This is a genomic window from Shinella sp. SUS2, assembly GCF_001262505.1.
GTDB lineage: Bacteria > Pseudomonadota > Alphaproteobacteria > Rhizobiales > Rhizobiaceae > Shinella.
In genome coordinates this window covers 1-52,015 of the sequence record NZ_KQ410746.1, presented here as the reverse complement: position 1 = coordinate 52,015, position 52,015 = coordinate 1, and the positions used below count along the sequence as shown (strand labels likewise).

Below are 52,015 nucleotides of genomic sequence, written 5' to 3'. Positions count from 1 at the left end.
GCCAGACGTTGAATGCCGTGGACCGGGAAGACTGGCTGCCGGCGCTCGCCCCGAAGTACGAGGACGGGACTGTCAGCGAGCGCGCACCGATGGATCCGCGCGCCTGGGCGGCGCTCAAATCCGATTATCTGCGACCGGAGAAACCGGGATTTTCCGCTTGCTACCGGCGTATGGTGAAGGGCGCCAAGAAGAACGGCTGGACGCCTATCGCTTCCGAGAGCGCCTTGCGCCGGCGCATGGACGCCGAGGTGCCGCGCGCGGTGCGTGTTCTGACCCGTGAGGGCCGCAAGCGCGCAGAGCAGCTCTATCCGACCCAGATCCGCACCAAGACGCACCTGCACGCCATGGAGCTGGTCAATACGGACGGCCACAAGCTCGACCTCTTCGTGAAGGTGCCCTGGCGGGTGCCGGAGGCCAACAGGAAGGTTTCCGACCGCGTCATCCTGATCGGCATGCAGGACATCTATTCCAGCAAGATCCTCTCCTGGCGGCTGTGCGAGGCCGAGACGTGGGACGTCGTTCGCCTTTGCATCGGCGACATGATCGAGGATTACGGCATCCCCGAGCACCTTTACATGGATAACGGGCGGGCCTTCGCCTCGAAGATGATTTCGGGCCAGGCCGAAGGCCGCCACCGCTTCAAGAAGATCGAGGGCGAGGTTGCGGGCCTCTTGAAGACGCTCGATATCGAGCCGCATTTCACGAAGCCGTATTCCGGCCAGTCGAAGCCGATCGAGCGCGCCTGGAAAGACCTTGCCGAGGAGATTTCCAAGCATCCGGCGATGTCGGGCGCCTATACCGGCAACAAGCCGGACGCCAAGCCCGAAAACTACCAGAAATGGGCCGTGCCGCTCGACGTTCTGGAACGGCATGTCGCCGAATGCATCGCCGAGCACAATGCGCGCGTCGGGCGGAAGGCGGAGACCGCGAAGGGGCGCAGTTTCGACGAGACCTTTGCCGAAAGCATGCGCCATCCCGCGACGATCGTGCGGCGGGCGAGCGATGCGCAGCGCGTGCTCTGGATGCTCGCGGCGGCAAAGCGGCGCGCCTACGCCAACAACGGCGAGATCCACTACAAGGAAAACGTCTATTGGCACGATGCCTTGGTCGACCATGCCGGCGAGCAGGTCACCATCCGCTTCGATCCGGAGAAGCTGCACGCCCCTATCAAGGTCTTCGACAAGGACGGCCGCTTCATCTGCGATGCACCCTGCACGGACAAGGGCAGGTTCAACGACACGGCCGCCGCCGGTCGCCACGAGAAGAACCGCCGCAACTGGCGCAAGCAGAAGAAGGTGCTGGCGGACCTGCACCGCACGCTGACCGCCGACCAGGTCGCCGACCTCTATCGTTCCGACATCCCGCCCGAGGAGGCAGCACCGATCCGTCCGACCGTCACCCGCATCGTGACGGGGAACCTCGCGCTGGAGCCGGCAGTGGATGCGGTCAGCGACGAAATGAGCGCGGAAGAATTCGAGGCAGCGCAGGCGCGCGGCCTCGCCATGATCTTGGGCGACAGCTCGATCATCCCGTTCCCGAAGGGGAATTCCGGCCCGGCAAATCGTGCGCCTGGCCGGAGAAACAGAGCCGAAAAGTAGTGAGTACGGTTCCGAAAAAAGAACGGGCTGGACGTAAGTCCAGCCCAACAACGCCCCTCCTGGGGTCTGACAAGGAACCATTGTAATGCTGAATATCCTGAATACAAGTGCCGGAAACTGGGAATTGCCCGAACCGAGCACCAAGTTTGCGGCCAAGCACAGCGCGGATGATCTTCGCGTATGGGAGGAACTGCGGCCCCGCATTGCAAGCATCGCCGAGCACAACAACTGGACGAAGGCGGAGACGGGCCGGCGCATCGGCATGGCCGAAAGCTCGTTCCACCAGTGGCTTTCGGGCAACCTTCTGGGCGCGCTGGAAAACCAGAATGCCATGGTGCAGCGGTGGCTCGACGCGGTCGAGGATCGCTCGGGGCTCGAAGCCATCATGCCGGAAAGCCCGCCGTTCCTCAAAACCCGCGCGGCCGTGGAGATCCATCGGACGCTCACGCTGGCGCAGGCTTTGCCCGGCTTCGTGACCATCACGCTGGATGCCGGGCGCGGCAAAACCGTCGCCTGCCGGGAATACCAGCGGATACGGCCGCATGTGCATCTCGTCACCCTGCACCCGAAGGTCAAGACCGTGCATGGCGCCATGAACCAGCTAGCGCGCAAGATGTCCGTTCGGGTCTTCAACCAAGCGGAACTGGTCGATACGATCGGCGAGCGCCTGGCGGCCGGCGGCGACGGCGCTTTGCTCATCGTGGACGAGGCGCAGCATGCCGACACGGAAAGCGTCAACCAGTTTCGCTACTTCTCGGACAACTGGAAAATCGGTGTCGCGCTCGTCGGCAATGCCGAGATCCGCAAGCGGATGGCGCAGGGCGGCAGCAACGCCGCCAGCCGCGACCAGATCCTGCGCCGGATCGACAAGAACCTGAAGCGCGATCCGGGTCGCGAACAGGATGTCCGCGCCTTCATCGACGCCTGGGGCATCACCGAGCCGTCCTGCGTAAAATTCCTCTTCGGCATCGGCATGAAGGGCGGCGCCCTCGGCCAGATCGACCGGACCATTCGCATTGCATACATGGCCGGCCTCGGCGATGGCGGCACGCTGGAGCGCAAGCATCTTGAAGCCGCCTGGAAGAACCGCGACGTGGAGGACATCTGATGTCCCTGCCCGGCAGCACCAGCGATGAGCTTGAAACTCTCATCAGGGAATTGAGCGCCCATTGCGGCGCGGATGAAATCATCATGAGCGGCCAGGCATACGATCTTCTGGTCTCTCGCCTCGCGGTGATACGCAAGCTGGCGGTCAACGATGAGCGCGAACTCGGCGCGCGCAGGCTCGCCGATGCTGCCCGCTCCGGGCGCACCGTTGTGGATCAGCTTGCCACCGATCAGTTCAACGGGCTTGCCCGCGATGCGGACGACAAGATCGTGCGGCCGGAATTCGGGAGGAAGTCGTGAACGTAGATCGCCTCCTTTCCGACCATCTGATCGATCTTCGGAGGACCCTTGTCGGGGTCCTCCAACAGGGGCGCACGGTTCGCCTCGGCGAAGTCCACCTCGTCACCCACCAGGTCAACACGGCCGTCGCGCTCGCCCAGGAGATCGAGGAGGAGAACCGCATCCTCGAGCATCGCCTGAAGGCGGGTGCCGACGGCCTCCGGAACCGGAAGGCGGCGGCGGACATCACGGACGTCGCCAGCGGCGACAATGTGACCGCCTTCCGGTTCTCCCACTCTCCCAAAATCTGAAGGAACAGCACCATGGATGCCATCATTGACACCATCATTCTCGAAGAAAAGCCCGAGGCCGGCATCACGCTGGTCAACGGCCGGGAATACATGCACGACGCCAAGGGCAACCTTGTGCCTGTCACCAACATCAAGCCCGAGGACAAGCTCGAAGACGAGATGGTCCGCAAGGTCATTGCCTATGCCGTGGATCTCAGTGCCCGCATCACCCGCTTCCGCGATCACACCATGGGCGATATCTCCAGCTTCGACGCCCTTCTTGCCCAGGAATACGGCGCGACGATCGGCGGGAAGAAGGGGAACAAGACCTATCAGTCCTTCGACGGCCTGATGCGCGTCCAGGTCCAGGTTGCCGACCAGGTCGATTTCGGGCCGCAGCTCCAGATCGCCAAGACCCTCATCGACGAGTGCCTGAACGAATGGTCGGCCGATAGCCGGCCGGAAATCCAGTCGATCGTCACCCGCGCCTTCAACACCGACAAGGAAGGCCAGATCAACAAGGCCGAGCTGTTCATGTTGCTCCGCCTGGAGATCGAGGACGCGCGCTGGAACCGAGCCATGGAGGCGATCCGGGCGTCCATCCGCGTCACGGGTTCGAAGGAGTATGTCCGGTTCTATCAGCGATCGTCCCTGGACGAGGGCTGGCAGGCCATCACCATCGACCTCTCCAAGGCGTGAGGCGACCATGACCCACGCCAGCTACAATGATGCTCTCCTTGAGGAAGAGGCCCGTGTTACCGGCATCTATCCGATCGGCATGATCGGCGACACGGAGAGCCCGCCGGAATGGTTTACCAGCCTGTGGGAGGATACGGAGGATCTGAACGATCCGCTCTTCGACGCTCTTCCCGAATTGAAGGCCGTCATGGTGGAGGACGCCGCCGAGTGGGCGCGCGCCCTTGTCCTGCGGTCCCGCTCGGGCTTCATCGTTCGGTTTGAGATTTGCGTAAGGCATTACTATCCGCCTCCGGTCACCAGCTACCAGAGTAGCTGGAACTGGGTCCAGGAGGGCACGCTCTATGCCGAGACGATCGAGGAGATCGGCCCGGCCGTCCTGAAGCAGGCGCGCGAGCAGCACCAGGCAGAGCAGCAGAACCCGAGCGTGCGGACTTTCGTGCGGGAAGCGGGTGCCCAATGACCCGCGCCCTCAGCGTCGTTCGCGCGGACAAGCTGCTCGCGCAGAGCCGGTGCCCGGTTTGCGGCGCCGACCGTGTCGAGACGATCGGCGGCAAGGGCTCGCCGATCGCCATCTGCGTCTATCGCTGCTCGGCCGAATTCGAGGTCGACGGGAACGGCGAAATCATCCCCATGAACGTCTGCCCGGCCGCGTCCTACGTCGCGGCGGCGCAGCTCAACAAGGAAGCGCGCGCCGACGCCGTGCGCCAGGCAGGTGGAGCATGAGGCATTTTCGAGACCAGCGTGCGATCCGTGAAGCCATTGCCGACATGTTCGAAGCCGAGGGCGCGCGGGTCGTTGACCAGGAAGGCGTGCTGTTCGCGCTCTTCTTCGATGACGATCCCTGCGCCCCCATGCCGGTTGCAAGGATTAACCTCGACCGCCTTGCGGCCGACATCGAGAGGAAGCTGTCATGAAGCCGAACTTGCAGGAAACAATAGCCCGCCTCGCGGCATTGGGCGGCAAGGTCACCGAAGGCACGCTGCATAGCGATGGCCGGTATTTCGAAGAGCATCATGGCGACCTGACACAATGCTACCATGGCGACACCGGCAATTATCGTAACCGATATGATGGAGAGGCCGTCGCGCTTCTCTGGAACCTTTGGAAAGCCGGGCCCTTCGATGCGACCGCGCGACCGGAGTACGATATTCGGGTTAGGATCGGCCACGCGCTCGACAGCCTCTTCTTCGAGGACGCCACGCCGGAGATGGTTGATCACGTCCTTGGCGTTCTAGCCGGCTACAACCTCAAAATCGTCTCCACCCTTTCGTGGATTGAGATGGATTTCGATCCGGAGCGCTATGAGCATCACGCCGCCGAGATTGCAAAGAGGCTGGACGGCACCACCACCTCATCGAAGGGGGCGGGCGAATGATTGAGGTCCACCTGAAACTTGAGCCCGACCACATGCCGAAATCGATAGCCCAGCTTGTCGAGTATCTCCGCACTATGGCGTGCGTGGACTACGACACGGGATTGCGCCGCATGCCGAACTACACCGATGACGAGGTGTTTAGCGCGGCGGCGGGCATCATAGAAGCGCAGGCTGCTGCGATTGCACGGTTCAAGTGCGAGCGATCGTATGTGATCGGCTTCAACGATGGCTGGAGTTCGGCGAAAGAGCCCGGCGACCCCGAAGACGACGCGCCGTTCACCACCACCAGCACAGCATCCGGGAGTGAGCTATGAGCATTTACCTCCCGATCATCACCATGGATGGCGTGGTTTGGGCACTTTGCACGGCCCGAAAAGCAACCACCTGCCACCTTTCGCACCGCCCGATACAGCCAGGCGACAAGGTGTATCGGCCGATCTCGAACGGTTCGAACCGCATGCGCCGCATCAAGGCGACGAGGGCGCATCTCGATGTGGCCCCCATAAAAACGGGTGGAGCCGCCCCGGCCGGAGGCGACCATGGCTGACACCGACAAGGAATTCGTCTGCACCTACCGGCATCGTGGCCAAGAATACGGCATTAACGTCCATGCGGCTGACTACAAGGATGCGTCGGCCCACCTGCGCGCGATCGGCACGACGGGCTCGGTCGATGGCGTGCTCGTCATGTCGGTTTCCCTGCCGTCCACGGCCAGCTTATGGCGCCGCCTTCAGGTGGCGGTCGGCGTCCTGCTCGGGAGGTATGGTCGATGACCGGGATCTACTTCAACGGCGCCGTTCGCCTCAAAACCTATTCCGCGGTCACCAAGGGCGCGAAGGCGACGATCAAGATCGAGCTCGAAGCCTCCGATCGCTACGACCTGGCATCGGTGCTACGCCAGCTCAACGACATTGATCGCGAGCAGCGAGAAGCTGCGAAGCCGGCCCCGAAGGCCGCCCGGCCCGCCGCCAGGAAAGAGCAGCTCGCGCTGCCTGCCCCGCTACTGAAACTTGAGGATCAGAGGGAGAGCGATAGATGACCTCGTCCATCGCCGCCATACACGTCGCCCGCAAGCAGCTCGATCTCGACGAGGACGTCTACCGTGCCAAGCTGGTCGCCATCACCGGAAAATCATCAGCGAAGGACATGACCGAGGCCGAGCGCCAGAAGGTGCTGAGCGAGTTCCGGAAGGTCGGCTTTCGGCCGGCGCCGGGCCGCGCCGCCGGCCGCCGGCAGATCACCGGGCGCTACGCGAAGAAGCTCCAGGCGCTCTGGATCGCCGCCTGGAACCTCGGCCTGATCGACGATCGCGACGACAAGGCGATGCTTGCCTTCGTCAAGCGGCAGACCGGCCTCGACGACACGCGCTTCCTCCATCACGCCGATGACGGTCGTGCCGCCATCGAGGGCCTGAAAGGGTGGCTGAAGCGGGAAGCCGCCGTGATGTTCGGCAACACCAACGGCTGCGAATGGCTCGCCGCCGATGGCGCCAAGATCGCCTGGGCGCAGTGGCGCATCCTCTATCCCGACGCAAACCTCATGGTGCGCAAGGGCTTCGATCAGGCTGTCTCCGAGATACTCGGTATCCGGCTCGTCTGGCTCGCCGACGTCAAGCCGGCGCATTGGCAGACCGTCATGAACATCTTCGGCGAGCGTGTTCGCGCGGTCAGTAAGGCCGGTACGCCATGACCGCCCCCCTCCACGTCACCGATCATGCCGTTCTGCGCTATCTGGAGCGTGCTCATGGCCTCGACGTGGAGGCCGTGCGCCGGCACATCGCCAGCCGGTGCGCCACCGGCGCCGAACTGCGCGCGGCGACCGTCGTCATCGAGCGCGTCAAGTTCGTGCTCGCGCAAGCGTCTACAGAGACGACAGTCGTCACCGTGCTCCGGACAAAATGGCCGCTGGCAAGGGGGGGCAAATGACTATGCAAACACGCCCCAAACTTATCGCAAAAAGGAAACTAGACGCGCGCGAGAAAATCGTTCCGGAAGGTTTCCGCCATTCTCGTGGAAACATATTTGATCACGTACGCTTCGGAGCGTGTCTCGATCATGATGTCGCACCAGCCGAAGATTTTCCCGAGAATAGAACGGTTGAGTTTGACGTTATCGATCGCTTTCACGGGCACAACATCGTCATCTTTGATAAACCAGCGACCGTGCTGAACCGTCAGGCGATTGGTGTTGTTCTCAAAAATAATCTTTGTGCGATTGATCACTGCAACCTTGCGCCAGAGGAACACGAAGAAGAGCAGAATTCCCACGCCTCCGGTCGCGATCGCCGCCAGTGTCGTCCAAATCAGCGCCGCGCACCAATAGAAGATGCTGAAACTCATCGAAACGCCAACGTTACTCATCATCTTGGCCACGGATACCCCTCCCCGTTCTTGCTGCCCGCGCAACCTTTACGACGCAACGCTCATGGCAGCAACCCCAAGCTCGGTGAGCTACTTCTGAGGCGGGAGGGCATGAAGTGATGGCCACCGTCGCGCCTTTACCGCTTTTCGAGACAGAGACGTTGAACGCCGTTCGAGCGGAACGTGAAGACCTTTTGAAACGCCTTCAGCGTGGCGGCGTCGATGCGCATGTCCGGATCAAGCGCGAGGAACGGCTGAAGGTTCTGACCGCCCGGCAGATCGAGATCGAGACACAGCTGGGGCTAGGAGCTTGCCGTGGGTGACCTGACCAACGAACTCCTCGCAAAGCTCGGCGAAGATGACTTCCTTTTGTTGGTAGAGCGCGCCGGCGGCGCGCGCCTCTATGTTCCGGGGGACCTCACGCGGTCAGATCTGCCCTCGCTCGTTGGGGTGGAGATGGCTGACCGGCTTTCCAAGCTTTATCGAAACAATTATATACGTGTCCCGTTGGCGCGGGATATTCGCATCTCACGGTATCGCAAAGCAGGAATGAGCAATCGGGAGATTGCGCGGACGCTCGGGATTTCCGAAAGCGGTGTCGATAAAGCGATCCAACGTGGAAAGCGCCGCCGGCCCGCGGACTTCCCTAAGAAAAAAGACGAGCGCCAGATGGATATGCTCGATCTCCTCGACAATTCTCAAGACGAAATCGACTGAGAACCCGAAGGCGGGCATGCCCCGCCGATGGGTCGAAAGCATATTTTGCCTCCATCTTGTCCGGAGGCATATTTATGCGCGCGACCATGCCGATCGCCACCCAAATCGACGCATCCATTCTGGCGAAGCTCGCGCCCAAAGTGACGGGCAAGAAGGCCGTCTCCCAGAAGGCGGTGATCGCCGGCTTCGGCGCGATGTTGCCGAAGATGCTCCCGTTCATAGAGGTGACGACACCGCTGCGGATCTCGCACTTTCTGTCGCAAACGGCACACGAGAGCGACGGGTTCTGCACCAGCGAGGAATATGCAAGCGGTGCGGCCTATGAGGGCCGCGCGGGTCTCGGCAACGTCCGGCCGGGCGATGGCAAGAGGTTCAAGGGGCGCGGGCCGATCCAACTCACCGGCCGTGACAATTATCGCAAGTTCACGGTCTGGATGCGCTCGCGCCAGCCCGACTGCCCGAACTTCGAGGAAAAGCCGGAGCTGGTTGCCGAGTGGCCTTGGGCCGGTTGGGCTGCGGCCTATTACTGGTCGACCCGCAACATCAATACGCTTGCCGATCGTGACGATCTTGTCGCCGTGACCAAGGTCATCAATGGCGGCCGCAACGGCCTTGCCGATCGCGCCCGGTATCTGGCGAAGGCGAAGGCGATCATCATGCCGATCGCCGCGCTTCAGGTCGCGCCGGACTATGATTATCCGGTTCTTCGCCGCGGCTCGCAGGGCGTCTGGGTCGAGCGCCTGCAATACGCGCTGGCGAAGGCGGGCTTCTACCTCCTTTCGATCGATGGTGACTTCGGCCCGGGCACGGAGGGTGCCGTCATGCTCCTCCAGCGGACGCGCGGCCTCCTCGTCGACGGCATCGCCGGCCCGAAGACCTTCGCCGCGCTTGCGTCCTACCTCCCCGAAACCAACGACTAGGAGCCTTCCATGTTGTCCCAGCTGCTCGCGCAGTTCCTACCCGCGCTGATCGATGCCTTGACGCCCATGCTGGTCGCCGTCATCGCGGCGCTCATCTACCGCTGGACGGGGGTCCAGGTCGAGCAGAAGCATATGCTGGCCCTGCAATCGGCGCTCCAGAACGGCGCCCGTCTTCTGCTTGCCGGCAAGACGGTCGACGATGCGATCGACTATGTCGCCCGTTCCGTGCCCGACGCCCTGGAGACCTTCAGGTCCGGGGATCGGTCCAGGATCGCCGAGCTTCTTGCTCCGCATATCGCTGCGCTTCCGAAGAATGTTATTGCGGGTGGCGGCCCCTTGCCATCTGGACAGCTCGGTAGCAGGGCCGTCGTTATCGGTGCAGCCGGCGGGGTGAGCACGCAATGACGGCGGCGGAATACCTGCTCTATCTCAATACGGCGCTGGCCTCGCTCGCGATCCTCGGCCACGCGAAGGGCTATTTTTCGTCGGGCGAAAAGACGCTCGGCGAGAAGCTGGCGACCGCCGAGACGAAGCTCGATCATCGCCAGACCAAGTCGGAAGCCAAGCTCATCGAATACGATCGTCGCATCCAGGCGCTCGAAGGCGAGCTGAAGCATCTGCCCGATCGTGAGATGGCGCACCGCCTGGAGCTGGCCGTGGAGAAGATGAGCGGCCGGCTCGACACCATGGCTGAAACCTTAAAACCCATACGCTCGACAACCGAGCGAATGAACGAACTACTCGTGGAGCAGGCAAAGAAATGAGCCTTGGCATCGACTATGTCACCAAGATCCGCAACGACGCGCGGCTGATCATCCTGCGGGCACTTTCCGAGCAGACGAACGACACGCTGGCGAGCAATGTTCTCCAGGACGTCGTGCTGCCGGTCTTCGGCATCCGGCAGGATCGCGCCTGGGTGCACACCCAGCTCGACTATCTCGCCAATCTCGGCGCCGTCCAGCTGCTGTCCGCCAACACGGTCAAGGTCGCCACGCTGACGACGCTCGGCAAGCGCCATATCGACCGGGAGATCGTGCTGGAGAATGTCACCCGCCCATCGATGGCTGGAGAGTAGCAGGATGTCGAAGGGACGCGGCCGCCTCACGGCAATAGACCAGTTGCCGGAAGAATGCGACGGCATCGTCAGTTGGGCAGCTCAGTCGCTTGCCGATCGCGAACGTACGCAGGTCGACATCTACAGCGAGTTCAAACAGAAGCTCATCGCCCTTCAGGGCGAGCAGGGCCTTGCATTCGACATTCCTTCTTTTTCGGCTTTCAACCGCTACTCTCTTCGGCTCGCCATGGTGTCGCGCCGGCTTGAGCAGACCCGCGAAATTGCCGCCACGCTCTCCGAACGGATGGACGCGTCGGGATCCGACGATCTCACCTTGATCGCGGCAGAAGCGATCAAGACCCTTATCTTTGAAGTGCTCCAGAGCAGTGGCGAGGCTGGCCTCAGCCCTAAGGGTGCGATGGAACTGGCGAACGCGCTGCGCGCCGCCTCGGCCGCCCAGGTGAGCAGTTCCAATCGTCGCCTGAAGCTCGAAGCAGAAGCAAAACTGCGGAAGGTCGAAGAGGATATGAAGGCCAAGGCCGACAGCGCACTGGACACACTTTCGCGCGAACCCGGCATTTCTGCTGAAGCGATCGCTCGCGCTCGCCGCGACTTCCTGGGCGTGCGCCCGGAACACAAGCCGAAGCCCAAGTCCGATGCCTGACATTACCTCCCTCACGTCAAGCCAGTGGGTCGATCCGCCTGTGCTGTCACGCGACCCGAACGCGGTCCTGGAGGGGTTGCTTCGGGGCGCAGACATTCCCGAGGACTTGGACCCGCTCGCTGATGGCGTGCTTATGGAGCACCAGAAGCTATGGATCGCAGACGACAGTGATCTTAAGGGCTGCGCCAAAGGACGGCGCACCGGGATCACCTTCGTCGAGGCGCTCGACCACACCTTGATCGCAGCTGCAAAAAGATCTGCCGGCGGGCAGAATTGCTTTTACATCCCCGACAGCAAACCCAAGGGCCGGGAGTTCATCGGCTACGCTGCGCACTTTGCCAAGGTCGTTGCGAAAGAAATGGTGACGATTGAAGACGGCATATTCTTCGATCTGAAAGCAGACGGCACCACGCAGGCGATTTCCAGCTATATCATTCGGTTCGCTTCCGGCTTCCGCATCGAGGCGCTGTCCTCCCGTCCTGAGAACATCCGCGGTCTTCAGGGCGTCGTCTGCATCGACGAAGCGGCGTTCCACCGCAATGTTCACGATGTCATCGACGCCGTAAACGCGCTGCTCATCTGGGGCGGCAAAATCCGCGTCATCTCATCGCACAATGGCATCAGCAGCGCCTTCAATGAGTTCATCAAGGAGGGTGTCGTTGGGAAGAACGGCTTCAACATCCATACCTACAGCTTCGGCGACGCCGTCAAGAATGGTCTTTTCAAGCGCGTTTGCCTGATCAAGGGCGAGGAGTGGACGGCGGAGAAGGAGGCTGCATGGGAAGCTAAAATCCGCAAATCGTACGGCAGCCGCACCGCCAAGATGAAGCAGGAGCTGGACGCCATCCCGGCCGAGGCGGAGGGCGCGGCGCTCACGCGCGTGCTGATCGAAAGCTGCATGTCGCGTGACCTTCCGGCCGTCGTGCGCTGGGACCGGCCCGACGACTTCAAGAACCTTGAAGATTTCGAGCGCGAGGAACAGGCGAACGAATTCTGTGAAGGGGTTTTGAGGCCGCTTTTAAGCAGCCTCGATCGCGAGCGCGAGCACTGCTTCGGCGAAGACTTTGCGCGATCCGGCGACAAGACGGCCATCGTCATCTTCGAGATCGGCGCGGACCTCATCCGTCGCGCACGCCTGGTTGTCGAGCTGAAGAACATCCCGTTCGACCAGCAGCGTGACATCCTTTTCTTCATAGGCGATCTCTTGCCGCGTCTTGTCGGCGGCGCTCTCGATGCGCGCGGCAACGGCCAGTACCTGGCGGAGAAGGCGCGCCAGCGCTGGGGCGAGTGCATCCATGAAGTCATGCTCTCGGCCAAATGGTACGCCCTCAACATGCCCGCCTATATCGAGGCGTTCACCGACAAGAGCCTCTTGTTGCCATTCGACGCCGACGTGCTGGCGGACCACCAGGCGCTCGCCTACGTCAACGGTATCATCAAGGTTCCAGACGAGCATTCGACCAAGGGGGCGGATGGCTATGACCGGCATGGCGACACCGCGCCGGCCGGGGCGCTCGCGTGGTTCGCCTCGACGCAGGAGGCTATCGCCTACGAATACGAAACGGCACGGAAGACGGCGTCATCGAGCGGCGCTGGCCACAACGGCGGCCCGCCGCTCGATGACGATGGCCGCGGCCGATCGGTCGATGTTTACCTCAGAGGATCACTGTGATGGCATCCCTGCGCGACTGGATGAACCACCTCGTCAACTCGACCAGCCTGAAGGAGATGGTCGCCGGGCCGAAGATCGGCGGCGTGCGTCAGGTGATTTCCGGGCATCCGGCCGAGGGCCTCACGCCGCAGCGCCTGGCATCGATCCTGCGCGCGGCGGCGCAGGGGGAGCCGGAGGCCTATTTCGAGCTGGCCGAAGACATCGAGGAGCGCGACCTGCACTATGCGGCCGTCATGGCCACGCGCAAGCGATCGGTGGCGCAGCTGCCGATCACCGTGAAGGCAGCGTCCGACAGTCCCGAGCACAAGAAACACGCCGAGCTCATCCAGGCCTGGCTCGATACGGGCGTGCTCCGCGCCGCCCTTTTCGACATGCTCGATGCGATCGGCAAGGGCATCTCCATCATGGAGATCGACTGGCAGGCCCAGGGCGGGCGGCTCCTGCCGCGCAAGCTCATCTGGCGCACGCAACGCTGGTTCACCTTCGATCCGGACGACGGCGAGACCGTCCTGCTTCGCGAGGGCGTTACAGGCGTGCCTCTGCCGGCGCACAAGTTCGCCGTCCATCGGCACAAGACGAAGTCCGGCCTGACGATCCGCAGCGGCGTTGCTCGCGTGGCGCTCTGGGCCTGGATGTTCAAGTCCTTCACCACGAAGGATTGGGCGATCTTCGTGCAGAACTACGGCCAGCCGATCCGGATCGGTAAATACGGCCGCGGCGCGACGGAGGCGGAGAAGGACGTTCTGTGGCGTGCCGTCACCGGAATTGCCGGCGATTGCGCCGCGATCGTGCCGCGAGAGATGCTGATCGAGTTCCACGAGGTCGGCTCGAAGAGCAGCTCAACCGACATGTTCGAACGGCGCGCCGACTGGCTGGACCGGCAGATATCGAAGCTGGTGCTCGGCCAGACGACGACGACGGACGCGGTTTCCGGCGGTCACGCCGTCAGCCAGGAGCATCGCCTGGTGCAGGAGGATATCGAAAGGGCGGACGCGGCCGATGTCGCGGGCACGGCGAACGAGCAGATCATTCCGAACATCGTCGCCTTCAACTTCGGCCCGCAGGACGCCTATCCGACCACCCATATCGGCCGTCCGGACGAAGTGCCGCTCGAACAGTTTGCCAACGCTTTTGCCAAGCTCGCGCCGCAGGGGCTGACGGCGAGCGCCAGCTATATGCGTGATCGCATGGGCATTCCGGCGCCAAAGGACGGCGATGATCTGATCGGCGGGAAAGCGCACTCGACGCCGGACACACTCGAAGACCCCGACATGCCGCCGGCTGCCGGCAAGGGCATGCGCGCCCAGCTGAGGAAGGACACGAAGGAACGCACTCTTCATGTGTCGCGGCTGATCGGCTCGCTGCATGCACGCGGAGAGGGCGACGAGATCGTGGACCGCATGGTTGCCCGGCTGGAGGAGGATGCGGCGGGCGCGATGGGTGGGCTGATCGACGACGTGCGCAAGGAGCTGATGGCGGCGAGCGATTTGCGGGATGCGGCCGACCGGCTTGCCCGCCTTCAGCTTTCGCCCGACGATCTTGCCGAGGCGATGTCGCGGGCCATGGCGCTCGCCCATCTTGCAGGCCAGGCAGCCCTGATCGACGACATGGCGGGACGGTCGTGACAGCGGCGCACAGGACGCCGTCAGGCGCTTCGGATGGGCGGTTGCGCGTGCCAGACCCCGAATGCGCGTCCACGGGCTTCAAAACAGCTTCAAATTCGAAGGCGCGAGGCGGGCGAGCATGACGACGACGCTCGGCGCGATCGACTTGCCGTTTGACGAAGCGATCGCCTTCCTTCGCCAGAAGACGGCCGTGCCGACGAAGAGTTGGCGCGAGGTCTGGGATGGCGCCCATTCCAAGATGTTTATGGTGGCCGGGGCGAACAGCAAGGCCATCGTCGACGACTTTCAGGCGGCAATCCTGAAGGCCGCGACGGACGGCACCACGCTCAAAACGTTTCAGGATGATTTCGACGCCATCGTGAAGAAGCACGGCTGGAGTTATCGCGGCGAGCGCGGCTGGCGGACGCGCACGATATTCGAGACGAACATGCGCACGGCCTATGCGGCCGGTCGCTATGCGCAGCTGACCGCGCCGGACACGCTCGCCACCTTTCCCTTCTGGCAATACAACCACTCGGGCGCGATCCATCCGCGCCTTCAGCACAAAGCCTGGGACGGGCTCTGCCTTGCCGCCGACGATCCGGCCTGGAGCGTCATGTATCCGCCGAACGGGTTCGGCTGCGGCTGCTTCGTCACGCCGGTCTCGCGGCCTGGTCTTCGCCGCAAGGGCAAGACCGGCCCCGATCGCGCGCCCGATCTCGACCAACTCGGCACGGACCAGCCGCTCGGCGTCGATCCTTCCTTCGCCTACAATCCCGGCCAGGCGTGGCTTCAGCAGACCGCGCCGGGGCCAAAGCCTGTCAGCGCCGACGAAGCGACGGTCGCCGCCTTCGTGGTCTCGGCGCTGCGCGGCAAATGGCCGGATGGCAGCTGGACGCCCGTCGCCGTGGTGCCGAAGGCGCAAGCGGCCGTGCTCGATGTTGCCGCGGGAGCGGAGATCCGCCTGGAGGCCGAGACGATCCGCGGCCTCGACAAGGGCACGCTCGCCACGCCGGCCGAACTGGGCGTGATACCGCGATGGCTGGTCAAGCATGGCGATCTCGTTAAGGAAGCGGATGGCGGGTGGGCGTTCGTCGGCGAGTATGAGGGGCGGACCTACCGAGCGCGGGTCGATATCGTCCGGACGGGCAGCGGCCGCACTGCCCGCAGCCACCTGAAGCTTCTGGACGTTCGGCCCGTTAAGCGGCGGGTGAAGACATGAGCGGGGCGTCGATCTCCATCACTCTGTCGGGCTCGGCGCTGCGCGGGTTCCAGCAGCTCGAACGGGTGATGGACAACACGACGCCGGTCATGGCGGACATCGGCAAGGGTCTTGTCGCATCGACGCACATGCGCTTCGTGACGCAAACCGATCCTGATGGTGCGGCGTGGCGCGCGCTCAATACCGATTATGCCGCGACGAAGCGCAACACGCGCATTCTGACGGAAAGCGGCCGGCTTCGCGACAGCATCAATTCTCGCGCCGGCGCGACGGAAGTTCGCGTCGGGACGAACGTGCCCTACGCCGCGATCCATCAGTTCGGCGGAACGATCAAGCCGAAGAGCGCCTCGCATCTGCGATTTTTCATCGGCGATGCCCTCGTCACCGTCGCCAGTGTCACCTTGCCGGCCCGTCCTTTCCTTGGTATCTCCAGTGACGACGAGACCATGATCGCCGAGACGATCTTCGATTTCCTCGAACGGTACGTCCCGTCTTCCCCCTGACATCTTCTGCCGCCCGCCATGGCGGGCATGAACGGGCCGTTCGCGACGTGGCACTTTCCCGCCATGTCGAACATGCTTGGAACCCACACTCTCGCCCTCAATGCCGCTGGCGCCGACGCGCCGGAGTGGCTTCAACTCCTGCCGGCAACATCGTTTGCCGGTGCGGATGGTCGCGGACCCTATGAGGCTCCGGACGCGGGCGCACTGGTATCGCGTTTCCAGGCGGCGGGCCGCAGGCTCCCGGTCGATGAGAACCACTCCATCGACCTCGCCGGCAAGGCCGGTCATCCGTCGCCCGCGCGCGGCTGGATCGTCGAGCTTCAGGCGCGCGGCGATGGTCTGTGGGGCAAGGTCGAATGGACGGAAACCGGCCGCGCCCTGGTGAAGGGCAAGGACTACGGCTTCATCTCGCCCGTCTTCCTGCATTCGCGCAGCAAGCCCTACCGGATCAGCGGCATCGAGCGCGTGGCGCTGACCAACGATCCGAACCTGCCTTTCCTGAAATCCCTTCACACCAGAAACGAGGATCAACCGATGCTTGAAGAGCTTCGGAAGGCGCTTGGCCTTCCCGAGACCGCAGACGAAGCGGCCATTGTCGATGCCGTCAAGGCCGCGCATTCCGCCTCCAGCGGACACGCCGCCACCATCGCCCGCATCGCCGAGGCGGCCGGTGTCGCCAAGGAAACCGGCGCTGACGATCTGGTGAAGGCCGTCCAGTCGCGCGGCACGCCTTCGCCCTCGGCCGCCGAAACCGAGAACGCCGACCTCAAGGCGCAGATCGTCTCGCTTCAGTCGCAAATCTCGACGCTCGCCACCAGCACCGCCCGCGAGAAGGCCGAGGCCGCCATCGATGGCGCCATCCAGGCCGGCAAGATCGTGCCGGCGCTGCGCGACCACATGATCGCCCGCCACATGAAGGCCCCGGCCGAGGTCGAGACCGAGATCAAGCATCTCGTCTCGCTCAATGCCGGCGGTCTCGGCGGCCGCAAGGTTCCGGAGAGCGGTCAGGTCATCGCGGCCGAAGAGGACCAGGTGCGCTCGATGATGGGCGTCGAGGAAAAGGCCTACGCGGAAACCGCCAAGGCCCTCAACGGGAAGGATCAGTAATATGGCCGCGTCGAACGACCTCGACTACACCGAGCGCCAGGGCGTCACCTACGAATTCCCGGCGCTCGCCGACACACTCTATTATGGCCGCGCCGGCATCGGCGTCACGGCCGCCGGCGTTGCCGTTCCCGCCGGACATGTCAATGCGGTCAAGCTCGTCGGCTTTGCCGCCGAGCGGGTGGACAATCGTGGCGGCGCCGCGGGCGCGCAGCGTGTCCGCGTCAAGAAGGGCGTCTTCCGCATTCCGCTCGCCGGTGCCACGGCCGCCAACATCCAGGCCGCCGTCTACATGACGGCCGACGATACCTTCACCCTCACGGCCTCGACCAATCTGCAGATCGGCACGATCGACGCCGTGGATGCAGACGGTGTCTGGCTGAAGACGCTTTAAGGAGCCTTCGAATGGACATTAATGCAGCCACCCTGCGCGGGATCTACACGTCGCTTTCGACGCTGTTCAACACGCGTTTTGCGTCCGCGCAGACCTATTACAACACCGTCGCGATGACGGTGACCTCGACCACGGCGCAGAACGAATATCCGCGCCTCGACGACATGCCCGGCATCCGCGAATGGGTCGGCGAGCGTCTCGTGCACCGTCTCGGCGCTCAGACCTATGTCATCCGCAACCGCGAGTTCGAAAAGACGATCGCGATCCCGCGCAAGAACATCGAGGACGACAATCTTGGCATCTACAGCCCTGTCGCCGGCCAGATCGGCCAGGACGTCGCGCAGTTCCCCGACCTTCTCGTCTTCCCGCTGCTGAAGAACGGCGACACGACCGTCTGCTATGACGGCCAGTATTTCTTCGATACCGATCATCCCGGCTTTAACGAGCAGGGCAACACGATCTCGGTCTCGAACTTTCAGTCGGGCGCCGGCGCGGCCTGGTATCTGATCGATGACAGCCAGGTCGTGAAGCCGCTCGTGTTCCAGAAGCGCAAGGAGTTCAAGCTCGTCTCGTTCCAGGACGAGAAGGATGCGAACGTCTTCTGGCGCAGCGAGTTCGTCTGGGGTGTCGATGGCCGCTGCAATTCGGGCTATGGCCTGTGGCAGCTCGCCTACAAGTCGAAGGCCACCCTCGACGAAGCGAACTTCGCGGCGGCCCGCACGGCGATGCAGTCGCTGCGCAAGCGTTCCGGCGAGATCATCAACATCCGCCCGACCAAGCTGCTCGTTCCCCCGTCGCTCGCCCCGACCGCCCGCAAGCTGCTCAACGCCGAGCTGGTGAATGGCGGCGAGAGCAACATCTGGAGGGGCACCTGCGAAGTCGTCGAGATCCCGTATCTGACCTGACAGGCCTTTGCCCGATCGGGCGGCCGTCTTCCGGCCGCTCCCCGCCCGGCGTCTCCCAAGGTCGGGCGGGACTTTCCCGAACCGCATGCGTGCGGCTCCGGCAAGTCCCGAAGGAGAAAAGCATGTCGCATATCCAGATCATTTGCACGAAACCCGGCATGCGCCGGAACGGCATCGAACATCCCGCTTCGGCCATCTATGGCAAGGACCGCTGGAGCGAGGCGGAGCTGGACGCGTTCCGCGCCGACCCGTCCTTCATCGTGCAGCCGGTTGCGCGCGACGGCGTCAAGGTCGACGGCGGCGATATCGAAGCGGCCGTCGAAGCCCGCGTGAAGATCGTGTCCGAGGAGCTTCAGGTCAAGTTCGCCAAGGCCGTCTCCGACCAGGTCGCCGAAAAGCTGGACGAGGCGGTTACCAAGGCCCTGAAGGAGCCGCAGGAACAGATCTTCGCGCTCCGCAAGGAGCTTGAAGCTGCCAACGGCAAGGTCGCGGAACTGACCGCCGCGGCGGAAGAGGCCAAGACGAAGACCACGCCGAAGAAGTAATCCGCATCCGAGCGGGGAGCGCCGCGAGTGGCAGAAGCCGGAGGAGCCGATAGGCCAGAGCCGGTAGCAAGCCCGAAGCCCTCCGGTGGAACGAGACCCGAAAGGGACCGCCGGGAACAGTGGCGATTGAAGCCTGAAACGCCAAGAGAGGACTGACATGCGTTCCCATTATTCCATCCGAAGTATTATCCTGGGCACGATTGCATCGCTCGCCTGCCTGCTTGCGATCTCTGCTTCGGCATCCGCAGCGGCTCTGCCGCCTGATGCGGGCATCTATGCCGCGCCTTCGACGGCTGATCTCGATTTGAAGGCCACGGATCTCGTCACCACGGATCATGTCGCCATCGTGCCGCAGCGCCTGAAGCCGGCACCCGTCATTGCCGTCGCCGGCTTCGAACCGCTGAAGCCGGAATACGCCGAGAGCTACCGCACCCACGGTCTCACCTTCATCGACCTCTACCGGCGTTGTTAACGCAAGGTCCTGACGCCGTCGCACTTCGAGGCTGGCCCACCGGCCGGCCTCATCTTGAACCCTGAAAGACTTTATATATGTACGCCACCGTCGCCGACATGATTGCCCGCTTTGGCGAGACGCAGATGATCCGCCTGTCCCGGCCCGAGGACCGGACGGCCGAGACGGTCGACGTCGACAAGGTGATGACGGCGCTTGCCGATGCGACGGGCGTGATCAACGGCTATGTGCGCGGCCGCTACCTGGTGCCGATCGCCGTGCCGCCGGTGGAGATCGTGCGCGCCACCTGCACCCTTGCCCGCTACGATCTCGCCCAGGGCGAGCACACCGATCCGTCCGAGGAAATGGGCAAGGGCCGCAAGGAGGTCATCTCCTGGCTCGAAAACATCGCCAAGGAACTGGTGCACCTCGACCTTCCCGCCGCAGCGCCGGCAGGACCCGCAGTCGGCTCCGGCCCGCGCATGTCGGACCGCCCGCGCGTCTTCACCGACGAAACCTTGCGGGGCATGTGATGGCGCTCGATCTCGCCCGCCAGCCGATCCGCACCATGGAGCCCGTCATCATCGAGCGGCTCCGGCTGGCTTTCCCGCAGAAGGATTTCACGGTCGAGCGGATCCCGCAGACCTTGACACTGAAGGAGTTCGAGCGCCTGTCACGGCTGACGCCCTTCATCGGCCTAGCCTGGACGGGCTTCAAGCCGGACGGCGACAACAACCGTATCACCAAGGGCGCGATGCTCTGGCGCCTGGTGCTTCTGTTCAAGGCTTCGAACGCCCTTGAAACCCGCTTCAAGGGCGACACCCGCGGGCTCGGCCTCGACGCCATGGTGGACGTGGCGATGGTGCTCATGAACGGCGCGGAATATCCCGGCATCGGCACCTCGCATGTGACGCTCGCCAATTCGGTGATCGCGGACGGATGGACGGATGACAGCATCGTCATCGCCCAGGTGGACTTCGAGGTCCGGTTCACGGCCACGCCCGCGACCTTCAAGCTGAAGACGCTGGAAGATTTCCAGGCGCTCGGCGTCACCTGGATCGTCAACCCGCCCGAGGAAGAGACGCCGCCGGAAACCGGCCTGCCGGTCACCGAAGACACTTTCCCCTGACCCCGAGAGGACACCATGGCGAAGAAGCCGCTTTATCTCAAACCCGGCGAAGGCCGCACCGTCCTCCAGGAGGGCGGCGAGCCCTGGCCGATCGACGGCATGGAAGCGCCGGACACGGCCTTCGTGCGGCGCCGGATCGCAGATCTTGATCTTGTGCCGGCAACCCCGAAAACCGCGCCGAAGGAGGCTTCCGCGAAATGACGATCACCTTTGACGAAATCCCGTCCGACTGGCTCGCTCCCGGCAACTTCCTCGAAGTCAAGCCGAACTATCGCACGCTCGGCGTCCTGCCCTGGCCGGTGCGCAACCTCATCATCGCCCAGAAGCTTGCCGCCGGCACGCTCGCGCCCGGCCAGATCGTCGAGATCACGCGGCCCGAGGAGGCGATCGCGCTCTTCGGCCTCGGCTCGATCGGCGCGGAGATGGTGGCAAGCTTCCGCAAGGCCAACAAGACGCAGCCGCTCTTCGTTATGGCGCTGGCGGACGCCGGCGATGCCGTCAAGGCGACCGGCACCTTCACCTTCACTGGCGCCGTCCCGCAGCCGGTCGTGCTGCGCTTTCGCGTCGGCGGCCGTCAGGTGCGCATCACCGCCGCGCCGGCCGATACGACAACGCAGCTCGCCACCAAGCTTGCCGCCGCCATCACGGCCGACACGGCCAGCGCCGTCACCGCCGCCTCGGCGCTCGGCGTCGTCACCTGCACCGCCCGCCATGGCGGCGAGGCCGGCAACGACATCGACCTTCGCGTGGACGTTGCCGCCCAGGCGATCCCCGCCGGCCTCACCGTGGCGATTGCCGCCATGGCGGGCGGGACGGGCAATCCCGACATCACCGATGCGCTCGATCTGCTGCCGGGCGCCTGGTACACCGACGTCTCCTTCCCCTGGAACGATGCGACCAACGTGCAGGCCTTCGCCACCTGGGCGATCGACCGCTTCAAGGCGATGTCGCGCCTCGACGTGCACGGCTATGTCGCCAAGCGCGCGACCTATGGCCAGGCCGGCACCTTCGGGCAGCTGACCAATTGCCCCTTCCTCAGCGCCTTCGCGCTCAAGGCCTCGCCGTCGTCGAGCTGGACGATTGCGGCCGCCGCCCATGCGATCGCCGCCTTCCACCTCACCAACGATCCGGCGCGCCAGCTCCGTTCGCTCGTCCTGCCGGGCGTCATGGCGCCCGATCCGGCCGATCTCTATTCCGAGACGGAAAACGAGCTGTTGCTGCGCTCCGGCGTCAGCATGCTCGAATGCCTGCCTGACGGGACGGTCACGCTGGCCCGCGTCATCACCACCTATCGCACCTCGACGCTCGGCATCGCCGATCGCGCCTGGCTCGACATCATGGTCCCGAAGACCATGAGCCGCGTGCGCTACGACTGGCGCGGCTACATGGCGCTGATGTATCCGCGCGCCAAGCTCATCGAGGACGAGAGCGAGGCGGCCTTTGCCACGCGAGACGACGATGACGAGGAGCCCGGCAACACCGTCGCCTCGCCGCGGCGCGTGCACGGCTCCTGGGCGGCGCGTTGCCGGCTCTACGCCCAGCGCGCCTGGCTCACCGACGTCGAGCGCACCATCAAGGAAAGCCGGTTCGAGATCGACGATGACGATCGCAACCGCCTCAATTCGCGCCAGCAGGTCGTGATCGTCGGAAACCTCATGGTGTCCGCCGGCTCGCTCGAATTCCAGGTCTGACCGGCGCGGCCGGCTGAAGGAGAAAGGGAACCCACATGGCTCAGGTATTGGGCATTGTCGATATCGTCTGGCGGGGGCGCAACCTGCCGGTCGAAAAGGGCGCGAAGCTGCGCAAGGGCGGCATGAAGAACAATGCCGTCACCTATGGCCGCAAGGTCGGGCGCGCCCAGGAATTCCAGGGATCGCAGGTCACCGCGACGACGAACCTCGAACGGGGCCAGCGTCTCGGAAATCTGCTCGTGCCCGGCGAAGGGGAACTGCAGGTGCTCTGCGACACCGGGCAGACCTTCGTCATCGCCGACGCCTTCCTCTCCGATGACATCCCCGAGGTCACCGGCGGCGAAGGCGGCAAGATCGAACTGAAATGGGAAGGTTCGGCGGCAGAGGAGATCGTAGGCTGATGGGAACGGAAATCGCAATCGACCTCGACGAGGACGAACCCCGCGCTGCCGCGCCCGATATTGTCGACGAGGACACCAAGGTCGCGGCCTCGGCTCCGATCGACGGCGACATTGTCGACGAGGACTTCGCCCCGGCCGACCGCTTGCCGGCGCAAGCCGTCCGCAATCTCGACGGCACGGTCACCCTGCCGCTCGCCTATCCGCAGACGATCACGTCGCGCAAGGACGGCAAGATCCGCGAGCGCAAATTCGACCAGCTCGTCTTCCACCGCCTCAACGGCGCCGACCAGCGCGCCATCCAGGCGGCGAGCGAAGAGATGCTGGCCGTGGTGGCGATCGGGCAGTCCACCAAGATCAACCAGGCCGTGATGAACCGGCTTTACGACAAGATGGACGCCTCTGACATCGCCAACGCCGGACAGGTGCTCAACCATTTTTTGGCGAGTGGCCGGAAGACTGGCCGGTAAAACTCGGTGCCCTGGCGGACGGGACCGGGTTCAGCGCGGCCGAGATCGAGACCTTCGATGTCGGCCGCGTCACCTTCTGGTGGAACTGCCTGATGGCCTGGCGCGAGGAAGAGCGCAAACTCTCGAACGGAGACTGACATGGCAAGGTCGATGAACCTCGACGTCCTGGTCCGCCTGCGCGATCGCCTCACCGGGCCGCTGCGCCGGCTGACCGGCACGCTGAAGGGCATCGCGTCCTTCGCCACGAAGATCGGCGTGCTCGGCACGGCCGTCGCCGCCATCTCCTTCATGGGCCCGATCCGCGAGGCGGCGGCGTTCGAGCAGAAGCTCATCGACATCGCCTCGACGGCCAACCTGTCGGGTAGTGCCGCCTTCAGCTTCGTCGCGGAGGCGCGATCCGAATACGAGGCGCTGGCCCTGGCCGTCGGCCAGTATTCCGACGTCGTCGCCGCCGGCGCGGGCGAGATGATCGCTGCGGGTCTCAGCCGCGATCTCATCGACCAGTCGATCGGCACGATCGGCAAATCCGCGACCGCCGCCAATGCCGAGTTCTCGGACATGTCGAAGGTCGCGACCTCCATGCTCCAGACCCTGAAGCTTCCCGCCGATCAGCTGAACGACGCGCTCGGCGCACTTGTCGTTTCCGGCAAGGAAGGCGCGTTCGAACTGAAGGATATGGCGCGCTACTTCCCGACGCTCACCAGCCAGATGGCGAAATACGGTGTCACCGGCCGCGAGGCGGTGAACTTCCTTGGCGCCGCCCTTCAGATCGCCCGCAAAGGCACCGCCGACCCGAGCGAGGCGGCGAACAACCTGAAGAACTTCCTGTCGAAGATCGCAGCGCCGGCCACGATCAAGAACTTCAAGGACGCCGGCGTCGACATCCAGGCCGTCATGGCCGACGCGGCCGTCAAGGGCATCAACCCGATCGAAGCCGTCATGCAGAAGATCGTCAAGCTGACCGGCGTTTCCGGCGGCGAGATCGAGAAGCTGATGAAGAAGGCGAAGGCGAACGGCCTGGAAGGCGCGGATGCGCTCGGCTTCGTGCGCGAGCAGCTCGAGGCGATCCATGGCGCCGGCGCGCTCGGCGAGATCTTCGCCGACCAGCAGGTCATGGACTTCCTCATCCCGTTCCTGACGAACGTTGACGAGTACAAGCGGATCAAGGACGAGGTGGCGAAGGCCACCGGCGCGATCATCGACGAGGACTTCGAGACGCAGATGGCTGGTCTGAACCGCCAGCTCATGACTTTCCAGGAGATCGGGACGCAGGCCGCGCGCGAAGTGGGCTTTGGTTTCGGCACCTGGTTGCCGACCATCAACGGTTACCTGATGGATGGCCTGAAGTGGTATCGCGAATGGAACAAGGAGAGCGGCGGGCTCGGCAGCAAGATCATTGCCATCGCCGGCGGCGGGGTGCTCCTCGCCGCGGCCTTCGGTGCGCTTGGCATCGCGCTTCCCATCATCGGCGCCGGCTTTGCCATGCTCGCCGCTTTGATCTCGCCGGTCGGCATCGCGATCGCGCTGATCGCGGCGGCGGGCCTGCATGTCTATCGGAACTGGAACACCTACGGCCCGCGCGTCATGCGGATCTGGGATCGGGCGAAGACGGGCTTCCGCAACCTTGCCGACGATGTGCGCGACCGCGGCCGTCGCATCGTCCAGGCCGGCCGCGAGACGTGGGATCGTTACGGCCCGATCGTGCGGCGCGGCCTTGCCAGCGCCTGGCGCGACGTGCAGGGCGGCTGGGCGAACTTCAAGACGCTGTTCGACGGCATAAAGGAGGGCATGGGCGGCACCCCGGATCTGTCCTGGCTGACCATCGACAATGCCAAGCTCGAAGGCTGGAAGCTGCTGGACGGCGCGATCGAGAAAGTGAAGTTCGGCTGGGAGACGTTGAAGTCGTTTGGAAGCGGATTTGCGCCGCATCTCAAGGAGATCGGTAATGGGCTCGGCAAGACAATCAGCGCCATTGGCCGCATTGCCAGCGCGTTTGCCCGTCTCGGTCGCGCGCTCGGCGGCATGGTCAACTTCGATAGTGAGAAGTTCTTCGGCTTCTTCCGTTCGCTGGGTGATCTTACGGGAACGGCCGTCTCGAAAGCCGTCAATATGCTCGGCGATCTCGCTGGCTTCCTGGCTGATGTCGCGAATAACCTCGCCGATGTTGCCGAGGGGAAAAAGACCTGGTCGGAAATCATGCCCGAAAGTTTCATGGCCACGCTCCGTAGTGTGGCGGGCTTTATCGACCGTGTGGTCGGCGGCATCAAATGGATTGCAGGTGCGACGATCGACTGGTTCTCCCTGATCCCGCAGACGGCAGTCGACGCATGGAACGCCGTTGCCAGTGCGATCAGCACCGCGGCAGATGCGCTTGCCCGACTTAAGGGCACTGCACAGCCTGGCGACATGCTGCCCAATGGCGGCACGGCCGGCTCCAGCGAAGACGGCAGCGACCGTGGTAATTCGCTCGATGATTATCTCGACGGCCCGCCAAAGCTTCCGTTCAAGAAGGCCGCGGCAAATTCGAACCAGCCAGCGCGCTTCGCCCAGGCACTTCCTCGTCAACAGGTCGAGGTCGGCGGCTCCGTTCGGATCGCAGTCGAGGGACCCGGCAAAGTCGTCAGTGCACAATCTGACAACAAGAAAGTCGCGCTGACCACGGCGAACACCGGCCGCGCAGTCGGAAGGGTCTGATCATGTTCGGCGGCGATCGCGATCTCCTTCCCGGCCTTCTGCCAGGCTTCTGGCGTGGCATCCGCTTCCATGTTCCCGATGCGTCGACGGCGGCCGGCCGGCGCATCGCTGAGCAGCTCTTCCCCGGCGTGGATGTTCCGGCCTATGACGATTTCGGGATGGCGCCGGCGGTCATCTCCATCGAAGGCCTTGTTGTCGGCGACGATTACATAGCCCAGGCAGCGGCACTCCAGGCGGCGATGGAAACGCCGGGCCCCTCGACGCTCGTTCATCCCTGGCTCGGCCCGATGACCGTCATCCTAGAGGAGCCGGGACAGGTCTTCTTCTCCGACCGCGAACTGCGCGTCACGCGCTTCTCCATCCAGTTCAAGCGCCTGCCGGCCGGCGGGCTCGGAGGGCTTTCCGGCCTTGCGAGCCTCGGCCGCGCGGGTGGGAGCCTTTCGACCCTGACGACGGCGATCTCTTCCGCCGCAGCCACACTCTCCACCTTCGCCAAGGCTCATGAGCAGCGCGCTATCTCCGTCGCGCGGCAGCTTTCCGTCAACCGGGCGCACCGTGTCTTTCGCGCCTCGATCGCCGCGCTCTCGCCGCCGACCGGCGCGCGGCGCACCTTGCCCCGCCTCAGCGCCTCGGTTCCCGATCTCGCGCCAACCGGCGCTCTCGCCTTCGATCAAATGGTGCAGGCAACCGTCGCCATTCTCGCCGCGGCGAGCCCGACGCCCGCCGTCTCGCCCGCCGCCGGCACGAGCGCCGAGGCTCCGCCGTCTCCTCTGGCGCTGATGACGATCGGCTTCGACCTTGCGTCTGCGCTTGCCGCCGAGGTTGCCCTTGCGCCGTCGCCGACAGACGGTCTTCTGCTTGCCTTGGCTTGCGGCCGCACGCTCACCGCCGCCGCCAGACAATCGGTCTTTGCTTCGTATGAGAGCCGCCGCGAGGCGCTCTCCTTCCGCACGCGGGCCGTGATCGCGATCGGCGATGCGGCCGACCGGCTCGAAGGCATGAGCAGCTCCATCTATGCGGGCCAGACCGGCAACCTGCGCCTGGCGCTCACGGATCTCAAGACGGCCGTCTCGTCCGACATCAACGAGCGGATCGGCCGCCTGCCGGATGTCCTGGTCCTGCGTCCGGACCTGCCCGCCGAAGCCTGGCAGATCGCCCATCATCTCTTCGGTGATGATCCGCAGCGCGTCGAGCCGGCCTTCCGCGACATCGTCCGGCGCAACCGGCCCCGCCATCCCGCCTTTCTCGAAGGCCCGGTCGAGGTGCTCAAATGAGCGGGATCGCGGTCTCCATCGATGGCGCGCCCTTCACCGCCTGGACGTCGGCCGAGGTCAGCCGCGACATGGAAGACCTGTCCGGCAGCTTCTCGATCGAGCTGCGCGATGCGCGCACCACCGACGCGCTGCCCAGCTCCACCTTCGCCGCGGCAAGGGCCGTGCAGCCCGGCATGGCCGTCGCGATCTCGGTCGATGGCGAGCCGTGCCTGGAAGGCTATGTCGATAATGTCAGCCCGTCGATCAGCGAGGGCCAAGCCGGCGTCAAGATTACCGGCCGCGACAAGACCGGCGACCTCGTCGACTGCGATGCGATCGGTGACGGCAAGGTGGCCGAGTTCAAGAACGTAAAGCTTGAAGATGCCGTGAAGCGCATTGCAGCGCCCTTCGGCCTCACCGTGAAGAGCGAGATCGACACCGGCGAGCCCTTCCAGCGCTACTCGCTCGACCTCGTCGAGACCGCCCATTCGGCAATCGAGAAGGGCGCACGCTCGCGTCACGCGCTGATCCTGTCGGACGGCATCGGCGGCATCGTCATCACCCGCACCGGCGCGAACCGCGCGCCGGCAAGCCTCACGCTGCCGGGCAACGTCCTGTCGGCCGAAGGCTCCTTCGATCATTCCGGCCGCTATTCGAAGACCATCGTGCGCGGCCAGTCAGAGCGCGCCGCCAAGGAGCGCAAGGGCGCAAAGCTCGATGTCACCGCCGAGCCTATCTCCGTCGATGACCGCGAGACGACGGACGGCGCTGCGACGGAACGCGAGCGCAAGGGCACGGCCGCGACCGGCATTGCCGAGGACGGCGAGATCAAGCGCTATCGCCCCATCGCCCATCTGACCCGATCGAAAGCTGACCAAATCAGCGCCGAGGACGAGGCCGACTGGCGCATGCGCACGGCGCGCGCCAAGGGCGAGCAGATCAGCTACACCGTCCACGGCTTCGGCGCCGGCGGCCGGCTCTGGCGCGTCAACGAGATGGTGACCGTCGAGGATGCCTTCATGGGCATCAACCGGGACATGCTCATTTCCAAGCTGACGATGCGCGAGGACGATAGCGGAAGGACGACGGCGCTGACCGTCACGTCGCCGGAAGCCTTCGACAAGGGCGCGACCGGATCGCGCCGCACCAATGCGCCGGGACGCAAGCGATCGCGCCCGTCCGGCACCATGGATACGACGGCGGAGAGCCTTTGATGGACAAGGAAACGGCAGATGCCCTGCGCGGCATGATCCGGCGCGTCACGCTGAAGAGCGTCAATGACGACGGCGAGATGCAGACGGCCTCCGTCGAGGTGGCGGACGGCATCGTGCGCGAAGACGTCGAGGTCGCGCAACCCTACGGCTTCGGCTCCAACCCGCCGGTCGACGGCGCGCTCGGCATCATGGTCGCCATCGGTGGCGACCAGGGCGATGCCGTCATCCTGCCCACCGGCAATCCCTCCGCGCGGATGGGCAAGCTGCCGAAAGGTGCGGTCGGCGTCTCCAACGCCAGCGGCGACAAGATCGTTGTCATGCCGAACGGAACGATCGAGATATCGGCGGCAAGCAACATCGTCCTGAAGCGCGGCGGATGCAGCCTGACCATCTCGGGCGACGGTTTCGCTTTCGCCGGCGGCACGATCACCCATGACGGTGTCGTCATCGACAAGACGCACAAGCACGTTTCCGCACCGCCCGGTGTGCCCGGCGTACCGCTCGGCGGCTAGGCACCGGCCCTGCCGCCCGCCATGGCGGGCATGAACGGGCTTGCGCGCGCGCGATAGCTTCGCGCCATGTTCTTCGATCTCGCTCTCGCCTTTGATCACGAGACGCGCCAGTGCGATCTGGCGCTCGGCGACGATTGCGATCTCATGATCGACGAGACGCCGGTGACGGCCATGCTCATGTCGGTCGGCCTCGATCGACGCGCCGCACCCGACGACGAACTGCCCGAAGGCCGCTCGATCTTCCTTGCCCCCGTCAGCTTTTCCGAACGGCGCGGTTGCCCCGGCGATGCGCTCGACCCCTTCGGCGATCTCACCGGTTGCCGCACCTGGCTTCTCTCCCGCGCCAAGGAAACCGAGACCACCCGCCAGCTCTACGCGTTCTGGCTGAAGGAGGGCCTTGCCTGGGTGCAGCGGGAGACCGGCGTGGCCGCCATCGTCGAGGTCGAATGGCAGCCCTCGAACCGTCTCGCCTGGCGCGTCCAGGTGGATGACGTCAGCCTGGCGCTTTCGCGCAGACTGGAGGCCTGATGCCCTGGCTCGTCCCGAAAGCCAAGCAGCTTGCCGAGCGCTTCGCCTCTTCCCTGGAAGACGGCCTCCTTACGATCCGCTCAACCCTCGATCCCATCGCCCTTTCGCGCGCCGTGCGGTCTCCGCGCGGCGTCTTCGCGCAGATCGGCCGCGCCGTCGTCCTCGTCGTCTCCGAGGTCCACGAGCATGTCGGCTACTGGTCGCGGCAGGTCTTTGTCGATACGGCCGAGGACGAGCACGTTCTGCGCCATGCCGGCATCTGGGGCGTCGATCAGCGCCAGCCCGTCGCCGCGATCGGCACGGTGCTGATCGAAGGCGATCCCGGCTTTGCAGTCCCGATCGCAACGGAACTGTCTTCCTCGAGCGGCGTGCTCTACGAGACGACGGCGGCTGCCGTTCTCGACGAGGACGGGCTTGCCACCGTTGCAGCCGCTGCGATCGAGCCAGGGCCGGCCGGCAATCTCGAAGCCGGCATTCGCCTTGCCACCGTCGTCGCCGTGCCCGAGATCGACCGCATCACCGTCGAGAGCGCCTTCGTGGGCGGCATCGGTGAGTGGACGATGGACGAACTGGCGGCCGCCGTGGGCGCCCATATCCGCCAGCGCCCGCATGGCGGGGCCGCCTTCGACTATCCCGTCTGGCTGTCCCAGCAGTTCTCGGTTGCCGCCGTCAATGTCGTCGAGGACTGGATCGGCCGCGGCTCGGTCGGCATCGTCGTCATGATGCGCGATCCGGACGGCACGCCGCGCGTGCCCTCGTCCGGCGAGATCGAGGCCATGCAGGCCTTTCTCGGCGAACAGGGCAGCGGCACGGGCGTTCGCCCGGTGACCGCCCGGATCGTCGTTATCGGCGGCGAGATCGTCACCCTGCCTTTGACCATCCGCATCCGGCCGGACACGCCGCGCACCCGCGCCGCCATCACCGAAGCCTGGCAGCGTTTCGTCGCCACCATCGGCGATGCCGACGACGAGGAGAACGCAGGGCCTATCGGTGCGCGCATCGAGCCCTCGCGCATCTCGGAGGCCATCTCTGCCGCGTCCGGCGAATATGCCCATGACCTGATTTTGCCCGCCGCGCCCTACACCCTCGACCGCACCGAATTCCCGGTTGCGGGCGCACCGACCTTCGAGGCGTGACATGGCCCGCGCCCTTCAAACCGTCCTTCAAAGCCTCGGTAAAAAGCTTCCGACCGGCTTTGCGCTCGGCCGACGCGGCGGGGTACTCGATACCCTGCTCGGCTCGGCCGCCGTCCTCCTTCATGACGCCGAGGCCAGCGCCGAGCGGCTGATGGACGAGATCGACCCGCGAACCGCCGTCGACCTCCTGCCGGATTTCGAGCGGTGCCTTGGTCCCGATCGTTGCGGTCGCGATCTTGCCGCAACGACCATCGAGCAGCGCCAGAAGCTGGCGCACCAGCGCTGGACGGCCTTCGGCGGTCAGTCGATCCCCTACCTTTCCGGCGTTGCCGCAAAGCTCGGCGTCACCATTTCGATCGAGGAGTTCTGGCCGAGCCGGGCCAACGTGCTGCGCGCCGGCCAGCGCCTTCGACCGGAAGGCTCGCAGTTCGTCTGGCGCGTCCAGGTGCCCGCCGCCGGCAGCTTCGAGGTCGCGGCCGTCGAATGCGAGCTGCGCCGGATCAAGCCTGCCCACACCCTTATCGTCTTCAACTTCGAGGAAGCCTGATGGATCGTGTCAACGGCGCGGATTTCGTCGATATCGGCGGCGGCAAGCGGGGCTTCGTCGGCGAGGACCTGCCGAACGGCGTTCCGGGAACCGAGGTCACCGACGACTGGCTCAACGGCGTCCAGGAAGAGGTGCTCGCCGTCATCGAGGACGCCGGCATCGTGCCCGATGCCGGCGACAACACCCAGCTCCTGCAGGCGCTCGCCTGGCGGGATGCGTCCAGGACCATCCCGTTCATTCCGGTCACCGCCGTCGACGTCACCGCGCCGCCCGGCGCGCCAGCCGTTGCAGAGGCCTACGTCGTCCCGCCGGGCGCCACCGGCGCCTGGGCCGGCCGCGAGCAGCAACTTGCGCAATGGACCGGCAACGCCTGGCGCTACCTCAATGCGCCGGACGGCCATGTCGTCGGCACGCCTGACGGCGTCCAGTTCACCAGGATCGCGGGGGTCTATACGGCCTTCGAGACCCAGTTCAACCGGCTCTTCAGCTACTTTGTAGGACAATTCTGATGGCAAGCGGAGACCTTGGCAGGGCGGCCCCGGCCGCCGAAACCCTCACCACCGTCTACACCGTGCCGAACGGCAAGGTCGCGACCTTCAACGTGCTGGCCGTTAATCGGGCCAACGCGTCGGTTTCGGCGCGGGTCGCGATCACGCGTGCGGCCGTGCCGGCCGATGAGGACTGGGTCGAATACGACGCACTTCTTTCCGGAAAGGGGGCAATCCTGGAGCGCTTCGGCCTGATCGGCGGTGCAGGAGAGAAGATCATCGTTTGGGCGGACGGCGCGGCGGTCACCTGGCGCGTCAACGGTTTTGAAGGAGCGCAGGTATGAGCCGTGTTGTTCAGCGACGGGACGGCCAGTCCGGCCTGCTTGGCCTTGGCAGCGACGGCGAGACCGTCAATGCCGGCATGATCGGCGCGGGCTTCCTCGGCATCTTCGGCCGCGGCATGTACCGCGTCTTCAATGCCAATGAGAATATTACCATTCCCGCCAACGTGAAGCGCATCCGCGTTCGTGTTATTGGCCCGGGTGGCTCGACGGCCGGCGTGAGCGCGGCCACGAACCTTTCGTCAGGCGCCGGTGGTGGTGGCTATGCCCACGGGGCTTTCGACGTTACGCCGGGCGATGTCTACGCTGTGACGGTCGGCGCACCAGGCGCGCCTGGGAGTAGCGGCGCAAACCAGGCCGCGGCGAGCGGAACGAGTTCCTTTGGTGCTTTAATCTCTGCGACGGGCGGCCAGCCCGGCGTCAATGCCCCTGCGGGACCGGTGCCAGGAGGCCTTGGCGGCATCGGTATCGGTGGGGATTTCCAGGCAAAGGGTGGAAAGGGCGGCGATGCGACCGCCAATGCTTCACCCGGCAGCGGCGGCGCCGCTGGAAGCCAGCTTGGCGACGGCGGCAACGGCGCCACCGTCCTGACGATTAACGACACGCCCGGCGGCGGCGGCGTAGGGGGCAATCATGCGAGCACGTGTGCGGCGGGGTCCGCATTTGGACCAGGAGGCCTCTATGCCGACAAGCGTGTGGGCGGCCCTGACGTTCTGGGTGAATTCAACACCGTCGACGGCACGCTCGTCGAGAACAAGATCGGCGCGACCTGCCGCTTTCCATTCGATATTTTCACCGGCGCGGCCTCTTATTCGAACAATGCGAATGCCGGTGCTCGTAGCGGGTCTGGTGCAGGCGGACCTGGAGGCTCGGGATCCGTGTCACCTCAACCCGGCGGACATGGCGGGGGCGGTGGCGTCGGCCTTGGCAGCAGCGCGCTTCCGGGCGGACAGGGTGGCATCGGCGGTGGTGCGGGTAGCGCGTCCGGCGCGAACAAGGCAGGTGCGCAGGGCGGCCGTGGCCTCGTAATCGTGGAGTGGTGAGATGAGCAATTACGCACGCATCATTGGCGGCGTGGCCGTCGACGTCTCGACCGATCCAGCCTTGCAGTTTCATCCGCAAATCGCCGCCGAGTTCGTCGAGGTGCCCGACGAGGTCTCGCACGGCTGGCGACTGGTTGACGATGAGTGGACCGCGCCTCCCGCCGCGGAGCCGGAACCGGAGCCCGAACAGCAATACCGGCTCCAGGTGACGCCGGTCGAGTTCAAGCTGCTCTTCGCGCCCGAAGAGCGCCTCGCCATCCGCCAGGCGCGCGAGTACCAGGGCGAGGAGGAACCCCAGAAGACGACGGCCTGGCTGATCGACGATTGGTGGTCGATCGTGGACGATCCGCGCCTCACTGTGGTCGACCTTGGCCTCTCGCAGACGCAAACCGGCCTCGACATGCTCGTGACGGCGACGATCCTCACCCAGGAGCGCCGCGACGAGATCGGCCGCGGCATGCCGATCTGAAGCGGTCGATGCCCCACCTCAGAACAAACGCAAGGTTGGAAAAGGCTGTGGGAACGCTTCCCAATACAGCTTCCTGTTGTTTAACTCCGCACTCTCAATGCGGAGGAATCAATGGCAGAAGAAATTTCCGACACGAGCGTTACCACCCAGGAACTAGACCGCTCCTTTTCAGTGCCTACTTTAATGGCAAATCGCTTCATGCTGAACGCGATGGGTGGTGGGATACGGATAGCGTTCGCAGAAAACCCAGGTCCCGACTTTCCAGACTATTTTCGATACGCGGTCTTGATCAGCAGAGAGGATGCCGAATCCCTCCGCGACGTTCTAACCGATATCCTCACAAAGAGTGCTCAGCCGCCTCGATCCGAACGAGGCGATCACAATGGACGATGATAAAAGAACCGCTTGGCACTTCCATAGACTTTACGGAACTAGTGGCGTCGATCCCAAAACAGCGGTGGTCGTGGGAAAGGGCGCAAAACCAGCATTGGCAGCGCCAGGCCGGCATGAGGCGGCGGCACCGCTTCGTGCTGGAACGGGAGGTGGCATCAACGTGACCCACACCCGTCGCCAGATTAAAGCGTACAACTTCACAGAGGCTGACCTCGATGCGGTGATGATGGCAAACGTTGTTTCCGCTATATCGTTTTCGGTGGGCTCCGCCGTGTTGGGCTTCTGGGTCGACGTCAATAAGGACGTTGCGCTTTTAGATAAGGCAAGCCCCACGGCCGAGGCGTTACAGACGATGGTGAACATCGTTGGCTTGCCGCTCATAATTGTGCTGTTTTTGATTGGGGGCTTCTTCGTTTGGAAGCGAAGTACCGTTATTTCCAGGGTAAAAAGCGAGAGTGAAAACGTCTCGGACTGAAACAAGGCACGCGAGCGAATGCGATTAAGGGCTAACCTCGGGACCACAACTCAGGGGAAATCACGGATGTTCAGTGTCGCTCTCAAATGTGGAAACTGCCGCAACCTCGTTTGACATCCCACTCAGGCGCGAGGCTCAAATGGAAGCTGGCGTTAAGGTTAAGCTCGATGGCCCTTCAAAGGGCCTTTGATTCGTCTTCGAACCTACTTTTTGACACCACGTCCGGAATTTCAAAAATTCCGATCTCTCGTGTCAAAATTCCGAAAATTCGCGGCGAGCTACAGCGAGGCGCGAACACGTTGAAAAGCCGCGATTATCTTGCATCCTCTCGGCCAAGCTGGACTTTACTGGACGAAGGGGAGTGGTGGGCCCGGAGGGACTCGAACCCCCAACCAAGCGGTTATGAGCCGCCGGCTCTAACCATTGAGCTACAGGCCCGGCCCGGCGCGGGGCCGGGGGCGTCGGTCAATGGCGGCCGACGTGTAGAGATCGTCTAGACGAATTCGGCGGGCCTCACAAGCGCCGCCGTATTCTCTACACAATCACGGGCGAAGAACGGCGCAAGGGACGCAACCATCAGGAGATTTTCTTTATGTTCTACGGAACTCTGGGCCGCCGCACGGGCGCCAGCATCGTCGCGCTTTCGCTGGCTCTCGCCGCTGCCCTTCCCCTGGCCGCGCAGGCGCAGGACAGTGCAAAGCCGCGCGAGGCGACCATCGTCGTGACCGGCGAAGGCAGCGCGGAAATGGCGCCCGACATGGCCCTGATCGACCTCGGCGTCGTCAAGGACGCCAAGACCGCCCGCGAGGCGCTCGACGCCAACAACAAGGCCATGGCCGACGTCCTGGCCGCCCTGAAGGAAGCCGGTATTGCCGAGCGCGATCTGCAGACCTCCGGCTTCATGATCAACCCGCAGTACCAGTACCCGCAGAGCTCGACCGGCGAGAACCCGCCGCCGGTGCTGATCGGCTTCCAGGTCACCAACACGGTAACGCTGCGCGTGCGCGACCTTTCCAAGCTCGGCGAGATCCTCGACAAGGCCGTGACGCTCGGCGCCAACCAGGGCAACGGCATCCGCTTCGTCAACGACAAGCCGGACACCGCCGTCAGCGCGGCACGCAAGAAGGCCGTCGAGAATGCCATGGCCAAGGCCAAGGAACTGACGGATGCCGCCGGCGTCGGCCTCGGCCGCGTGCTTGAAATCTCCGAAACCACCTATCGCGCAGAACCCATGCCGATGATGCGCGCCATGGCCAAGGACTATGCCGAAGGCGGCGCCGTGCCGCTCGCCACCGGCGAGAACAGCTATTCCGTCACCGTCAACGTGACCTTCGCACTCGGCAACTGAGCCGCACGACGGGAATGAAAGAAAGGGCTGGCGTCGTGCCGGCCCTTTTTGCGTTGTGCAACAGCGCGAATGGCAAGGCCGCCTCTCCCTGCGCCACCGGGCATGGAAAACCGGCGCCGCGACCGGCACTTGGGGAAAATCCTTCGGTTCGATGCGTTTCCCGACGCAGGATGCGTCGCAGCACTATGTGCGGCATGCGTCATGCATCGCCGCAAAACGCGAAAACCCTCCCGGCAGAACCGGGAGGGTGGCCGTTCACCGGCCGGGGGTGACGTGACGAACGGCGTTCCGGAGAACGGGCCGGCGTGCCGGCCCCCGTCATCAGCGCCAGAGGATCGGGCAATGGCGGTCGTTGGCAAAGACGATGCGGCTGTAGCCATCGCGGCGGAAACCGTCGACGACGACCTTGCGCGGCGTCACGTCCGCGATGCGGGCGCGGCGCAGGCCATGATCACGGGCCTTGGCGACGGCAAAGCCGAGGTCGCAGCGGCCGCGGCGGCCCCATTCGCCCTGACGGCGGTCATGACGGCGATCCCAGCGGTCGCGGCGCCAGTCCTGGTCGTGCACCTCGTAGAAGCCGTTGCGGTATCCCGCCGGCTCGATCGACAGCTCGATATTGGCAGCGGACGCCGCCGGCATGGCGGCCGTCAGCGCACCGAGGCCGAGAACGACGGCAAGAAGGGATTTTTTTAGAAAGCTGGTCATCGAGGGATCTCCTGTTCACACCGGCCGGGTCGTTTCGTCCGGCGATTGAGGAGACCTTAGAGGGGCAAGGCTGAATGCAGGCCGAAGCCGTCGTTCAGCCTCCGTTCAACTTCATGAACCGGTGAAGAAGGCGATGCGGGTGATGGTCCCCTCCTCGAGTTCGAGCAGCAGGATCTTCTCCTTCGAATAGGCATCGCCCGCCGCAGACTTGCCGCGCGCCGTCAGGCGGATCGCGACATTGCTGCCGAGCGCGTCGCTCATCACCAGCGCGTCGCCGTACCTTTCGTCAAAGGCCTCGAAATGCCGGGCGAGACGATCGCGCAGCGCGTCGCGGCCGTTGTCCATGCCCTCGCCGATGCCGGAAATCGCGACATCCTCGTGAACCTTGCCGGCAAGCGCGGCAAAGTCGCGGGCGTTCAGGGCCTCGATGACGGCGTGGTTGATGCTTTCGGTATTGACCATGAACTTCTCCTTCGGAGCCGGCGGTGCGCAAGCCCATTGGCCCCATTGGTGTCGGGCGGGAACCAGGGCCCAAGAACGCGGTCCATGGACGGGACTGACCATGCCACGCTTCAGAGGGACCGGCATAGGAACGTTCCATCCTGCGGTCCGGTTCCGTCAAGGCCCGAGATGCAGCACGATTTCCCGTCGGTGTGGCCGGTCGCGATGTTCGAAGAGATAGAGGCCCTGCCAGGTGCCGAGCACAAGCCGGCCACCGGAAACCGGTATGCCGATCGAAACGGATGTCAGCGCTGCCTTGATATGGGCCGGCATGTCGTCGGGCCCCTCCAGCGTATGCACGATCCAGCGCATCGCCGGATCGTCCGAGGGCGGCACGAGGCGGCGGAAGAACTGGTCGAGATCGCGCCGGACATCCGGATCGGCATTTTCCTGAATGAGCAGCGAACAGGAGGTGTGGCGGACGAAGACCGTCAGCAACCCCTCCTCCACGCCGGCGCCCCGCACGAAGGCGGTCGCCTCGTCGGTGAGTTCGTAGAGCCCCTGTCCGCGGGTCGGAACCGTCACGCTCTTTTGCGGCATGGCGTCAGCCGCCGATGGCCCAGAACAGGGTACCGACGACCACGATAAAGGCAAGGATGACGCCCATGAAGCGCGCCAGACCCATGTTCGTGTCGGTCGTGGATCCAACGATCGCATAGTAGAGGTTCGTCATGGCGCTTCCTTTCTTCCGGTTCCGACCGGTTTAGCGCAGCCCCCTCCGCCTCACAACTCGACGACCGCCTCGAAGCCGCCATAGATCATGCGCTTGCCGTCGAAGACGTCCTTCCAGTCGTCGCCCTTCAGGCGCTCGTCCGCCATCACCTTGGCAAGGATCTCGTCACGTGACGCCCGCGACGCGTAGGTGACCCAGGAGAAGATCACCACCTCGTCGTCCTTCGCCAGCACGGCGCGGGGAAACGAGGTGAGCTCGCCATAGGGCACATCGTCGCCGATGCATTCGACATAGTCGATTGCGCCGTGTTCCTTCCAGACATCGCCCGCCGTGCGCGCCATGTCCTTGTACCGCTCCAGATTGGCCTTCGCCACGGCCAACAGGAATCCATCGACATAGGTCATGATCGTCTCCTCCTTTGGTTTGGACATGACAAGGACGTGTGTCGCGCAACCGATCCGACAAGGGGGAGAAAATTTTATGCTACCGGCTCAGGGGCTGAAACCGGAGCCTATCGGCCTGACAGAGGCGAGCTGCCGATCGCCGCCTCGATGAAACTCCGCTTTGCTGCGGTGTAGGCATCCCCATCCAGGGGAAACTGTACGGAAAGCCGCTGCTTCAATGCACCATAGGCGGCGCGAAGAGCACCGTCCTGACGAAGCCGATCCCGAAAGACCAGACGCCTTCGGTGCGTTTCGTTTTCCGGCGGGCACAGATAGACGCGGCAGGCGGGTTCCCCGCTCGACAGGAAGGCCCACATGTCGTCCTCGTAGCGGTTTCCCCGGGCATCGTACCCCGCATCCGCCATGCACCGGCAGGCGGCCTCGATGCGTTTCCGGCTGCAAAGCGTCACATCGACATCGATGACCGGCTTTGCCGCAAGACCCGGCACCGCAGTGCTTCCGACATGATCCACCGCATGAACGGCGTCGCCAAGCAGCGCCCGAAGAGATTGTGAAACCTCCACGAACCGATCCGGCCATGCCGCATCATAACCGACAACGATCACGGGCGTGGGCAAAGACGGTCTCCTGTTCCAGCGAGAATTTGCGCGCGGAGACACCAGTGTACACGGCCGAGGGGCGGGCCGTCATCCAGACCGATCGCACGGATCGTCCGGTCGACGGCTACGCCCTCGGCCGTCCCTTACCACGCACCGCAATTCTTCAGCTGGCGCGAATAGCTGGCCGCCATGTTGGCTGCGCGCTTCGCGCCGGCCTTGGAGGTACCGCTCCAGTTGCCGCGCGAATAGCCGGCATGGCCGTGATAGTAGGCGATGTAGAGGCGGTAGGTGTCGGTAAGGGCGATGCCGTTCTTGCGGTTGCTCTCGGCGTGATACCAGGCGATGAAGCGGATCGCGTCGGAGAAGTCCGTACGGTTGGCGGTCCAGCGGCCGGTCACGCGCTTGTACTGCGCCCAGGTGCCGTCCAGCGCCTGCGAGAAGCCGAGCGCGGTTGACTGGCGTTTCCATGGAATGAAACCTAGGAGCTTCGTGCGCGGCGGGCGCGCATTGTGCCGGAAGCCGGACTCCGTGTAGATCGTCGCCATGAGCACGGGAACGGGCACGCCATATTCGCGCTCGGCGCGGTAGGCGGCTCGCCGCCAGTTGTCGAACAGGCCGTCACGTTGCTCGAAGATGGCACAGGCGTTCTGCGTCTGCCTTGGAACAGACGCACATCCGGCGAGCAACAAGAGGACGACGATCAAGACGCAACGCATCGCAGATCCTCAAAATTTCCGGATATTTATAAATCGTAAATCTTAACAATCCGTTTTGATTCAAATGCCCAATACCGCCTTCCATTCACGCAAGTGATCCGCCCATCAAATATGCAAATGCATTATTTTGTTGCGCTTTTTCCCCTTCCGGCCTAATCAATCTGCAGCACGCCGGCCCTTCGCGAACGATTGTTCCGGACCGTGAAAGAACCCGCTCCGCATCGGAATCCGGCCTGCGCCGTCCGGGCGCGTGAGCATCTGCGACCGGGCCACTCCATGGCCCCAGTTGAGGAGAATTCCATGAAGAAGCAGATTTTTGCCGGCGCCCTGCTCGCCGCATCCGTCGCCTTTGCCCCGCTCGCCCATGCGGACATCGTCATCGGCCTTGTTGCCCCGCTGACCGGCCCGGTCGCCGCCTATGGCGACCAGGTGAAGAACGGCGCGCAGGCGGCTGTCGACCAGATCAACAAGAACGGCGGCATTCTGGGCGAACAGGTCGTGCTGAAGCTGGCCGACGATGCGGGCGAGCCCAAGCAGGGCGTTTCGGCCGCCAACCAGATCGTCGGTGAAGGCATCCGCTTCGTCGTCGGCCCGGTGACCTCGGGCGTCGCCATCCCGGCCTCCGACGTCTTTGCCGAAAACGGCGTGCTGATGGTCACCCCGACGGCGACGGCGCCGGACCTGACGGCCCGCAGCCTCACCAACGTGCTGCGCACCTGCGGCCGCGACGACCAGCAGGCGGAAGTTGCCGCCGCCTATGTGCTGGCGAACCTGAAGGACAAGAAGGTCGCCGTGGTTCACGACAAGGGCGCCTATGGCAAAGGCCTGGCCGATTCCTTCAAGGCCGCGCTGAACAAGGGCGGCGTCACCGAGGCTCTTTACGATTCTGTCACCCCGGGCGACAAGGATTTCAGCGCACTGATCACCCGCCTCAAGGCCGACGGCGTCGAAGTCATCTATTTCGGCGGCTACCATCCGGAAGGCGGCCTGCTTGCCCGCCAGCTGAAGGACCTGTCGGTCAACGCCACGATCATCGGCGGTGAAGGCCTCTCGAACAGCGAATACTGGGCAATCGGCAACGAAGCAGCCGCCGGCACGCTCTTCACCAACGCCTCCGACGCGCTGAAGAGCCCCGACTCGCAGGCTGCCGTCGCCGTGCTGAAGGAAAAGGGCATCCCGCCGGAAGCCTTCACGCTCAACGCCTACGCCGCCGTCGAAGTTCTGAAGGCCGGCATCGAGAAGGCCGGCAGCGCAGAAGACTCCGCCGCCGTTGCAACCGCCCTGAAGTCCGGCGAAGCCATCCCGACCGCCATCGGCAAGCTGACCTATGGCGAGAACGGCGACCTCACCTCGCAGAGCTTCTCGCTCTTCAAGTGGGAAGACGGCAAGATCGTCGCCGCCGAGTAAGGTAAAGCATATCCGAAACGGAAAACGCCGGGGTCCTGCCCCGGCGTTTCTGTTTGGCCGTCTAGCGTGCAATCACGCGTCGCCGTTGGAATGTGCCCAGTCGAAATAGAGGTCGCGCGCCTTGGCGGTGATCGGGCCACGCTGGAGATCGCGGTCGTCGAGTCGCGTCACCGGAACCACCTTGGAGTAGTTGCCGGAGGTGAAGATCTCGTCGGCGGCCGCAAAATCGGCGACCGTCAGCGTCGTTTCGACCACCTCGAAACCGGCTTCGTTCAGGAGGCCGATGACGCGGGTGCGCGTGATGCCGGCAAGGAAGGTGCGGTTGGCGGCGGGCGTGAAGACGACGCCGTCCTTCACCATGAAGATGTTGGACGAGGCGGTTTCGGCGACGTTGCCCAGCATGTCGCGCACCAGCGCGTTGTCGAAGCCGCGCTTGCGGGCCTCCACCAGCATGCGGGCATTGTTCGGATAGAGGCAGCCGGCCTTGGCATCCGTCGGCATGCATTCCACCGTCGGGCGGCGGAAAGGCGAGACGGTCAGCGAGGACGCCGCGTTGGGGTCGCCCATCGGCGCCTCAAAGAGGCAAAGCGCAAAACGGGTCGATTCCGCATCCGGCGCAACCACGCTGAACGAGCCATGCTCGGCCCAGTACATGGGCTTGATGTAGATCGCCGTCTTGCCGTCGAACTTCTTGACGCCTTCCCAGGACAGCGCCTCGATCTCCTCGGCCGTCACCACCGCCTTGAGGCCGAGGGCCTCGGCGGAACGGTTGACGCGCTGGCAATGCAGGTCGAGGTCCGGCGCGATACCGTCGAACCAGCGCGCGCCGTCGAAGACGGTCGAGCCGAGCCACATGGCATGCGAGGTGGGGCCGATGAGCGGCGGATTGCCTGAAACCCATTCGCCATCCACGAAGGTCCAGGTCGTCGAGCGTGGTGCGGTATCGACTGGCATTTTGTAAAACTCCTTTTCGCCCATCAACGCCCGGTGGGCCGGGCCGGTCAAGTCACAAATGCCTTCCGACAGCCAGCCCCGCTTGTCCATTCAAGATGTTGAATGGGTGCATCAGGCCTTATCATGGGTGATATTCTGGCGGGGCGCCGCAGGCCATGCGATAGAAAGGCATGACCGCAGAAGACATTGCCCCGCCGCCGATCCGCCGCCTCACCGCCGAGGATGCCGAGGCCTTTCGCGCGCTCCGACGCGAGGCCCTGCTGCAGGTCCCCGCCGCCTTCGCCAGCACCGCGGAGGATCTGGAGAAGCTGTCCGATGAGGCGATCCGCAAGCTTCTCGCCGATCTTGCCCTCTTTGCCGCCTTTCGCGGCAAAGAGCCTGTCGGGATGATGGGCCTGATGCGGTTCAATACGAGCAAGATGGCCCATCGCGCCAATCTCGTCATGGTCTACCTGCGCACCGCCGAACGCGGCCGAGGCGTTGCCGGCGCCCTCCTCGCTGCCGTCACGGCCCATGCCCGGGACAGTTGCCTCAGACAGATCGAGCTTGCCGTCACCGCCGAGAATGCGCCTGCCCTCGCCTTCTATCGCCGCGAAGGCTTTGCGGAAATCGGGTACATGCCCGCGGGCTTCCTGCATGAAGGCCGCGAGATCGATGAAATCCTCATGATGCGCCGGGTCGTCTGACCGGAAGGGAGCCAATATGCGCGCGATGTATTACGAAGCCTTCGAGGCGACACCTGAAGTCCGCACCCTGCCGGACCCGACGCCGACGCCCGGCGGCGTGGTGATCAAGGTGGAGGCGACGGGGCTCTGCCGCTCCGACTGGCAAGGCTGGATGGGCCACGACCCGGATATAAGCCTGCCGCATGTGCCGGGCCACGAGCTCGCCGGCAAGGTGGTCGCCGTCGGCAGGAATGTGCGCCGGTTCCGCGAGGGCGAGCGGGTGACCGTGCCCTTCGTCTCGGGCTGCGGCCACTGCGGCGAATGCCGCTCGGGCAACCAACAGGTTTGCGAAGAACAGTTCCAGCCCGGCTTCACCCATTGGGGCTCCTTCGCCGAACTCGTCGCCATCGATTTTGCCGACCACAATCTCGTGCACCTGCCCGATGCCATCGACTACGCGACGGCCGCCAGCCTCGGCTGCCGCTTCGCCACCTCCTTCCGTGCCGTCGTCGACCAGGCGCGGGTGACGGGCGGCGAATGGGTGGCCGTGCACGGCTGCGGCGGGGGGGGCCTCTCCGCGATCATGATCGCCGCCGCGCTTGGCGCCAATCCCATCGCCATCGACATATCCGTGGAGAAACTGGACTTTGCCCGGAAGATGGGTGCCGTCGCCGCCATCAACGCCCGCGAGGTCGCCGATGTCGCGGAGGCCGTGCGCGAGATCACCGGCGGCGGGGCGCATGCCTCGATCGATGCGCTCGGCTCTCCCGCTACTTGCTTCAACTCGATAAAGAACCTGCGTCGACGCGGGCGGCATGTGCAGGTCGGCCTGATGCTCGCCGACCATGCGACGCCGAAGATTCCCATGGCGCAGGTCATTGGCCACGAGCTGGAAATCTACGGCAGCCACGGCATGCAGGCCTGGCGCTACGACGCCATGCTGGCGATGATCGAAAGCGGCAAGCTCTCCCCGCAACAGCTGATCGGCCGCCATATCAGCCTTGATGAGGCCGTGCCGGCGCTGATGGCGATGGACAAGGCGACGGACCTCGGCATCAGTGTCATCACGCGGTTCTGAGGCAGCGGCTCCGCGCGTCTGACCGATTGACATTCCCACGTCGATGGCGACCAATCGCCATCGACAATGCCAGAAGGAATCGCCGCCCATGTCCCATGCCGCCTATGTCTTTGACGCCTATGGCACGCTGTTCGACGTGCACGCGGCTGTGCGCCGCCATGCGGGGGATGTCGGGCCGAACTACCAGATCTTTTCCGAGATCTGGCGCGCCAAGCAGCTCGAATATTCCTGGACGCGCGCGCTGATGGGCGCCTATGCGGATTTCTGGCAACTCACCGAGCAGGCGCTCGACTATACGTTCAAGCGCATCGGCGGCGTCGATCCGGCACTGCGCCAGAAGCTGCTCGACGCCTACTGGAAACTCGACTGCTACCCGGAAGTGCCGGCCGTCTTGAAAGCGCTGAAGCAGCGCGGCGCGCATATCGCCATCCTCTCCAACGGCTCGCCCGCCATGCTGGCCTCGGCGGTGAAGAACGCCGCGCTCGACACCGTCATCGACGACATCTTCTCGGTCGACGCACTGAAGACCTACAAGACCGCCCCCGCCGTCTACGATCTCGTGACGACGAACTACCGGCTCTATCCCAACGCCGTCTCCTTCCAGTCCTCCAACCGCTGGGACATTGCCGGCGCGACGAAATTCGGCTTCCGCACCGTCTGGATCAACCGCAGCGACATGCCGGACGAATATTTCGACCTCGGCCCCGCTCTCATCCTGCCCACGCTCGAAAGCCTCTGAACGGAGCCCGCATGGCCTGGTCTGCCGCGCAATACCTGAAATTCGAGGACGAACGCACCCGCCCTGCCCGCGACCTGCTCGCGCAGGTGCCGGCCGACCTTGTCGCCGGCACGGTCTACGACCTCGGCTGCGGGCCGGGAAACTCGACGGAGCTGCTGGTGGAGCGTTTTCCCGGCCGGGGCGTGCGCGGCGTTGACAATGCCGGCGACATGCTGAAGGCCGCACGCCAGCGCCTGCCGGGCGTCGATTTCGTCGAATGCGATCTTGCCAGATGGCGCCCGCACGAGCCGGCTGCCCTGCTCTTCGCCAATGCCGTCTTTCAGTGGCTGCCCGATCCGGTGGCGCTGATGGCCCGACTGATGGACGGCCTGCGTCCCGGCGGCGTGCTGGCGGTGCAGATGCCGGACAACCGCAACGAGCCCTCCCATCTCCTGATGGAAGAAAGCGCTCTTGCCGGCCCCTGGCAGGGCGCCTTCGTCGAGGGTACGCCGCGCCGCGGCCCGATGCCCGCACCACCGGCTTGTTTCGACGCACTCGGCCCGAAGGCGGCCCGCGTCGATGTCTGGCACACCGTCTACAACCATCCCATGGCGAATGCGGCCGCCATCGTCGACTGGGTGAAGGCGACGGGCCTGCGTCCCTATCTCGACCGCCTGCCGGCCGGTGGACGCGACGGCTTCCTTGCGGATTACGAGCGCCGCATCGCGAACGCTTATCCGCCGATGGCCGACGGTCGCCGGCTGCTGCGCTTCCCTCGGCTCTTCATCATTGCCGTCAAAAGCTGATCACCGCCCCGCGCGAAACTTTTCCTTCAGTCTTGCGATATCCGCCGCGCTCCAGTCCGTCACATCGGTCACCGCGATCCATGGATCGATATAGTGCTCGCCGGCATAGACATGGCCAAGCCCCATCGGCGTCGTGGTCGCCATGGCCATGTCGAGCGTCAGCTGCAGGAAAGTGACGACGGGATACCATTCGAAATCCGGAGAGACATCCGGCCCGCGCGGCACAACCATCCAGGCCGGCTGGCGGTAGAAGGCATAGGGATCGTAGAAGGTGATCGGGTCGCTGGCATATTGCAGGTAGACGATGCGCATCGGCCCCCAATGGTCGCCCGCCTCGGGCAGCGCATTCTTCTGGCTGGTAAAGCGCACATAGGAGCCGTCACGGAAGCGCGGCAGCCAGGCGGGCGTTCCGGGATTGCGGTCCGCCGTCATCTTGCGCCAGATGCGGCTCGGAAACGGCGGACCGGCCCAGAGCGCACCCTGATAGGGATCGCCGATCACCTCGAAGAGTTCAGCGGATTGCTCCGACGACAAGGCGCCGAGGCTGAGACCATAGAGATAGAGTTTTGGCCGCTTGTCCTTCGGCAGGCTCGTCCAGTGACCGTAGATCGCGCGGAAGAGCGCCCGGGCGGCCTCTGCACCGTAGTCCGGCTCGGCAAGCAGAGAGAGCCAGCTGGCGAGGTAGGAATACTGGATGGCAACGCTGGCGATGTCGCCATGATGCAGGTACTCGACCGTATCGATGCCCTCCGGATCGATCCAGCCGGTGCCCGTCGGCATGGTGATGACGAGCGTCGAGCGTTCGAAGCCGCCGACTCGGATCAGCTCGTCGAGCGCGACCTTCGCCCGCGCCTCGGGCGTCTCGGCAGCGTTGAGGCCGGCATAGACGCGCAGGGGCTCCATCGCCGGCTTGCCCGTAAAGGCGGCGATATCCCCTGCCGTCGGTCCGCTCGCCACGAAGGAGCGCCCCATGCGGCCAAGCGCGTCCCAGCGCACCAGCGAGGCGGCGCTGCCGGATTTTCTGGCATCCGTGGGCTCGGCCGTATCCGGTTCGATCACCTGGTCGAGCCGGCGGAAGGAGGAATCGGCCGTGTGCAGCACGAACCGCGCCAGGACACCGTCCGCCAGCGTCCAGAACAGCGTCGCGGCCAGCGCCGTGCCGATGACATAGGAGAGCCTCCGCGGCGCCGCCCGGCGCGAGGTCCGGGCAAACAGCCGGGCAAGGAAGGCAAAGAGCCGCCCAAGGCCGAAAAGCACGAGGAAGACGGCAAGCCCGATAAGGCCGACATAGAAGGGATGCGCGGTGTCGATCGGCGGCAGGCGCATCAACGTTCGGATGGAGTTCTGCCACTCCGCCGTGCGCCAGAGAAAGACCAGCACCACGATGCCGCAAATGCCACCCGCCCCCGCAGCGAGCCAGAGACGCGCCCGGTCCTTCGGTTCCGGCAGTTCGAGCCAGAACCACAGCGCTGCAAGAGCCACACCAAGCCCATAGCCGCAGGCCATGGCGACGCCCGAAAGCACACCCTGCGTGACATAGGTGCGCGGCAGGAGGCTCGGCGTCAGCGAGGCGGCAAAACACAGCGTGCCCAGGATCAGCCCCGTCGCGGAAAAGGACAGGACAAAGCGCCAGAACCAATCCCGCATGACAACCCTTCCGCCGTTCCATTCCCTTGCCCAACGAGCCTTGCACGGCAGGAGGAAGGAGGCAAGCCATCGTATCCCCTTCCCCGAACAGAGGGCCGCAGGACACGGTTACGCGTCCTCCCGCAGACGCCTCATGACAGAAACGCGCCGCTGGGGGCAGCTCACCCGTTGGGTAAATTCCTGGTTAGGCACGCTCCAAACCTGTCCGGTTCCGGGATTTCTGTCCTGTTTCCTGTCAAGTTTTGTACACTTATAAAGTGTGCATGGAGAATCAAGAAAGCAAAAATAAATGAACTTCCCGCAATGGTTGAATTTAAAATTCAAAAGCACATCCTTTTATTCACGGGCCAACGCCTTGGCTCGGTGAACGCAATGATTGCGAGGAGTAAATCATATGAGCGACACCTATTTTCTTACGGCCGGTGACGACACCTTCGTCTTCGAAAACCGGCAAGGAAGTGTCTTTGCACAGGGTGGCAACGACAGTGTTCTCGGCAACGACGGCGCCAACAGGATCGGCCTCGGAACCGGAAACGACGTCGCCCAGGCAGGAGGGGGAAACGACGTCATATGGGGCAACGCCGGCAATGACGAGATCGACGGCGGGGCTGGCAACGATACACTCTTCCATGGTGCTGGCGACGACATCGTGCGTGGCGGAAGCGGCAACGACATCGTCTATGGCGGACCCGGCATTTCACCGAACTCGGGACGCGACGATATCGACGGCGGGGCCGGTAACGACACGATCTATGCCGGAGACATGAACGACACGCTGCGGGGCGGCGAAGGCGACGATTTGATCGGCGGCGGGGACGGCGATGACGTCATCTACATGGATGGCAACGACACCGTCTATGGCGGGAACGGAGAGGATACGGCCTATCTCGACGGGAATGCCGGCGACTATCTTCTGACGCTGAATGGCAGTGGCTTGTTCGAAATTTCAGGCAATGGCGACAAACAGGCGGTCTTCGGCGTCGAAAAGATCGTCACGGCCAATGGCGTGATCAATCTCGATCTGGACCTGAGCAATCTTGTGGGAGCCGGACTGGGCGATGTGCTCAACGAGGTCGGCCTGAACGGTCTCCTCGACACGCTTCTTGGCGAGAACATCGGCGACGGAGGCCTCCACCTCGACGACCTCGTCGATGGTGTCGTCGATCTTGCCGATCTCGGTCTCACGCAGTCGTTGCTGGACGACCTGCTTGGCCCGGGCGGAGTGCTGGACGATCTGCTCGGCATCCTTTGATACCGGGAGCCCCAACACAGTGCTGCCGAACACACAAAAGCCCCCGCGACCAACCGGCCGTGGGGGCTTTGCTTTGAACAGTCTCCAAGGCTGCCGGAAAGACCCGGCAGCGCAGGGCTTCCTCAGCGGTCGAGGAACGAGCGGAGCTTGCGCGTTTTAGCTATCCAGGAAGCTTCTCAGCTTCCTGGAGCGGCTCGGGTGCTTCAGCTTGCGCAGCGCCTTCGCCTCGATCTGGCGGATACGTTCGCGCGTCACCGAGAACTGCTGGCCGACTTCTTCCAGCGTGTGGTCGGTGTTCATGCCGATGCCGAAGCGCATGCGCAGCACGCGTTCCTCGCGCGGCGTCAGCGAGGCGAGCACGCGGGTGGTCGTCTCGCGCAGGTTCGCCTGGATGGCGGCGTCGATCGGCAGAAGCGCGTTCTTGTCCTCGATGAAGTCGCCGAGGTGGCTGTCTTCTTCGTCACCGACGGGCGTTTCGAGCGAGATCGGCTCCTTGGCGATCTTCAGGACCTTGCGGACCTTTTCGAGCGGCATGGCGAGCTTTTCGGCCAGTTCTTCCGGGGTCGGCTCGCGGCCGATCTCGTGCAGCATCTGGCGCGAGGTGCGTACGATCTTGTTGATCGTCTCGATCATGTGCACGGGAATGCGGATCGTGCGGGCCTGGTCCGCGATCGAACGGGTGATCGCCTGCCGGATCCACCAGGTCGCGTAAGTGGAGAACTTGTAGCCGCGGCGATACTCGAACTTGTCGACCGCCTTCATCAGGCCGATATTGCCTTCCTGGATGAGGTCGAGGAACTGCAGGCCGCGGTTCGTGTACTTCTTGGCGATCGAGATCACGAGACGGAGGTTGGCTTCCACCATCTCCTTCTTGGCGATGCGCGCCTCGCGCTCGCCCTTCTGCACCATGTGCACGATGCGGCGGAACTCCGAGATGGAGATGCCGGTCTCGGTGGCGAGATTCTGGATCTCCTGGCGGATGTCGCGGATCGTCGTGTTTTCGCTTTTGGCGAATTCCTTCCAGCCGCGGGCGGCCAGATTGGCGATCGACTTCATCCAGTTCGGATCGAGTTCCGCACCGGAATACTGTTCGAGGAACGAATCGCGCTTGACGCCGTAGCTTTCGGCGAGACGCAGCAGGCGGCCCTCGTTCTGCACGAGGCGCTTGTTGATGTCATAGAGCTGCTCGACGAGGCTATCGACGCGGTTCTGGTTCAGCGACAGCGACTTGACGGCCGTGATCAGCTCGTCCTTGAGCTCCTTGTAGCGGCGCTCCTGGGCGGGCGAGAGCGTGCCGGTCGCCTGCAGGCGGGCTTCCACCTGCTGGTCCTGCAGCTTGCGCAGCTTCTTGTAGGTCTCGGCGATCGTGTCGAGCGTTTCCATGACCTGCGGGCGCAGTTCCGCTTCCATAGCGGCGAGCGAAAGGTTCGACTCGTCGTCGTCCTCTTCCTCTTCCTCCGGCGGCATGGCGTCGCCGCCGACATTGGTGATGTCGTCGTCGTTGGCGGCGCGCGGCTTGCGGGTCCGTTCCTTTTCCTCGGCCGCCTTGCGATCGGCCTCGATCTTTTCCGGCGACTGGAACTGCGGAGCCGCCTTCGCCTCGGGACCGGAATAGGTCGTTTCGAGGTCGATGATCTCGCGCAGCAGCGTCTGGCCTTCGTTGAGTTCATCCCGCCAGATGATGATGGCCTGGAACGTCAGCGGGCTCTCACAGAGGCCGGCAATCATCGTCTCGCGGCCGGCTTCGATGCGCTTGGCGATGGCGATTTCGCCCTCGCGCGACAAAAGCTCGACGGAGCCCATCTCGCGCAGGTACATGCGCACCGGGTCGTCCGTGCGGTCGGTCGGCTCTTTCTTCTTGGCGGTGGCAAGCGCGGTGCCGCTGGAGGTGGCAAGTTCGCCGCCCTCGCTGTCGCCGTCGTCGTCGCCGCCCTCTTCCTCACCGCCTTGGGTCGCCTCTTCGGCGTCCTCGTCCTCGATGACGTTGATGCCCATGTCGGACAGCATGGCCATCGTGTCCTCGATCTGCTCCGAGGTGACTTCCTCGGACGGCAGGACAGAATTCAGCTCGTCCATGGTGACATAGCCGCGCTTCTTGGCGGCCTTGATCATCTTCTTGACGGCATCATCGGAAAGATCGAGAAGTGGGCCGTCGGATGCGCCTTCGCGTTCGTTTTCGACTTCCTCGTTCTCTTTGACCTTTGTCGCCATTTATTTCGTCGCTTTCCTGAGCATCAGTTTCCAAGCGGTTAGGGGTTCCGCGACCGATCGCCTTTCGGCATCGTCACCGCGAATCAGCATCCCTGACCTAACGGATTGACAATTAAATCCCGATTAACCACAGCCCGGCCCCCGGACCTGTGGCGATGTTGCCGAAGCAACACGATTGACATGACTTCCCGATCCGCCGTACCCATTCCTTCACAGCCAACAATGGTGATTCCCAGAATTTTCGGTTACGTCAAGCTTTTCCGGCAAAAAAGCTGGAAAAGGTTCCGATTCGGGTTCGCGGACAGGAAAGTCGGCGGATCCGGGCGATAGAGCCCACATGTAGGAGCCTTTCCTAAAAAGACAAGACCCCCGTTCCCCCGACAACCCGCGCCTCGGCCGAACCGATTCGCAGCCGACACGATCAGAACGAACGACCATCGACCTTGGTGATGGTCAGGGCCTCCAGATCGATGGCCGGAATGCAGCGCAGGTTGACCGCCGCCATCCTGTTCCCTTTCGGATCGCTTCCCTCACCATAGGGCGCAATGCCGCATTTGGCGCAGAAATGGTGTTCGATGACGTGGCGGTTGAACATGTAGGTCGAAACGTTCTCCTCCTTACTCGTCAGCACGAATTTCTCGCGTGGCACGAAGGCGAGCAGTGCGCCGCGGCGCCGGCACATGGAGCAGTTGCAGTCGAGCCCCGTGTCGAACTCGCCCTCCACCTCGAAAGCGACCGCGCCGCAATGACAGCTTCCCTCATACTTCATTTCCAGACCTCCTCTCACGTTCTCGCGCCTGTCGTTGTCACAAACCGCTGGACAGGTTTGCGCGGCAGGCGTCAATGCCAGTCCATGACGACCTTGCCGGAATTGCCCGAGCGCATCGCCTCGAAGCCATCCCGAAAATCGTTGATCCCGATGCGATGGGTAATGATCGGCGAAAGATCGAGCCCGCCCTGCACGAAGGCGATCATCTTGTACCAGGTCTCGAACATCTCACGGCCGTAGATGCCCTTCAGCGTCAGCATCTTGAAGATCACCTTGTTCCAGTCGATGCCGAAACCATCGGGCGCGATGCCGAGAATGGCGATCTTGCCGCCATTGTTCATCGCATCGATCATCGAGCGGAAGGCCGGCGGGGCGCCGGACATTTCAAGGCCGACGTCAAAACCCTCGGTCATGCCGATCTCGGCCATCACCTCGGCAAGGTCCTGGCTGGAGGCATCGACGACATAGTCGATACCGACCTTGCGTGCGAGATCGAGGCGCACGGGGTTGATGTCGGTGATGACGACCTTGCGGGCACCGGAACGTTTCGCAACCATCGCGCCCATGATGCCGATCGGCCCCGCGCCGGTGACGAGCACGTCCTCGCCGACGAGGTCGAAGGACAGCGCCGTATGCACGGCATTGCCGAACGGATCGAAAATCGCCGCGACCTCATCGGGCACATCGTCGGGGATCGGCACGACATTGTATTCGGGGATCGAGACGAATTCGCCGAAGGAACCCGGCCGGTTGACGCCGACGCCTTTCGTGTAGTGGCAGAGATGGCCGCGGCCGGCCCGGCAGTTGCGGCACTTGCCGCAGACGATATGCCCCTCGCCCGAGACCCGCTCGCCGACATGGTACTTGGTGACGGCCGAGCCGACCTCGGCGATCTCGCCGACGAATTCGTGGCCGACGACCATCGGTACGGGGATGGTCTTCTGCGCCCAGTGGTCCCAGTTCCAGATATGCACGTCCGTGCCGCAGATCGCCGACTTCTTCACCCGGATCAGCACGTCGTTGGGGCCGACCTCGGGGACCGGCACGCTCTCCATCCAGAGACCGACTTCAGGTTTTGCTTTAACCAGCGCGCGCATCATGTTCGACATGACGAAATCTCCGCAAGGGATTCAGACGATTCTCTAAATGACGCCGAGCTCACGCCCGACCTCTGCGAAGACGTCGATGGCCTTGCGGACATCCGTCTCGCCGTGCGCCGCCGACATCTGGGTGCGGATGCGTGCCTGGCCGCGCGGCACGACCGGGAAGGAAAAGCCGATCACATAGACGCCCCGCGCCAGCATGCGCGAGGCCATCTC

69 protein-coding genes, 1 tRNA gene and 1 pseudogene (1 of these 71 cut by a window edge) are annotated in these 52,015 nt (G+C 64.1%); 56 read left to right on the top strand and 15 right to left on the bottom strand.

Going from position 1 to position 52,015, the window contains the following annotated elements; genetic code table 11:
* The 15 genes from AKG11_RS28295 to AKG11_RS28225 all read left to right on the top strand — a co-directional run.
* On the top strand, positions 1-1,598 hold the 3' portion of the coding sequence (locus AKG11_RS28295; RefSeq protein WP_050746322.1) for a transposase domain-containing protein. 451 nt of this gene lie to the left of the window's left edge; the window shows 1,598 of its 2,049 coding nt (coding positions 452-2,049); its start codon lies off the left edge, out of view; the stop codon is at positions 1,596-1,598.
* An 85-nt stretch (positions 1,599-1,683) separates the two neighbouring features.
* The gene (locus tag AKG11_RS28290) at positions 1,684-2,706 is read left to right on the top strand and encodes an AAA family ATPase (protein ID WP_050746321.1); all 1,023 of its coding nucleotides are present in this window, start codon (positions 1,684-1,686) and stop codon (positions 2,704-2,706) included.
* Positions 2,706-3,005, top strand: coding sequence for a hypothetical protein (locus AKG11_RS28285; protein ID WP_050746320.1), 300 nt, complete (start codon positions 2,706-2,708; stop codon positions 3,003-3,005). The genes AKG11_RS28290 and AKG11_RS28285 overlap by 1 nt, the downstream gene beginning before the upstream one ends.
* Positions 3,002-3,295: a hypothetical protein gene (locus AKG11_RS28280; protein WP_050746319.1), complete on the top strand. Its 294-nt coding sequence runs from the start codon at positions 3,002-3,004 to the stop codon at positions 3,293-3,295. The genes AKG11_RS28285 and AKG11_RS28280 overlap by 4 nt, the downstream gene beginning before the upstream one ends.
* A 12-nt stretch (positions 3,296-3,307) precedes the next feature.
* Positions 3,308-3,973, top strand: coding sequence for a DUF3164 family protein (locus AKG11_RS28275; protein ID WP_197284025.1), 666 nt, complete (start codon positions 3,308-3,310; stop codon positions 3,971-3,973).
* Between the two features lie 7 nt (positions 3,974-3,980).
* Entirely contained in the window at positions 3,981-4,433 is a 453-nt protein-coding gene (locus AKG11_RS28270; protein ID WP_050746318.1) for a hypothetical protein, read from the top strand.
* Positions 4,430-4,696: a hypothetical protein gene (locus tag AKG11_RS28265; protein ID WP_050746317.1), complete on the top strand. Its 267-nt coding sequence runs from the start codon at positions 4,430-4,432 to the stop codon at positions 4,694-4,696. Before AKG11_RS28270 ends, AKG11_RS28265 begins: the two co-directional genes overlap by 4 nt.
* Positions 4,693-4,887 carry a hypothetical protein gene (locus AKG11_RS28260; RefSeq protein ID WP_050746316.1) on the top strand — a complete coding sequence of 65 codons (195 nt, stop codon included), beginning with the start codon at positions 4,693-4,695 and terminating at the stop codon, positions 4,885-4,887. The genes AKG11_RS28265 and AKG11_RS28260 overlap by 4 nt, the downstream gene beginning before the upstream one ends.
* Positions 4,884-5,348 (top strand): hypothetical protein, encoded by a 465-nt coding sequence (locus tag AKG11_RS28255; RefSeq protein WP_050746315.1) that lies wholly within the window; start codon positions 4,884-4,886, stop codon positions 5,346-5,348. The genes AKG11_RS28260 and AKG11_RS28255 overlap by 4 nt, the downstream gene beginning before the upstream one ends.
* Positions 5,345-5,662: a hypothetical protein gene (locus tag AKG11_RS28250; protein ID WP_050746314.1), complete on the top strand. Its 318-nt coding sequence runs from the start codon at positions 5,345-5,347 to the stop codon at positions 5,660-5,662. Before AKG11_RS28255 ends, AKG11_RS28250 begins: the two co-directional genes overlap by 4 nt.
* Positions 5,659-5,895 carry a DUF3331 domain-containing protein gene (locus AKG11_RS28245; protein WP_050746313.1) on the top strand — a complete coding sequence of 79 codons (237 nt, stop codon included), beginning with the start codon at positions 5,659-5,661 and terminating at the stop codon, positions 5,893-5,895. Before AKG11_RS28250 ends, AKG11_RS28245 begins: the two co-directional genes overlap by 4 nt.
* Positions 5,888-6,121 carry a hypothetical protein gene (locus AKG11_RS28240; RefSeq protein ID WP_050746312.1) on the top strand — a complete coding sequence of 78 codons (234 nt, stop codon included), beginning with the start codon at positions 5,888-5,890 and terminating at the stop codon, positions 6,119-6,121. Before AKG11_RS28245 ends, AKG11_RS28240 begins: the two co-directional genes overlap by 8 nt.
* The gene (locus AKG11_RS28235; RefSeq protein WP_050746311.1) at positions 6,118-6,387 is read left to right on the top strand and encodes a hypothetical protein; all 270 of its coding nucleotides are present in this window, start codon (positions 6,118-6,120) and stop codon (positions 6,385-6,387) included. The genes AKG11_RS28240 and AKG11_RS28235 overlap by 4 nt, the downstream gene beginning before the upstream one ends.
* Complete coding sequence (locus AKG11_RS28230; protein ID WP_050746310.1) at positions 6,384-7,037, top strand: regulatory protein GemA; 654 nt, start codon at positions 6,384-6,386, stop codon at positions 7,035-7,037. Before AKG11_RS28235 ends, AKG11_RS28230 begins: the two co-directional genes overlap by 4 nt.
* Complete coding sequence (locus AKG11_RS28225; RefSeq protein ID WP_050746309.1) at positions 7,034-7,273, top strand: TroA family protein; 240 nt, start codon at positions 7,034-7,036, stop codon at positions 7,271-7,273. Before AKG11_RS28230 ends, AKG11_RS28225 begins: the two co-directional genes overlap by 4 nt.
* 38 nt (positions 7,274-7,311) lie before the next feature.
* On the opposite strand, the gene AKG11_RS28220 is transcribed toward AKG11_RS28225, so the two are convergent.
* Positions 7,312-7,710, bottom strand: a complete 399-nt coding sequence (locus AKG11_RS28220) for a PH domain-containing protein (protein WP_245290258.1) — start codon at positions 7,708-7,710, stop codon at positions 7,312-7,314.
* A gap of 116 nt (positions 7,711-7,826) precedes the next feature.
* Here AKG11_RS28220 and AKG11_RS28215 point away from each other — a divergent pair, with 116 nt between their 5' ends.
* The 34 genes from AKG11_RS28215 (at position 7,827) to AKG11_RS34735 (ending at position 34,243) form a co-directional block, all read left to right on the top strand.
* The gene (locus AKG11_RS28215; RefSeq protein ID WP_050746307.1) at positions 7,827-8,030 is read left to right on the top strand and encodes a hypothetical protein; all 204 of its coding nucleotides are present in this window, start codon (positions 7,827-7,829) and stop codon (positions 8,028-8,030) included.
* The gene (locus tag AKG11_RS28210; RefSeq protein ID WP_050746306.1) at positions 8,023-8,424 is read left to right on the top strand and encodes a sigma factor-like helix-turn-helix DNA-binding protein; all 402 of its coding nucleotides are present in this window, start codon (positions 8,023-8,025) and stop codon (positions 8,422-8,424) included. Before AKG11_RS28215 ends, AKG11_RS28210 begins: the two co-directional genes overlap by 8 nt.
* 74 nt (positions 8,425-8,498) lie before the next feature.
* Positions 8,499-9,344, top strand: coding sequence for a peptidoglycan-binding protein (locus tag AKG11_RS28205; RefSeq protein WP_050746305.1), 846 nt, complete (start codon positions 8,499-8,501; stop codon positions 9,342-9,344).
* Positions 9,345-9,353: 9 nt separating this feature from the next.
* Positions 9,354-9,749 (top strand): hypothetical protein, encoded by a 396-nt coding sequence (locus AKG11_RS28200; protein WP_050746304.1) that lies wholly within the window; start codon positions 9,354-9,356, stop codon positions 9,747-9,749.
* Positions 9,746-10,108 (top strand): DUF2730 family protein, encoded by a 363-nt coding sequence (locus tag AKG11_RS28195; RefSeq protein WP_050746303.1) that lies wholly within the window; start codon positions 9,746-9,748, stop codon positions 10,106-10,108. Before AKG11_RS28200 ends, AKG11_RS28195 begins: the two co-directional genes overlap by 4 nt.
* The gene (locus AKG11_RS28190; protein WP_050746302.1) at positions 10,105-10,419 is read left to right on the top strand and encodes a VpaChn25_0724 family phage protein; all 315 of its coding nucleotides are present in this window, start codon (positions 10,105-10,107) and stop codon (positions 10,417-10,419) included. Before AKG11_RS28195 ends, AKG11_RS28190 begins: the two co-directional genes overlap by 4 nt.
* A gap of 4 nt (positions 10,420-10,423) precedes the next feature.
* Positions 10,424-11,062, top strand: a complete 639-nt coding sequence (locus AKG11_RS28185) for a phage protein Gp27 family protein (protein WP_050746301.1) — start codon at positions 10,424-10,426, stop codon at positions 11,060-11,062.
* On the top strand, positions 11,055-12,734 hold the full coding sequence (locus AKG11_RS28180) for a hypothetical protein (RefSeq protein ID WP_050746300.1): 1,680 nt from the start codon (positions 11,055-11,057) through the stop codon (positions 12,732-12,734). The genes AKG11_RS28185 and AKG11_RS28180 overlap by 8 nt, the downstream gene beginning before the upstream one ends.
* Complete coding sequence (locus tag AKG11_RS28175) at positions 12,734-14,359, top strand: DUF935 domain-containing protein (protein ID WP_050746299.1); 1,626 nt, start codon at positions 12,734-12,736, stop codon at positions 14,357-14,359. The genes AKG11_RS28180 and AKG11_RS28175 overlap by 1 nt, the downstream gene beginning before the upstream one ends.
* Positions 14,360-14,477: 118 nt before the next feature.
* Positions 14,478-15,560: a phage head morphogenesis protein gene (locus AKG11_RS28170; RefSeq protein WP_050746338.1), complete on the top strand. Its 1,083-nt coding sequence runs from the start codon at positions 14,478-14,480 to the stop codon at positions 15,558-15,560.
* The gene (locus AKG11_RS28165) at positions 15,557-16,063 is read left to right on the top strand and encodes a phage virion morphogenesis protein (protein WP_050746298.1); all 507 of its coding nucleotides are present in this window, start codon (positions 15,557-15,559) and stop codon (positions 16,061-16,063) included. Before AKG11_RS28170 ends, AKG11_RS28165 begins: the two co-directional genes overlap by 4 nt.
* A 63-nt stretch (positions 16,064-16,126) precedes the next feature.
* Positions 16,127-17,170 (top strand): phage protease, encoded by a 1,044-nt coding sequence (locus tag AKG11_RS28160; protein WP_050746337.1) that lies wholly within the window; start codon positions 16,127-16,129, stop codon positions 17,168-17,170.
* Between the two features lies 1 nt (position 17,171).
* Positions 17,172-17,561, top strand: coding sequence for a hypothetical protein (locus AKG11_RS28155; RefSeq protein ID WP_050746297.1), 390 nt, complete (start codon positions 17,172-17,174; stop codon positions 17,559-17,561).
* 11 nt (positions 17,562-17,572) lie between these two features.
* Positions 17,573-18,466 carry a Mu-like prophage major head subunit gpT family protein gene (locus AKG11_RS28150; protein WP_050746296.1) on the top strand — a complete coding sequence of 298 codons (894 nt, stop codon included), beginning with the start codon at positions 17,573-17,575 and terminating at the stop codon, positions 18,464-18,466.
* 122 nt (positions 18,467-18,588) lie between these two features.
* Positions 18,589-19,011: a hypothetical protein gene (locus tag AKG11_RS28145; protein ID WP_050746295.1), complete on the top strand. Its 423-nt coding sequence runs from the start codon at positions 18,589-18,591 to the stop codon at positions 19,009-19,011.
* A gap of 157 nt (positions 19,012-19,168) precedes the next feature.
* Positions 19,169-19,483 (top strand): hypothetical protein, encoded by a 315-nt coding sequence (locus tag AKG11_RS28140; RefSeq protein ID WP_050746294.1) that lies wholly within the window; start codon positions 19,169-19,171, stop codon positions 19,481-19,483.
* A gap of 77 nt (positions 19,484-19,560) precedes the next feature.
* The gene (locus AKG11_RS28135; RefSeq protein ID WP_050746293.1) at positions 19,561-19,995 is read left to right on the top strand and encodes a gp436 family protein; all 435 of its coding nucleotides are present in this window, start codon (positions 19,561-19,563) and stop codon (positions 19,993-19,995) included.
* The gene (locus AKG11_RS28130; protein ID WP_050746292.1) at positions 19,995-20,591 is read left to right on the top strand and encodes a hypothetical protein; all 597 of its coding nucleotides are present in this window, start codon (positions 19,995-19,997) and stop codon (positions 20,589-20,591) included. Before AKG11_RS28135 ends, AKG11_RS28130 begins: the two co-directional genes overlap by 1 nt.
* A 15-nt stretch (positions 20,592-20,606) precedes the next feature.
* Positions 20,607-20,792 carry a DUF2635 domain-containing protein gene (locus AKG11_RS28125; protein ID WP_050746291.1) on the top strand — a complete coding sequence of 62 codons (186 nt, stop codon included), beginning with the start codon at positions 20,607-20,609 and terminating at the stop codon, positions 20,790-20,792.
* The gene (locus tag AKG11_RS28120) at positions 20,789-22,282 is read left to right on the top strand and encodes a phage tail sheath subtilisin-like domain-containing protein (RefSeq protein WP_245290257.1); all 1,494 of its coding nucleotides are present in this window, start codon (positions 20,789-20,791) and stop codon (positions 22,280-22,282) included. The genes AKG11_RS28125 and AKG11_RS28120 overlap by 4 nt, the downstream gene beginning before the upstream one ends.
* Positions 22,283-22,317: 35 nt before the next feature.
* On the top strand, positions 22,318-22,683 hold the full coding sequence (locus AKG11_RS28115; RefSeq protein ID WP_050746290.1) for a phage tail tube protein: 366 nt from the start codon (positions 22,318-22,320) through the stop codon (positions 22,681-22,683).
* On the top strand, positions 22,683-23,150 hold the full coding sequence (locus AKG11_RS28110) for a hypothetical protein (protein ID WP_050746289.1): 468 nt from the start codon (positions 22,683-22,685) through the stop codon (positions 23,148-23,150). Before AKG11_RS28115 ends, AKG11_RS28110 begins: the two co-directional genes overlap by 1 nt.
* 138 nt (positions 23,151-23,288) lie before the next feature.
* Positions 23,289-25,844 carry a phage tail tape measure protein gene (locus tag AKG11_RS28105; protein ID WP_050746288.1) on the top strand — a complete coding sequence of 852 codons (2,556 nt, stop codon included), beginning with the start codon at positions 23,289-23,291 and terminating at the stop codon, positions 25,842-25,844.
* Between the two features lie 2 nt (positions 25,845-25,846).
* Positions 25,847-27,118 (top strand): DNA circularization N-terminal domain-containing protein, encoded by a 1,272-nt coding sequence (locus tag AKG11_RS28100; protein ID WP_050746287.1) that lies wholly within the window; start codon positions 25,847-25,849, stop codon positions 27,116-27,118.
* The gene (locus AKG11_RS28095; RefSeq protein ID WP_050746286.1) at positions 27,115-28,311 is read left to right on the top strand and encodes a phage baseplate assembly protein; all 1,197 of its coding nucleotides are present in this window, start codon (positions 27,115-27,117) and stop codon (positions 28,309-28,311) included. Before AKG11_RS28100 ends, AKG11_RS28095 begins: the two co-directional genes overlap by 4 nt.
* Complete coding sequence (locus tag AKG11_RS28090; RefSeq protein ID WP_050746285.1) at positions 28,311-28,823, top strand: phage baseplate assembly protein domain-containing protein; 513 nt, start codon at positions 28,311-28,313, stop codon at positions 28,821-28,823. The genes AKG11_RS28095 and AKG11_RS28090 overlap by 1 nt, the downstream gene beginning before the upstream one ends.
* A 66-nt stretch (positions 28,824-28,889) precedes the next feature.
* Entirely contained in the window at positions 28,890-29,351 is a 462-nt protein-coding gene (locus tag AKG11_RS28085; RefSeq protein ID WP_050746284.1) for a phage GP46 family protein, read from the top strand.
* Entirely contained in the window at positions 29,351-30,487 is a 1,137-nt protein-coding gene (locus AKG11_RS28080; protein ID WP_050746283.1) for a baseplate J/gp47 family protein, read from the top strand. The genes AKG11_RS28085 and AKG11_RS28080 overlap by 1 nt, the downstream gene beginning before the upstream one ends.
* Before the next feature lies 1 nt (position 30,488).
* Positions 30,489-31,034, top strand: coding sequence for a putative phage tail protein (locus AKG11_RS28075; protein ID WP_050746282.1), 546 nt, complete (start codon positions 30,489-30,491; stop codon positions 31,032-31,034).
* Positions 31,034-31,543, top strand: coding sequence for a DUF2793 domain-containing protein (locus AKG11_RS28070; RefSeq protein WP_050746281.1), 510 nt, complete (start codon positions 31,034-31,036; stop codon positions 31,541-31,543). The genes AKG11_RS28075 and AKG11_RS28070 overlap by 1 nt, the downstream gene beginning before the upstream one ends.
* A complete protein-coding gene (locus AKG11_RS28065; RefSeq protein WP_050746280.1) occupies positions 31,543-31,866 on the top strand; it encodes a hypothetical protein in 324 nt (107 codons plus the stop codon). Before AKG11_RS28070 ends, AKG11_RS28065 begins: the two co-directional genes overlap by 1 nt.
* The gene (locus AKG11_RS34740) at positions 31,863-32,906 is read left to right on the top strand and encodes a hypothetical protein (RefSeq protein WP_050746279.1); all 1,044 of its coding nucleotides are present in this window, start codon (positions 31,863-31,865) and stop codon (positions 32,904-32,906) included. The genes AKG11_RS28065 and AKG11_RS34740 overlap by 4 nt, the downstream gene beginning before the upstream one ends.
* A 1-nt stretch (position 32,907) precedes the next feature.
* Positions 32,908-33,375, top strand: coding sequence for a hypothetical protein (locus tag AKG11_RS28055; RefSeq protein WP_050746278.1), 468 nt, complete (start codon positions 32,908-32,910; stop codon positions 33,373-33,375).
* 382 nt (positions 33,376-33,757) lie between these two features.
* A complete protein-coding gene (locus AKG11_RS34735; protein ID WP_156334146.1) occupies positions 33,758-34,243 on the top strand; it encodes a hypothetical protein in 486 nt (161 codons plus the stop codon).
* A gap of 362 nt (positions 34,244-34,605) precedes the next feature.
* Here the strand turns inward: AKG11_RS34735 and AKG11_RS28045 are convergent.
* Positions 34,606-34,681, bottom strand: a tRNA-Ile gene (locus AKG11_RS28045).
* Between the two features lie 154 nt (positions 34,682-34,835).
* Between AKG11_RS28045 and AKG11_RS28040 the strand changes: the two genes are divergently transcribed.
* A complete protein-coding gene (locus AKG11_RS28040) occupies positions 34,836-35,591 on the top strand; it encodes an SIMPL domain-containing protein (protein ID WP_023515859.1) in 756 nt (251 codons plus the stop codon).
* 321 nt (positions 35,592-35,912) lie between these two features.
* On the opposite strand, the gene AKG11_RS28035 is transcribed toward AKG11_RS28040, so the two are convergent.
* The 7 genes from AKG11_RS28035 to AKG11_RS28010 all read right to left on the bottom strand — a co-directional run bounded on the left by AKG11_RS28035 (position 35,913) and on the right by AKG11_RS28010 (position 39,189).
* Complete coding sequence (locus AKG11_RS28035) at positions 35,913-36,296, bottom strand: hypothetical protein (protein WP_050746276.1); 384 nt, start codon at positions 36,294-36,296, stop codon at positions 35,913-35,915.
* 111 nt (positions 36,297-36,407) lie between these two features.
* Positions 36,408-36,758, bottom strand: coding sequence for a nuclear transport factor 2 family protein (locus tag AKG11_RS28030; RefSeq protein ID WP_023515861.1), 351 nt, complete (start codon positions 36,756-36,758; stop codon positions 36,408-36,410).
* Between the two features lie 156 nt (positions 36,759-36,914).
* A complete protein-coding gene (locus AKG11_RS28025) occupies positions 36,915-37,337 on the bottom strand; it encodes a secondary thiamine-phosphate synthase enzyme YjbQ (RefSeq protein WP_050746275.1) in 423 nt (140 codons plus the stop codon).
* 4 nt (positions 37,338-37,341) lie between these two features.
* Positions 37,342-37,470 carry a hypothetical protein gene (locus tag AKG11_RS35720; protein ID WP_256364426.1) on the bottom strand — a complete coding sequence of 43 codons (129 nt, stop codon included), beginning with the start codon at positions 37,468-37,470 and terminating at the stop codon, positions 37,342-37,344.
* Between the two features lie 50 nt (positions 37,471-37,520).
* A complete protein-coding gene (locus AKG11_RS28020) occupies positions 37,521-37,874 on the bottom strand; it encodes a DUF1428 domain-containing protein (RefSeq protein ID WP_050746335.1) in 354 nt (117 codons plus the stop codon).
* A 107-nt stretch (positions 37,875-37,981) separates the two neighbouring features.
* Positions 37,982-38,491, bottom strand: coding sequence for a GrpB family protein (locus AKG11_RS28015; protein WP_050746274.1), 510 nt, complete (start codon positions 38,489-38,491; stop codon positions 37,982-37,984).
* 125 nt (positions 38,492-38,616) lie between these two features.
* Positions 38,617-39,189, bottom strand: coding sequence for a transglycosylase SLT domain-containing protein (locus AKG11_RS28010; RefSeq protein ID WP_050746273.1), 573 nt, complete (start codon positions 39,187-39,189; stop codon positions 38,617-38,619).
* A gap of 300 nt (positions 39,190-39,489) precedes the next feature.
* On the opposite strand from AKG11_RS28010, the gene AKG11_RS28005 reads away from it, so the two are divergent.
* Positions 39,490-40,596: a branched-chain amino acid ABC transporter substrate-binding protein gene (locus AKG11_RS28005; RefSeq protein ID WP_023513119.1), complete on the top strand. Its 1,107-nt coding sequence runs from the start codon at positions 39,490-39,492 to the stop codon at positions 40,594-40,596.
* A 72-nt stretch (positions 40,597-40,668) separates the two neighbouring features.
* On the opposite strand, the gene AKG11_RS28000 is transcribed toward AKG11_RS28005, so the two are convergent.
* Positions 40,669-41,550, bottom strand: coding sequence for a branched-chain amino acid aminotransferase (locus AKG11_RS28000; RefSeq protein ID WP_037408515.1), 882 nt, complete (start codon positions 41,548-41,550; stop codon positions 40,669-40,671).
* A 170-nt stretch (positions 41,551-41,720) separates the two neighbouring features.
* Here AKG11_RS28000 and AKG11_RS27995 point away from each other — a divergent pair, with 170 nt between their 5' ends.
* The 4 genes from AKG11_RS27995 (at position 41,721) to tam (ending at position 44,817) form a co-directional block, all read left to right on the top strand.
* Entirely contained in the window at positions 41,721-42,236 is a 516-nt protein-coding gene (locus tag AKG11_RS27995; RefSeq protein ID WP_050746272.1) for a GNAT family N-acetyltransferase, read from the top strand.
* 16 nt (positions 42,237-42,252) lie between these two features.
* On the top strand, positions 42,253-43,293 hold the full coding sequence (locus tag AKG11_RS27990) for a zinc-dependent alcohol dehydrogenase family protein (protein WP_050746271.1): 1,041 nt from the start codon (positions 42,253-42,255) through the stop codon (positions 43,291-43,293).
* 88 nt (positions 43,294-43,381) lie between these two features.
* Positions 43,382-44,032: a haloacid dehalogenase type II gene (locus AKG11_RS27985; protein ID WP_023513115.1), complete on the top strand. Its 651-nt coding sequence runs from the start codon at positions 43,382-43,384 to the stop codon at positions 44,030-44,032.
* A gap of 11 nt (positions 44,033-44,043) precedes the next feature.
* On the top strand, positions 44,044-44,817 hold the full coding sequence (tam, locus tag AKG11_RS27980; RefSeq protein WP_050746270.1) for a trans-aconitate 2-methyltransferase: 774 nt from the start codon (positions 44,044-44,046) through the stop codon (positions 44,815-44,817).
* On the opposite strand, the gene AKG11_RS27975 is transcribed toward tam, so the two are convergent.
* The gene (locus tag AKG11_RS27975; protein WP_023513113.1) at positions 44,818-46,464 is read right to left on the bottom strand and encodes an alpha/beta hydrolase; all 1,647 of its coding nucleotides are present in this window, start codon (positions 46,462-46,464) and stop codon (positions 44,818-44,820) included.
* Positions 46,465-46,858: 394 nt separating this feature from the next.
* On the opposite strand from AKG11_RS27975, the gene AKG11_RS27970 reads away from it, so the two are divergent.
* On the top strand, positions 46,859-47,716 hold the full coding sequence (locus AKG11_RS27970) for a calcium-binding protein (RefSeq protein ID WP_024271102.1): 858 nt from the start codon (positions 46,859-46,861) through the stop codon (positions 47,714-47,716).
* 156 nt (positions 47,717-47,872) lie between these two features.
* On the opposite strand, the gene rpoD is transcribed toward AKG11_RS27970, so the two are convergent.
* The 4 genes and pseudogenes from rpoD to AKG11_RS34730 all read right to left on the bottom strand — a co-directional run.
* Positions 47,873-49,927, bottom strand: coding sequence for an RNA polymerase sigma factor RpoD (gene rpoD / locus AKG11_RS27965; protein ID WP_050746269.1), 2,055 nt, complete (start codon positions 49,925-49,927; stop codon positions 47,873-47,875).
* 421 nt (positions 49,928-50,348) lie between these two features.
* Positions 50,349-50,696 (bottom strand): GFA family protein, encoded by a 348-nt coding sequence (locus AKG11_RS27960; RefSeq protein WP_024271101.1) that lies wholly within the window; start codon positions 50,694-50,696, stop codon positions 50,349-50,351.
* A 71-nt stretch (positions 50,697-50,767) separates the two neighbouring features.
* Entirely contained in the window at positions 50,768-51,805 is a 1,038-nt protein-coding gene (tdh, locus tag AKG11_RS27955; protein WP_024271100.1) for an L-threonine 3-dehydrogenase, read from the bottom strand.
* 33 nt (positions 51,806-51,838) lie between these two features.
* A pseudogene (locus tag AKG11_RS34730) lies at positions 51,839-52,015 on the bottom strand (glycine C-acetyltransferase); the annotation flags it as partial.

Bases quoted from the DNA above. Each gene is read 5' to 3' on its own strand.
- AKG11_RS28285 (WP_050746320.1), top strand. From the start codon at position 2,706: ATGTCCCTGCCCGGCAGCACCAGCGATGAGCTTGAAACTCTCATCAGG.
- AKG11_RS28030 (WP_023515861.1), bottom strand. From the start codon at position 36,758: ATGGTCAATACCGAAAGCATCAACCACGCCGTCATCGAGGCCCTGAAC.
- AKG11_RS27975 (WP_023513113.1), bottom strand. From the start codon at position 46,464: ATGCGGGATTGGTTCTGGCGCTTTGTCCTGTCCTTTTCCGCGACGGGG.
- AKG11_RS28100 (WP_050746287.1), top strand. From the start codon at position 25,847: ATGTTCGGCGGCGATCGCGATCTCCTTCCCGGCCTTCTGCCAGGCTTC.
- AKG11_RS28200 (WP_050746304.1), top strand. From the start codon at position 9,354: ATGTTGTCCCAGCTGCTCGCGCAGTTCCTACCCGCGCTGATCGATGCC.
- AKG11_RS34735 (WP_156334146.1), top strand. From the start codon at position 33,758: ATGGACGATGATAAAAGAACCGCTTGGCACTTCCATAGACTTTACGGA.
- AKG11_RS28270 (WP_050746318.1), top strand. From the start codon at position 3,981: ATGACCCACGCCAGCTACAATGATGCTCTCCTTGAGGAAGAGGCCCGT.
- AKG11_RS28080 (WP_050746283.1), top strand. From the start codon at position 29,351: ATGCCCTGGCTCGTCCCGAAAGCCAAGCAGCTTGCCGAGCGCTTCGCC.
- AKG11_RS28010 (WP_050746273.1), bottom strand. From the start codon at position 39,189: ATGCGTTGCGTCTTGATCGTCGTCCTCTTGTTGCTCGCCGGATGTGCG.
- AKG11_RS28105 (WP_050746288.1), top strand. From the start codon at position 23,289: ATGGCAAGGTCGATGAACCTCGACGTCCTGGTCCGCCTGCGCGATCGC.
- AKG11_RS28260 (WP_050746316.1), top strand. From the start codon at position 4,693: ATGAGGCATTTTCGAGACCAGCGTGCGATCCGTGAAGCCATTGCCGAC.
- AKG11_RS28215 (WP_050746307.1), top strand. From the start codon at position 7,827: ATGGCCACCGTCGCGCCTTTACCGCTTTTCGAGACAGAGACGTTGAAC.
- AKG11_RS28145 (WP_050746295.1), top strand. From the start codon at position 18,589: ATGTCGCATATCCAGATCATTTGCACGAAACCCGGCATGCGCCGGAAC.
- tdh (WP_024271100.1), bottom strand. From the start codon at position 51,805: ATGTCGAACATGATGCGCGCGCTGGTTAAAGCAAAACCTGAAGTCGGT.
- AKG11_RS28180 (WP_050746300.1), top strand. From the start codon at position 11,055: ATGCCTGACATTACCTCCCTCACGTCAAGCCAGTGGGTCGATCCGCCT.
- AKG11_RS28160 (WP_050746337.1), top strand. From the start codon at position 16,127: ATGTCGAACATGCTTGGAACCCACACTCTCGCCCTCAATGCCGCTGGC.
- AKG11_RS28205 (WP_050746305.1), top strand. From the start codon at position 8,499: ATGCGCGCGACCATGCCGATCGCCACCCAAATCGACGCATCCATTCTG.
- AKG11_RS28150 (WP_050746296.1), top strand. From the start codon at position 17,573: ATGGACATTAATGCAGCCACCCTGCGCGGGATCTACACGTCGCTTTCG.
- AKG11_RS28225 (WP_050746309.1), top strand. From the start codon at position 7,034: ATGACCGCCCCCCTCCACGTCACCGATCATGCCGTTCTGCGCTATCTG.
- AKG11_RS28170 (WP_050746338.1), top strand. From the start codon at position 14,478: ATGACGACGACGCTCGGCGCGATCGACTTGCCGTTTGACGAAGCGATC.
- AKG11_RS35720 (WP_256364426.1), bottom strand. From the start codon at position 37,470: ATGACGAACCTCTACTATGCGATCGTTGGATCCACGACCGACACGAAC.
- AKG11_RS27995 (WP_050746272.1), top strand. From the start codon at position 41,721: ATGACCGCAGAAGACATTGCCCCGCCGCCGATCCGCCGCCTCACCGCC.
- AKG11_RS34740 (WP_050746279.1), top strand. From the start codon at position 31,863: ATGAGCCGTGTTGTTCAGCGACGGGACGGCCAGTCCGGCCTGCTTGGC.
- AKG11_RS28075 (WP_050746282.1), top strand. From the start codon at position 30,489: ATGGCCCGCGCCCTTCAAACCGTCCTTCAAAGCCTCGGTAAAAAGCTT.
- AKG11_RS28020 (WP_050746335.1), bottom strand. From the start codon at position 37,874: ATGACCTATGTCGATGGATTCCTGTTGGCCGTGGCGAAGGCCAATCTG.
- AKG11_RS28000 (WP_037408515.1), bottom strand. From the start codon at position 41,550: ATGCCAGTCGATACCGCACCACGCTCGACGACCTGGACCTTCGTGGAT.
- AKG11_RS28245 (WP_050746313.1), top strand. From the start codon at position 5,659: ATGAGCATTTACCTCCCGATCATCACCATGGATGGCGTGGTTTGGGCA.
- AKG11_RS28120 (WP_245290257.1), top strand. From the start codon at position 20,789: ATGACGATCACCTTTGACGAAATCCCGTCCGACTGGCTCGCTCCCGGC.
- AKG11_RS28055 (WP_050746278.1), top strand. From the start codon at position 32,908: ATGAGCAATTACGCACGCATCATTGGCGGCGTGGCCGTCGACGTCTCG.
- AKG11_RS28040 (WP_023515859.1), top strand. From the start codon at position 34,836: ATGTTCTACGGAACTCTGGGCCGCCGCACGGGCGCCAGCATCGTCGCG.
- AKG11_RS28250 (WP_050746314.1), top strand. From the start codon at position 5,345: ATGATTGAGGTCCACCTGAAACTTGAGCCCGACCACATGCCGAAATCG.
- AKG11_RS28095 (WP_050746286.1), top strand. From the start codon at position 27,115: ATGAGCGGGATCGCGGTCTCCATCGATGGCGCGCCCTTCACCGCCTGG.
- AKG11_RS28025 (WP_050746275.1), bottom strand. From the start codon at position 37,337: ATGCCGCAAAAGAGCGTGACGGTTCCGACCCGCGGACAGGGGCTCTAC.
- AKG11_RS28275 (WP_197284025.1), top strand. From the start codon at position 3,308: ATGGATGCCATCATTGACACCATCATTCTCGAAGAAAAGCCCGAGGCC.
- AKG11_RS28220 (WP_245290258.1), bottom strand. From the start codon at position 7,710: ATGATGAGTAACGTTGGCGTTTCGATGAGTTTCAGCATCTTCTATTGG.
- AKG11_RS28240 (WP_050746312.1), top strand. From the start codon at position 5,888: ATGGCTGACACCGACAAGGAATTCGTCTGCACCTACCGGCATCGTGGC.
- rpoD (WP_050746269.1), bottom strand. From the start codon at position 49,927: ATGGCGACAAAGGTCAAAGAGAACGAGGAAGTCGAAAACGAACGCGAA.
- AKG11_RS27970 (WP_024271102.1), top strand. From the start codon at position 46,859: ATGAGCGACACCTATTTTCTTACGGCCGGTGACGACACCTTCGTCTTC.
- AKG11_RS28135 (WP_050746293.1), top strand. From the start codon at position 19,561: ATGTACGCCACCGTCGCCGACATGATTGCCCGCTTTGGCGAGACGCAG.
- AKG11_RS28230 (WP_050746310.1), top strand. From the start codon at position 6,384: ATGACCTCGTCCATCGCCGCCATACACGTCGCCCGCAAGCAGCTCGAT.
- AKG11_RS28110 (WP_050746289.1), top strand. From the start codon at position 22,683: ATGGGAACGGAAATCGCAATCGACCTCGACGAGGACGAACCCCGCGCT.
- AKG11_RS28035 (WP_050746276.1), bottom strand. From the start codon at position 36,296: ATGACCAGCTTTCTAAAAAAATCCCTTCTTGCCGTCGTTCTCGGCCTC.
- tam (WP_050746270.1), top strand. From the start codon at position 44,044: ATGGCCTGGTCTGCCGCGCAATACCTGAAATTCGAGGACGAACGCACC.
- AKG11_RS28125 (WP_050746291.1), top strand. From the start codon at position 20,607: ATGGCGAAGAAGCCGCTTTATCTCAAACCCGGCGAAGGCCGCACCGTC.
- AKG11_RS28005 (WP_023513119.1), top strand. From the start codon at position 39,490: ATGAAGAAGCAGATTTTTGCCGGCGCCCTGCTCGCCGCATCCGTCGCC.
- AKG11_RS28165 (WP_050746298.1), top strand. From the start codon at position 15,557: ATGAGCGGGGCGTCGATCTCCATCACTCTGTCGGGCTCGGCGCTGCGC.
- AKG11_RS28265 (WP_050746317.1), top strand. From the start codon at position 4,430: ATGACCCGCGCCCTCAGCGTCGTTCGCGCGGACAAGCTGCTCGCGCAG.
- AKG11_RS28130 (WP_050746292.1), top strand. From the start codon at position 19,995: ATGGCGCTCGATCTCGCCCGCCAGCCGATCCGCACCATGGAGCCCGTC.
- AKG11_RS28115 (WP_050746290.1), top strand. From the start codon at position 22,318: ATGGCTCAGGTATTGGGCATTGTCGATATCGTCTGGCGGGGGCGCAAC.
- AKG11_RS28090 (WP_050746285.1), top strand. From the start codon at position 28,311: ATGGACAAGGAAACGGCAGATGCCCTGCGCGGCATGATCCGGCGCGTC.
- AKG11_RS28085 (WP_050746284.1), top strand. From the start codon at position 28,890: ATGTTCTTCGATCTCGCTCTCGCCTTTGATCACGAGACGCGCCAGTGC.
- AKG11_RS27990 (WP_050746271.1), top strand. From the start codon at position 42,253: ATGCGCGCGATGTATTACGAAGCCTTCGAGGCGACACCTGAAGTCCGC.
- AKG11_RS28190 (WP_050746302.1), top strand. From the start codon at position 10,105: ATGAGCCTTGGCATCGACTATGTCACCAAGATCCGCAACGACGCGCGG.
- AKG11_RS28070 (WP_050746281.1), top strand. From the start codon at position 31,034: ATGGATCGTGTCAACGGCGCGGATTTCGTCGATATCGGCGGCGGCAAG.
- AKG11_RS28255 (WP_050746315.1), top strand. From the start codon at position 4,884: ATGAAGCCGAACTTGCAGGAAACAATAGCCCGCCTCGCGGCATTGGGC.
- AKG11_RS28185 (WP_050746301.1), top strand. From the start codon at position 10,424: ATGTCGAAGGGACGCGGCCGCCTCACGGCAATAGACCAGTTGCCGGAA.
- AKG11_RS27985 (WP_023513115.1), top strand. From the start codon at position 43,382: ATGTCCCATGCCGCCTATGTCTTTGACGCCTATGGCACGCTGTTCGAC.
- AKG11_RS28175 (WP_050746299.1), top strand. From the start codon at position 12,734: ATGGCATCCCTGCGCGACTGGATGAACCACCTCGTCAACTCGACCAGC.
- AKG11_RS28290 (WP_050746321.1), top strand. From the start codon at position 1,684: ATGCTGAATATCCTGAATACAAGTGCCGGAAACTGGGAATTGCCCGAA.
- AKG11_RS27960 (WP_024271101.1), bottom strand. From the start codon at position 50,696: ATGAAGTATGAGGGAAGCTGTCATTGCGGCGCGGTCGCTTTCGAGGTG.
- AKG11_RS28065 (WP_050746280.1), top strand. From the start codon at position 31,543: ATGGCAAGCGGAGACCTTGGCAGGGCGGCCCCGGCCGCCGAAACCCTC.
- AKG11_RS28235 (WP_050746311.1), top strand. From the start codon at position 6,118: ATGACCGGGATCTACTTCAACGGCGCCGTTCGCCTCAAAACCTATTCC.
- AKG11_RS28155 (WP_050746297.1), top strand. From the start codon at position 17,172: ATGGCCGCGTCGAACGACCTCGACTACACCGAGCGCCAGGGCGTCACC.
- AKG11_RS28140 (WP_050746294.1), top strand. From the start codon at position 19,169: ATGCGTTCCCATTATTCCATCCGAAGTATTATCCTGGGCACGATTGCA.
- AKG11_RS28195 (WP_050746303.1), top strand. From the start codon at position 9,746: ATGACGGCGGCGGAATACCTGCTCTATCTCAATACGGCGCTGGCCTCG.